General features: G+C 73.1%; 37 protein-coding genes (2 of these 37 cut by a window edge). 9 read left to right on the plus strand and 28 right to left on the minus strand.

The annotated features are described in order from the left end of the window. The 3 genes in view from ABGB06_RS33985 to ABGB06_RS33995 are tightly spaced (at most 28 nt apart) and all read left to right on the plus strand, a layout consistent with a single transcriptional unit that may run on beyond the window. On the plus strand, positions 1-1,127 hold the 3' portion of the coding sequence (locus ABGB06_RS33985) for a non-ribosomal peptide synthetase (RefSeq protein WP_347597489.1). It extends 724 nt beyond the left edge of the window; 1,127 of the gene's 1,851 nt are visible here — the last part of the coding sequence; the start codon falls outside the window, past its left edge; it ends in the stop codon at positions 1,125-1,127. A 28-nt stretch (positions 1,128-1,155) separates the two neighbouring features. After that, the gene (locus ABGB06_RS33990) at positions 1,156-2,436 is read left to right on the plus strand and encodes a condensation domain-containing protein (RefSeq protein WP_347597492.1); all 1,281 of its coding nucleotides are present in this window, start codon (positions 1,156-1,158) and stop codon (positions 2,434-2,436) included. 21 nt (positions 2,437-2,457) lie between these two features. Next, complete coding sequence (locus tag ABGB06_RS33995) at positions 2,458-3,207, plus strand: response regulator transcription factor (protein WP_347597495.1); 750 nt, start codon at positions 2,458-2,460, stop codon at positions 3,205-3,207. On the opposite strand, the gene ABGB06_RS34000 is transcribed toward ABGB06_RS33995, so the two are convergent. The 5 genes from ABGB06_RS34000 to ABGB06_RS34020 all read right to left on the minus strand — a co-directional run bounded on the left by ABGB06_RS34000 (position 3,182) and on the right by ABGB06_RS34020 (position 9,816). Then, positions 3,182-3,925: a methyltransferase domain-containing protein gene (locus ABGB06_RS34000; RefSeq protein ID WP_347597497.1), complete on the minus strand. Its 744-nt coding sequence runs from the start codon at positions 3,923-3,925 to the stop codon at positions 3,182-3,184. The two genes, ABGB06_RS33995 and ABGB06_RS34000, sit on opposite strands and share 26 nt — an antisense overlap. 133 nt (positions 3,926-4,058) lie before the next feature. Beyond that, positions 4,059-7,058 carry a tetratricopeptide repeat protein gene (locus tag ABGB06_RS34005; RefSeq protein ID WP_347597500.1) on the minus strand — a complete coding sequence of 1,000 codons (3,000 nt, stop codon included), beginning with the start codon at positions 7,056-7,058 and terminating at the stop codon, positions 4,059-4,061. Positions 7,059-7,134: 76 nt separating this feature from the next. Next, positions 7,135-7,785, minus strand: a complete 651-nt coding sequence (locus tag ABGB06_RS34010; RefSeq protein ID WP_347597503.1) for a response regulator transcription factor — start codon at positions 7,783-7,785, stop codon at positions 7,135-7,137. Beyond that, positions 7,770-9,032 (minus strand): sensor domain-containing protein, encoded by a 1,263-nt coding sequence (locus ABGB06_RS34015; protein WP_347597506.1) that lies wholly within the window; start codon positions 9,030-9,032, stop codon positions 7,770-7,772. The genes ABGB06_RS34010 and ABGB06_RS34015 overlap by 16 nt, the downstream gene beginning before the upstream one ends. Beyond that, positions 9,022-9,816: a type II CAAX endopeptidase family protein gene (locus ABGB06_RS34020; protein WP_347597509.1), complete on the minus strand. Its 795-nt coding sequence runs from the start codon at positions 9,814-9,816 to the stop codon at positions 9,022-9,024. Before ABGB06_RS34020 ends, ABGB06_RS34015 begins: the two co-directional genes overlap by 11 nt. Before the next feature lie 242 nt (positions 9,817-10,058). On the opposite strand from ABGB06_RS34020, the gene ABGB06_RS34025 reads away from it, so the two are divergent. Continuing rightward, positions 10,059-10,481, plus strand: a complete 423-nt coding sequence (locus ABGB06_RS34025) for a peptidase inhibitor family I36 protein (protein ID WP_347597512.1) — start codon at positions 10,059-10,061, stop codon at positions 10,479-10,481. Positions 10,482-10,536: 55 nt separating this feature from the next. Here ABGB06_RS34025 and ABGB06_RS34030 read toward each other — a convergent pair whose 3' ends face one another. Further along, the gene (locus ABGB06_RS34030) at positions 10,537-11,898 is read right to left on the minus strand and encodes a DUF6055 domain-containing protein (protein ID WP_347597515.1); all 1,362 of its coding nucleotides are present in this window, start codon (positions 11,896-11,898) and stop codon (positions 10,537-10,539) included. Positions 11,899-11,982: 84 nt separating this feature from the next. Next, on the minus strand, positions 11,983-13,083 hold the full coding sequence (locus tag ABGB06_RS34035) for a family 43 glycosylhydrolase (protein ID WP_347597518.1): 1,101 nt from the start codon (positions 13,081-13,083) through the stop codon (positions 11,983-11,985). Positions 13,084-13,779: 696 nt separating this feature from the next. On the opposite strand from ABGB06_RS34035, the gene ABGB06_RS34040 reads away from it, so the two are divergent. Then, complete coding sequence (locus ABGB06_RS34040; RefSeq protein ID WP_347597521.1) at positions 13,780-15,417, plus strand: alanine/glycine:cation symporter family protein; 1,638 nt, start codon at positions 13,780-13,782, stop codon at positions 15,415-15,417. Positions 15,418-15,499: 82 nt separating this feature from the next. On the opposite strand, the gene ABGB06_RS34045 is transcribed toward ABGB06_RS34040, so the two are convergent. Together ABGB06_RS34045 and ABGB06_RS34050 are read right to left on the minus strand one after the other, a co-directional pair. After that, entirely contained in the window at positions 15,500-15,976 is a 477-nt protein-coding gene (locus ABGB06_RS34045) for a hypothetical protein (protein WP_347597524.1), read from the minus strand. Between the two features lie 108 nt (positions 15,977-16,084). Next, a complete protein-coding gene (locus tag ABGB06_RS34050) occupies positions 16,085-17,701 on the minus strand; it encodes a serine/threonine-protein kinase (protein WP_347597527.1) in 1,617 nt (538 codons plus the stop codon). A 337-nt stretch (positions 17,702-18,038) separates the two neighbouring features. Here ABGB06_RS34050 and ABGB06_RS34055 point away from each other — a divergent pair, with 337 nt between their 5' ends. Then, entirely contained in the window at positions 18,039-18,857 is an 819-nt protein-coding gene (locus ABGB06_RS34055) for an endonuclease (protein ID WP_347597529.1), read from the plus strand. A gap of 57 nt (positions 18,858-18,914) precedes the next feature. Here the strand turns inward: ABGB06_RS34055 and ABGB06_RS34060 are convergent, their stop codons facing one another. Beyond that, entirely contained in the window at positions 18,915-19,787 is an 873-nt protein-coding gene (locus tag ABGB06_RS34060; protein ID WP_347597532.1) for a LysR family transcriptional regulator, read from the minus strand. 68 nt (positions 19,788-19,855) lie between these two features. Here ABGB06_RS34060 and ABGB06_RS34065 point away from each other — a divergent pair, with 68 nt between their 5' ends. After that, positions 19,856-20,815 (plus strand): EamA family transporter, encoded by a 960-nt coding sequence (locus ABGB06_RS34065; RefSeq protein WP_347597535.1) that lies wholly within the window; start codon positions 19,856-19,858, stop codon positions 20,813-20,815. Between the two features lie 173 nt (positions 20,816-20,988). Next, positions 20,989-21,195: a hypothetical protein gene (locus ABGB06_RS34070; protein ID WP_347597538.1), complete on the plus strand. Its 207-nt coding sequence runs from the start codon at positions 20,989-20,991 to the stop codon at positions 21,193-21,195. A 55-nt stretch (positions 21,196-21,250) separates the two neighbouring features. Here the strand turns inward: ABGB06_RS34070 and ABGB06_RS34075 are convergent, their stop codons facing one another. From ABGB06_RS34075 to ABGB06_RS34160, 18 genes are all read right to left on the minus strand, one after another. Further along, positions 21,251-21,640, minus strand: coding sequence for a peptidase inhibitor family I36 protein (locus ABGB06_RS34075; RefSeq protein WP_347597540.1), 390 nt, complete (start codon positions 21,638-21,640; stop codon positions 21,251-21,253). A 119-nt stretch (positions 21,641-21,759) separates the two neighbouring features. Continuing rightward, complete coding sequence (locus ABGB06_RS34080) at positions 21,760-22,362, minus strand: YdcF family protein (protein WP_347597543.1); 603 nt, start codon at positions 22,360-22,362, stop codon at positions 21,760-21,762. A gap of 58 nt (positions 22,363-22,420) precedes the next feature. Further along, a complete protein-coding gene (locus tag ABGB06_RS34085; RefSeq protein ID WP_347597546.1) occupies positions 22,421-25,558 on the minus strand; it encodes a tetratricopeptide repeat protein in 3,138 nt (1,045 codons plus the stop codon). 216 nt (positions 25,559-25,774) lie between these two features. Then, positions 25,775-26,722: a LuxR C-terminal-related transcriptional regulator gene (locus ABGB06_RS34090; RefSeq protein ID WP_347597549.1), complete on the minus strand. Its 948-nt coding sequence runs from the start codon at positions 26,720-26,722 to the stop codon at positions 25,775-25,777. A gap of 85 nt (positions 26,723-26,807) precedes the next feature. Then, positions 26,808-28,145, minus strand: a complete 1,338-nt coding sequence (locus tag ABGB06_RS34095) for a cytochrome P450 (protein WP_347597552.1) — start codon at positions 28,143-28,145, stop codon at positions 26,808-26,810. 40 nt (positions 28,146-28,185) lie between these two features. Beyond that, positions 28,186-29,097 carry a class I SAM-dependent methyltransferase gene (locus ABGB06_RS34100; protein ID WP_347597555.1) on the minus strand — a complete coding sequence of 304 codons (912 nt, stop codon included), beginning with the start codon at positions 29,095-29,097 and terminating at the stop codon, positions 28,186-28,188. Then, on the minus strand, positions 29,094-30,035 hold the full coding sequence (locus ABGB06_RS34105; RefSeq protein ID WP_347597558.1) for a terpene cyclase: 942 nt from the start codon (positions 30,033-30,035) through the stop codon (positions 29,094-29,096). The genes ABGB06_RS34100 and ABGB06_RS34105 overlap by 4 nt, the downstream gene beginning before the upstream one ends. Continuing rightward, complete coding sequence (locus ABGB06_RS34110) at positions 30,032-30,952, minus strand: terpene cyclase (RefSeq protein ID WP_347597561.1); 921 nt, start codon at positions 30,950-30,952, stop codon at positions 30,032-30,034. Before ABGB06_RS34110 ends, ABGB06_RS34105 begins: the two co-directional genes overlap by 4 nt. 222 nt (positions 30,953-31,174) lie before the next feature. Further along, positions 31,175-32,413 (minus strand): beta-ketoacyl-[acyl-carrier-protein] synthase family protein, encoded by a 1,239-nt coding sequence (locus ABGB06_RS34115; protein ID WP_347597563.1) that lies wholly within the window; start codon positions 32,411-32,413, stop codon positions 31,175-31,177. Then, complete coding sequence (locus ABGB06_RS34120) at positions 32,410-32,676, minus strand: acyl carrier protein (protein ID WP_347597566.1); 267 nt, start codon at positions 32,674-32,676, stop codon at positions 32,410-32,412. The genes ABGB06_RS34115 and ABGB06_RS34120 overlap by 4 nt, the downstream gene beginning before the upstream one ends. A 46-nt stretch (positions 32,677-32,722) precedes the next feature. Continuing rightward, positions 32,723-33,730 carry a beta-ketoacyl-ACP synthase III gene (locus tag ABGB06_RS34125; RefSeq protein WP_347597569.1) on the minus strand — a complete coding sequence of 336 codons (1,008 nt, stop codon included), beginning with the start codon at positions 33,728-33,730 and terminating at the stop codon, positions 32,723-32,725. A 51-nt stretch (positions 33,731-33,781) separates the two neighbouring features. After that, entirely contained in the window at positions 33,782-34,750 is a 969-nt protein-coding gene (locus ABGB06_RS34130; protein ID WP_347597572.1) for a hypothetical protein, read from the minus strand. Then, the gene (locus ABGB06_RS34135; RefSeq protein WP_347597575.1) at positions 34,747-36,258 is read right to left on the minus strand and encodes an MFS transporter; all 1,512 of its coding nucleotides are present in this window, start codon (positions 36,256-36,258) and stop codon (positions 34,747-34,749) included. Before ABGB06_RS34135 ends, ABGB06_RS34130 begins: the two co-directional genes overlap by 4 nt. A gap of 18 nt (positions 36,259-36,276) precedes the next feature. Next, positions 36,277-38,037 (minus strand): fatty acyl-AMP ligase, encoded by a 1,761-nt coding sequence (locus ABGB06_RS34140; RefSeq protein ID WP_347597578.1) that lies wholly within the window; start codon positions 38,035-38,037, stop codon positions 36,277-36,279. Between the two features lie 75 nt (positions 38,038-38,112). Continuing rightward, a complete protein-coding gene (locus ABGB06_RS34145; RefSeq protein ID WP_347597581.1) occupies positions 38,113-41,577 on the minus strand; it encodes an amino acid adenylation domain-containing protein in 3,465 nt (1,154 codons plus the stop codon). Beyond that, positions 41,577-45,935, minus strand: a complete 4,359-nt coding sequence (locus tag ABGB06_RS34150; RefSeq protein ID WP_347597584.1) for an amino acid adenylation domain-containing protein — start codon at positions 45,933-45,935, stop codon at positions 41,577-41,579. Before ABGB06_RS34150 ends, ABGB06_RS34145 begins: the two co-directional genes overlap by 1 nt. Further along, positions 45,932-51,739: an amino acid adenylation domain-containing protein gene (locus ABGB06_RS34155; RefSeq protein WP_347597587.1), complete on the minus strand. Its 5,808-nt coding sequence runs from the start codon at positions 51,737-51,739 to the stop codon at positions 45,932-45,934. Before ABGB06_RS34155 ends, ABGB06_RS34150 begins: the two co-directional genes overlap by 4 nt. Then, positions 51,736-54,726, minus strand: a complete 2,991-nt coding sequence (locus ABGB06_RS34160; protein ID WP_347597590.1) for a beta-ketoacyl synthase N-terminal-like domain-containing protein — start codon at positions 54,724-54,726, stop codon at positions 51,736-51,738. Before ABGB06_RS34160 ends, ABGB06_RS34155 begins: the two co-directional genes overlap by 4 nt. A gap of 723 nt (positions 54,727-55,449) precedes the next feature. Between ABGB06_RS34160 and ABGB06_RS34165 the strand changes: the two genes are divergently transcribed. Next, positions 55,450-57,671: part of an SDR family NAD(P)-dependent oxidoreductase coding region (locus ABGB06_RS34165; RefSeq protein ID WP_347597593.1), annotated on the plus strand (this coding region is incomplete at its 3' end). 5,302 nt of the annotated region lie beyond the right edge of the window; the window shows 2,222 of its 7,524 annotated nt.

Below are 57,671 nucleotides of genomic sequence, written 5' to 3' on the forward strand. Positions count from 1 at the left end.
GCATCGTGCTCGCCGAGGGTTTCCTCCCGGACCGGATGCCGGACTGGATCCGGCGGTGGGGGGTGACCTGGTACTCCGCCAGCCCGACCATGCACCGGCAGATCCTCGACCGCTTCGAGGGCCGACTCGACGACCTGGCGACCTCCGGACTGCGCTTCCTGCGCGCCGGTTCGGGACCGCTTCCTGAGTCGCTGCGGGAGCGGCTGGAGCGGAACTACCTGCTTCCCGTCGTCGAGTCCTACGGCATGACCGAGGCGCACCAGATCGCCTCCTCCCCGCTGGATCCCGGGCTCAGGCGGCCGGGCACCATCGGCCGCCCCACGGGTTCCGACGTGGCGATCCTGAGCGGGAACGGCGCCGGGCCCCTCGGCCTGAGCGAGGTCGGCGAGGTCGGTGAGGTCGTCATCCGTGGCGCCAACGTCATCGGCGGCTATCTGGACGATGCCGAGGCCAACCGTGTCTCCTTCGTCGACGGCTGGTTCCGCACGGGGGACCTGGGGAGCCTGGACGCGGACGGCTACCTCACGCTGCACGGCAGGATCAAGGAGATCATCAACCGCGGCGGCGAGAAGATCTCGCCCGCCGAGATCGACGAGGTGCTCGCCGACCATCCGTCCGTCGCCGACGCGGTGACGTTTCCGGTGCCGCACGACGTGCTCCAGGAGGACGTCGGCGTGGCCATCGTTCCCGGCGATCAGGAGCTTCGCGCGGAGGACGTCAGGAAGTACGCCGCGGAGCGCCTGGCGCCCTTCAAGGTGCCGCGCACGATCGTTTTCGTGGACGCCCTTCCCCGGGGCCGGGGCGGAAAGATCAACAGAAGGGACGTGGCGGAGAGCCTGGGGCAGGTCACCGCCGCCGAACAAGAGGAGGAGTCCGTCGTGACGACGTCGCATCCCCTGGAAGCCGCAGTGGCGGGGATCTGGCAGGACGTGCTGGCCCTGCCCTCCGTCGACCCCGAGGAGGACTTCTTCTTTCTCGGCGGCGACTCGCTGACCGGCGCCCAGATTCTGCACATGGTCCATCAGGCCTTCGAGGTCGAGCTCTCCCCGTACTCCATGTACGACGAGGCGCACACCGTTCGCGGAATGGCCCGCCTGATCCTTGCGGAGAAGTCGGAAACCGCCTGACGAGAACGGAGAAGGCTGAGAACGTTCGATGACAACCGTGCGATTCCGCGGTCTGCGCGCCCGGTCGGGGCCACTGACGGACGGCCAGGGCTACATCTGGAACGCGCTGCGCCGCCAGCCGCCGGAGGACCAACGGAGCCTGGCCGTGTCGGTGCACGTGCCGGAGGGGACCGCCCTGGCCCGCGTCACGTCGGCGCTCGTGGCGCTCGTGACCTGTCACGAGTCGCTCCGCACCCGGCTCGTCGCGGGACCGGCCGGCGAGACGCGGCAGGAGGTCGCCGGATCCGGCTCCCTGGCGATCGACCTCGCCACCATGGACGACACGGACGCCCCGACGGACGAGGATCCGGCGCGGACGTGGGGCGGTGGCGGGTTCGACCACACCACGGACTTCCCGCTGCGGACCACCGTCGTGCTGGCCGGGGACGAACCCCGCTGGATCGTCCTGACCGTCTCCCATCTGGCCACCGACGGGGCCGGCCTCCAGGTGCTGCACCGGCATCTGACCGCCCTGCTGCGCGGAGACGACCCGCCGGCGGGGCTGTCCCTCTCGTGTCGCCAGCCCCTGGACCAGGCCGCCTACGAGCGGACGCCGCGGGCCCGCGCGCGGGCGGAGCGGGCGCTCACGTACTGGAGGCGGCAGTTGGAGAGGTTCCCCGCCTTCCGCCTGCCGGCGCGGCGGCCCAGCGAGCCCCGCTTCTGGCGTGGCACCCTCACCTCCCCCGCCCTCGCGACGGCGATCCCCGCCCTCGCCCGACGCGTGGGCAGGACCGAGCGGTCGGTGGTCCTCTCGGCGGTGGCGGTCGCGTACGGCAGGTATCTCGACCAGGACTCCTGCGCGATCACCGTCATGTGCGGCAACCGCCACACCCCGGAGCTGCGGGACTCCGTCATGAACCTCCCGCAGCGCGTCCCCGTCGTCGTCGACCTGCGCGGCCCCTTCGCCCAGATCGCCGGGTCGGCACAGTCCGCGGTGCTCCGCGCCTACCAGCACGCCCAGTACCCGCCGGGGCGGGTCAGGGAGCTCATCGGGTCCGTCGCCGAAACCACCGGGCGCGACCTGGACACCGATACCGGATTCAACTCCGTGGGCCCCACCCGGAGCGGGCGCACCCCGGATGACACGCCACCACACCGTTCGTTCGCATGGGTGCACAAGAGCCATTCGGACATCGCACGCCTCAGGTTCTTCGACTATTTCGCCCCGAACGGCCTCTCGCTCTACACGGACACCGGCTTCGTCCCGCCGGATGATATCCGCGCGTTCCTGACCGACGTGGAGGAGATCATCCTGTCCCGCGCTTCCTGACGTTGTCGCCGCCCGCCCACGATGTCGATGATGGCGGCGGCGCTTTCGTCTCGCTTTCAAGCCCGCGAAACCGGTATGGGCCACACTTCCTGCCCACTGGCGGCAGACGCCCGGAAGGAAGTGTGCATTGGCATGAAAGCGGAGATCGTGGCGTGCGAGCCCGTGTTTCTCTACGGCCTGAAACATGCGCTTTCAGCGGCCGGCGCGGAGGTGATCCATGCGCGGAGGTCCGCCGCGCACGGACCCGACGCCCGAGCGGACGCGGTCCTGATACAACCGGAGGCCCTGCCGGCCGCCACCGCGCACGCCTATGTCCGGCGAGCCGTTCGACAGGCCGGCACCTTCGTCATCACGGCGGACGGGAACGAGCGGGGCCTGCGCTACTGGACGCGCATGGGCGTGCTCGGCGTCATCGACAAGGACTCGGACGTGCGGGTCTTCACCGAGGCCGTGCTGAGCATGGCGGCCCGGTCCTCGCCCGTTGTCGCACGGCCGCTCGGACCGACCGCGCCCCACGACCGGCCGGATGCCGGGGATCCGGCCCGCACCGCCCTGTCGGACCGGGAGTGTGAGGTCCTGCGCCTCATCTCCGAGGGGTTGACGCATCTGCAGGTCGGCCGGCAGCTGGGGATCAGCCACCACACGGTGGACACGTACGTGAAGCGGATCCGGGCGAAGCTGGGCCTGGGCAACAAGGCGGAGTTGGTGCGGGCCGCCCTGCTCGGTGACCTGGTCGGACGAGCCGTCAGCCGCGCAGCCGGAGTTGGATGAGGTAGTCGCTCCCGTGCCGCTCGACCGCGGCCACCACCCAGTCCGTGTCGGCGACGGTGGCCCGCACGTCGTCGGGGGTGGCGAGCAGATAGTCGAACCAGGGGGTGGCCAGCCGGCGGTCCCGGTAGCGCATGCGGAGCTGGCCAGGTAGCCGGCCGCGTCGCCGGTTCCGCTCCTGGTAGGCCAGATGGTCGGGGTCCGTGCTGCTCGGGTCCTGGGTGCACGCGAGCACCTGGGCTCCCGGGGCGGCGAGGCGGGCCAGGCGCGCGAGCACGGCCCGCCCCTGCTCGTGTCCCCCCAGCAGTCCGAGGTTGTTCCCGAGCATGACCACCGTGTCGAAGGTGCCGATGTCCCGCGCGTCGAGCACCGCGGCCTCGACGACCTCCACCCCGCGGGCCCGGGCCACGGCCGCCGCGCCGCTCGACGGCTCCAACCCGAGGACGTCATGGCCGTTCTTCGTCAGGAAGACGGCATGCCGGCCGGGACCGCATCCCACGTCGAGGATCCGGCCCTCGACGCGCTCGCACGCCAGGCGCTCCACCTGCTTCCACTCCGCGGGGTCCGGGCCGAACAGCCGGACCATGTCCATCGCGTGCAGATGGCCGTCGTCGCGTTCGACGATCTCGTGGCTGACTCCCGGGCGCATGCCCGACGTCCAGCAACGCATCGCGGCCGTCCCGAAGGCGTCACCGATGATGACGGGGGGATCCTCACTCATGGTTCTCCTTCGAGCGCGAAGGACGGGGGCTGCCCGGTGGCGGGTCAACGGTAGGCCACGGCGGGCACGGGACGCCTGTCCCCTCTTTTGGTGAGTCCCTCACGGCTCCCTCACCGCTCGTTTGGTGAGTCCCTCACCGCTCGGGCGACTCCAGGCGTGCCCGTGTCCGGGCCGCGTGGGGGAGGCCGAGGGCCTCGTAGTGCTCGAGGGCCCGGCGCCAGTGGTCACGCGCCCGGTCGTGTTCGCCGAGCCCGGCGTGCACCTCGGCGATGCCCGCGTGCGCGTGGCCCTGTTCCTCGCCGTGGCCCTTCTCCGCCACGGTCAGGGACTCTCCGTAGAGGCGCAGCGCCTCGGCCGGGTGGCCGGCGCCGGTGTGGGTGCGAGCCAGCGCGTTGAGCGCCGTGGCGATCTTCTTCGTGTCGCCCACGGCGCGGGTGAGCTCCAGCGCCTGGTCGTGCAGGCTCAGCGCCTCCCTGTCGTCGCCCGCCTTCTGGCGAAGGGCGCCGAGCACCCGCAGGCAGACCGCTTCGATCACCCGGAAGCCCGTCTCACGGGACAGGGCCAGGGCCCGGTTGGCGTGCTCGAGCGCCTCCTCGTCGCGCCCGGTGAACAGGTACAGCTCGGACAGGTACCCGAGCGCGTAGGACACGTTGGGCCGGTCGCCGTTGTCCCGGAAGAGGACGAAGGCGCCCTCCAGGTGCCCGATGGCCTCCTCGTACCTGCCGAGGGCCCGCAGGTTCTCCGAGAGGTTCACCATGATCGCGCAGTGGAACTGCCAGCCGCCGAGCCGCCCCATGGCCAGCGCCTTCTCGAGGTGCCGGGTCGACGCCGACAGGTCGCCCTTCCGGGTGCAGAGGACCCCGAGGTTGTTGAGCGCGGCGGCCTGCAGCAGCGGCTCCCCCACTTGCTCGTAGATGGCCAGCGCCCGTTCCAGGTGGTCCGTCGCGGGGGCGTCGTCGCCCACCCCGCTCATGAGGCCGCCGAGCACGCGTCGCGCGTTCGCCTCCGCGAGCGCGTCGCCGACCGTGAGCGCCCCCCGGAGCGCCCGGGCGTACAGCGTGATCGCCTCGTCGTAGTACCCGCCGATCTTCACGAACCGCCACAGCGTCTCCGACAGCAGGACGACGAAGGTCGGTTCGCCCTCGACCGTGACCTCCAGCAGGTTGGCCCATTCGGCGCCCAGCCAGCGCCAGGCCTGCTCGTAGCCCGTGAACGGCGGCGCCTCGCCCGGCCACGCCGGCACCCGCGGCCGGCGCGGGTACTCGTGGGTCGCGATCCGGTCCATCGCGATCGAGGCGGTGAACAGGTAGTAGCCGCGCAGCCGGACCAGCGCCGCGGCGCGCCCGTCGGCGCTGTCCGTGTGCGCGGCCAGATCGGCGGCGTAGGCGCGCAGCAGGTCGTGCGCCTGGTACCGGCCCCCGGAGACCTGGTCGACCAGATGCGCCCGCAGCAGCACCTGCAGCGCCCGCCGGGTCTGCCGCAGCCCGTCGTCGGCCAGGGCCGCGACGGCGTAGGCATCGGTGTCGTGCCCGGGGTGCACGCCCAGCAGCCGGAACACCCGGGCCACGGCCGGGTCCAGCCGCTGGTAGGACCAGGAGAACACCGCGCGCACCGCCGTGTGCGGGTCGCCCTCGACGTCCAACGCGTCCAGCGCCTCCTGCTGGTCGGCGAGCTCGCCGACCAGATCGGCGACGCCGCGCCCCGGCTGGGCCCTGATGCGCTCGGCGGCGATCCGCAACGCCAGGGGCAGCCGGGCGCACCGCTCGATCAGCGCGTCCCTCGCCTCCGGCTCGCCCGCCACCCGCTCGCCGAGCAGTTCGTGGAGCAGGCGGCGTGCTTCCCCGGGGGTGAGCCGGTCCAGGACGATGCGGCGGGCGCCGTCCCGGGCCACCAGCCCGGCCAGCGCGTCCCGGCTGGTCACCAGCGCGAAGCAGGTCGGGCTGCCCGGCAGCAGCGGCCGCACCTGCTCCACGCTGTGGGCGTTGTCCAGGACCACCAGCATCCGCCGCCCGTCCACCAGCGTGCGGAACCGCGCGGCCCGCTCGGCCAGGTCCTGCGGCATCGCCGCGCCCTCCAGCCCCAGCGCGCGCAGGAACGCCCCCAGCGCGTCCTCGGGCGTCACCGGCCGGTCGGGACCGTAGCCGCGCAGGTCGACGTAGAACTGACCGTCGGGGAACCGCTCCCGCACCCGATGCGCCCAGCGCACCACCAACGCCGTCTTCCCCACCCCGGCCGTGCCGGTCACCGCCGTCACCACCACGGGTCCGGTGCCCGCGCCGCTGACCGAGAGCAGCCCGTCCAGCTCCGCCAACTCCCCCTCCCGGCCGACGAACCCGGCCACGTCCCCGGGCAGCTGGGCGGGCAACGCCGCCTCCGGCCGGCGCTCCCCGCCGACCTCCACGGGCTCACCGCCCAGGATCCGCCGCTCCACCTCGCGCAGCTCGGGTCCCGGCTCCAGGCCCAGTTCCTCGACGAGTCGCCGCCGTGCCACCCGATAGGCCGCCAGCGCCTCGTCCCGCCGCCCCGACCGGTACAGGGCGACCATCAGCAGCCCGTGCAGCCGCTCCCGGAGGGGATGGTCGCGTACCAGCTCGGCCAATTCCCCGACGACGTCCGCGCTCGGCCCGCACGCCAGCTCGGCCCGGTACAGCGTCTCGTAGGCGGCCAGCCGGCGCTCGGTCAACCGGTTCGACCAGTCGGCCACCAGCGGGACGTCCACCTCCGCCAACGGGGCCCGGGTGGTCCGCCACAGCCGCAGCGCACGGCGGAGCACCTCGGCCGCCCGCTCCGGATCCTCGTCGGCGAGTCGCTCCCCCTCGGTCACCAGCGTCTCGAAGCGCTCCGCGTCCAACTCCCCCGGCAACAACCGCAGCCGGTACCCGTTCTGGTCGAAGGACAGCCGGTCCCCGTCGCCCAGCACCGACCGCAGCCGGTGCACGTGGAGGTGCAGCCGCTGCACGGCCCGCTCGTCCGGCTGGTCCCCCCACAGCGCGTCCGTCAGCACGTCGACCGACACCGCCTGGTTGGCCCGGGCCAGCAGAACGCCCAGCAGCACCTGCCGCAGCGGGCCCGACACCGCCTCGATCTCGCCGTCCCGCCTGATCTCCAGGGCGCCCAGTACCAGAATCTCCACGTCTCTCCGCTCCTCCGCGGTCCAACCCCCTCCCCCGGCCCCGCTCGACCCGGCCCCACCCCACCTGGTGCCGCGGCTAGCGTTTGAGATACGCCAGTACGGCCAGCACCCTGCGATTGGCGTCCGCCGAGGGCGCTATCCGCAGCTTGTCGAAGACGCTCGCGGTGTGCTTGGCGACGGCGCTCTCGCTGATGTGCAGGCCGCCGGCGATCGCGGCGTTCGACCTGCCCTCGGCCATCAGCTCGAGCACGTCGCGCTCGCGCCGCGTCAGGGTGCCGATCGTGCCCCGGGCGTCGCCGCGGGACAGCAGCCTGGAGATCACCTGGGGGTCCATCACCGTGCCCCCGGCCGCGACCCGGCGGACCGCGTCGACGAACTGCTCCGTGTTGGTGACCCGGTCCTTCAGCAGGTAGCCGACGGCGCCCTCGCCCCCGGCCAGCAGCTCGTTGGCGTAGAGCTGCTCGACGTACTGGGACAGCACGAGGACGGGCAGCCCGGGACGCCGGCGGCGGGCCTGGAGGGCGACCCGCAGGCCCTCGTCGGTGAAGGTCGGCGGCAGCCGGACGTCGACCACGGCGGCGTCGGGCGCCGCGTCCCCCTCGGCGAGCAGCGCGCGCAGCAGCGAAGGCCCGTTGTCCACCGCCACGACCTCGCAGCCGTGCTCCTCCAGCGTGCGGGTGAGTCCGTCCCGCAGCAGGAAGAGGTCTTCGGCTAGGACAACGCGCATGGGATCTCCATTGTCACGGTGGTCGGCCCGCCCGGCGGACTGCGCAGGTCGAGGGTTCCGTCGAAGGTATCCAACCGGCGCCGCACGCCGGCCAGTCCCGTGCCCCGGGAGACGTCGGCGCCGCCCCGCCCGTCGTCGGTCACGGCGAACCGCAGCAGCGCGTCCCGGTGCGTGAGCGCGACGCGGAGCTCGCGGGCGCCGGAGTGTTTCGCCGCGTTCGTCAACGCCTCGCTCAGCGCGAAGTAGGCGGCGGCCTCGACCGGCGCCGGGGGCCGGCCCGTCAGCCGATCCTCGACGTGGACGTCGAGGGCGGGGAAGCTGTCGAGCGCCAGGGACCGGACGGCGTCGCCCAGGCCCCGGTCGGTGAGCACCGGCGGGTGGATGCCGTGGACCAGGTCGCGCAGGTCGGCGAGCGCCCGCTCGGACGTGCCGCGGACGTCCAGCAGCAGTTCCCTGGCGGTCCCCGGATCCGTCTCCAGCAGGCGGGTGGCGCGGTCCAGCGTCATGCCGAGGGCCACGAGCCGGGCCTGCGCGCCGTCGTGCAGGTCCCGTTCGATGCGGCGCAGTTCGGCGGCCTGGATGTCCAGGGCCCGGGTGCGGGTGTCGGTCAGCCGCGCCACCCGGCGGGCGAGCCGGGTGGCGCGCGGCGCGGCCAGCAGCCACCGGCTCCACCGGGCGTGCAGGCGCAGGAGGACCGGGGCCAGCAGCAGGCCGGTGACCGCGAGGGCCAGGCCCAGCAGCAGCGCCGCGAGCATGGCCGCCGTGCTGCTCACGGGGATGAACGCGTACCAGTTGCCGTCGTCGAGGAGTCGCCAGACGAACGGCTGCACCAGCGCGCCGAACGCCCCGTACTCGACGAGCGCGAGGGGCACCGCGACCAGCAGCCCGCCGACCCCCGGCTCCAGCCAGGCCCAGACCACGTCGCGCCAGAAGCCGTCGTCCCCGAGGATCGCGCCGGCCCGCCGCGGGCCGCTCGCGGCGCGGTCCCGGCCGGGCAGCGGCTCCGGCGGGTCGACGGGGACGCCGCTCCACCGGTCGGCGCGCGAGCGGGCGATGTCGGACATCGCCCGCAGGGCGCGCGCGGCGGGCGGCAGCAGCCAGAGGCCGACGCCGACGGGCACCAGCAGCAGGGCGAGCACCACGAGCGCGCCGACCGCCGGCACCGCGAGGGCGTGCAGGCTCGCCAGCTGGCACCTGCCGAGCGCGATGCCGGCGCGGGCGGCGGCTGGGCGTGGCTTATCGGACATCTTTCAGGACCGCGGGAATCCTAGCCGGTGCCCCGCCAGGGCGGCTCGCCCACGTCCACACCACCGCCGCGGCCAGGCACGACGCGCCGAACAGCGCCATCGGCAGCACCGCGCCCGACTCCTCGTCCATGAACAGCAGCATGCCGAGGTTGATCAGGGCGTGGAAACCGCCCGCGAGCGGCAGCCTGCGCTCCCCCATCCCCTCCAGCGCCCACCCCAGCACGACCGACATGGACACGGCCGCCAGCAGGAACGCCGCGGCGTACACCGGATGTTCGGCGAGGACGGGGACGTGCCACAGGCCCCACGCCGCGCCCACCGCGACCGACGCCCCCAGCGGGCCGAACCGGGTGCGCAGCAACGGCTGCAGGAAGCAGCGCCAGCCGACCTCCTCGGCGCACGCCCCGACCAGCTGCGCCCAGGCGATCAGCGCGAACGGGGCGGCGGTGCCCGCCACCCGCGTGTCCCCGGCCAGCGCGGCGTACGCCGCCGCGCTGGCGACGATGATCAACGGCGCCGTGGCGACCAGCAGCGCCGGGCGGCCGCCGCCGGCCCGGCCGGGCGGCTCCGCGGCGCCGGTGAGCAGCGCCCGTACCCGGTCCGGCCACAGCAGGGCGGCCAGCCCGACGCCGAGGGCGGGCCCGAACTGGGTGAGCTCGATGACCTCGCCGGGTATCCGCGTCACGGGCTGGACGGCACCCAGCACCCCGGCGGCCAGGAAGGCCACGACGAGGAACAGGACCAGCGCCCCGACGTCCTTCGATGACATTCGCTTGTCTCGCATGCCCACGACGATCCCGCCGCCCGGCCACGAGGCCATTGCACCTGTCTGCCGGGCGGGGTGTACCCAGGTACACCCCCCGCGCCGGTTGGGGGGCCGGCACGCGGAAAGCGGCAGCTGGGCCCGGGGATAGCGGCTCGGCGAAGAGGGCAGAAAGGCTGGGTGACAACGGCCCGCGCGCGGCGGGCGGTTCCGGTGGCCGGAGCCCGCCGCGGCGCGGGTCCTGATGACGAAGGCGGTTCGGCATGAGCAGGGTGACAGCGATGAGGAAGAAGCTCTCCGTACTGGTCGTGGCGGTGGGCGCCGCGTTCGCCACCGTGGCGCCGGTGTCCACGGCGCACGCGGCCGAGGGCTACGACCGGTGCCCCGACGGCTCCTACTGCATGTTCTCGGGCCTCGACGGGACCGGCGACATGATCACCCTCAGCGCCGACACCCCGGACCTCGCGGCGCTCGGCATGGACGACCGGGCGAAGTCCGACTGGAACCGGACGTCCTCCACCATCTACCTCTGGTCCGACGCGAACTACACCGGCTGCACGGCCGTGACCTCGTCGGGACCGACGGGCAAGGGCAACTTCTTCTCCGACTACCGGGACTTCTTCAGCTCGGTGCAGTTCGACGGTCCCGGCGGTCTGAGCTGCGGCACGCCGCCCGGCGAGGGCTGAGCGACCACGGTCGGCCCGCCGCGTGGTGCGGCGGGCCGACGCGCGTTCTCGCCCGTTACGCCGGGGAGGCGCCCTGAATGGTGAGCCGGTAGGGGAACGGGTCCCCGACGCCGACCTCCCACATCGGGTAGTTGCGGTGCTGCGAGGGGGTGGCCGCCACGACGAGCATCAGGTGCGTCTCGCCGCTCTGCAGGCTGAAGTTCGCCGTCTGGCCGGGCGCGAACGTGTCGCTGTACCGGACGGAGAAGTCGGACGACACCGCCGCCAGGCGGAACCGCCAGTCGGCGCCGGAGAGGCTGGACTGGCCCTGCAGCCCGACGGTCACCTGGCCGCCGCTCGGGTTCAGCTGGATGACGTTGTGCCCGTACTGGTGCGGGGCGTCGCTGCTGGCGATCTGGTACTGGCCGCCGCCGAGGCTCTGCAGGGGGTCGGTGTGCAGCGGGCGGTATCCCCCGCTGCGCCACAGGTCGCTGCGGATCTCGGCGCCGTCGGACCAGTCGTAGACGACCTGCCGGGACGTGTACTCGGCGATCAGCGAGGCGAACTCCTGGTGGTCGAGGGCGAGGACCCGCTTGATGGTGTCGATCGGGTGCTCGCCCTGTCGGGCCTCGTACCAGAGCCGGTCGACGGCCTCGGCCCCGTAGAGGTCCCGGATGGTGTTGAACAGCATCCAGTCGCCGTAGTAGGTCTCCTGGGACAGCCACCGCCGGTGCTGGCGGTCGACGTAGTAGCCGGAGCCGACGACCACCTCGGGGCGCATCATGCGGGCCATGTAGTTGGCGTGGGCCTCCCAGACCGGCCCGGACACCGGGTTGCCGGCGCCCCAGCCGCCGCCGTTGCCGTTGGCGATGTTGATGTCGACGGCGTAGTTCTGGAGGACGTGGTTGAACTCGTGCGACTCGACCCAGTCGTCCCAGATCTTGTCGTAGGGCAGGCAGATGTGGCCCAGCCCGATGTCGTCGGGCCCCGCCCAGTTGGCGGGGGGCAGGAAGCCGCCCGACCAGCTCCCGCACAGGTAGACGTTGATCTTGTACTGGGATCCGACCGGGTGGTCGGCGGGATCGACGAACCCGACCTCGTTGACGTAGTAGTCGTAGATGTCGTCCATGTGGTCCGCCACCCACTGCGGGTAGTTGTCGAGACCACGGTTCTGCCGTCCCCAGGCGACGACGTCGACCGCGTCGCCCCAGCGGACGGCGAAGTGCTCGGACTCGGCGACGTTCCCGGTCTCGGCGCCGGCGTCGGTGATGAACCGCGGGATCCGCGTCTGTTTCGCCGCCCGGGTCTGCGGGTCGGAGACCGCGCTGGCCGAGCCAGCCGGGCCCGCGAGCACGAGCGCCGTGGCGAACGCGGCGAAGAGCGCGAGGCCGCGCCGCCGCAGGGTCCGTAGGCCGGATCTGTGCGAACGTCGGAACATGGGACCACCTTTCCGTTGCGTGGTGTGGGCAGCCCCGAGACGGAACGGGGCCGCCATCGACTCAGGGGGTCTGTCAGGGGGCTGTCAGGGGGTCTGGACGACCTTGCGCATGGTGCCGTCGGAGTTGAAGAACAACTCGTCGATGGCCACGGAGCGACGGAAGTTGCCGCCACCGGGAGCGTCGGCCGTGTGGTAGACCATGAACCACTGGTCGCCGAACTCCATGATCGCCGGGTGGTTCGTCGTGGAGCTGACCTGGCCCAGCACGACTCCCCGGTGCGTCCAGGGACCCGCGGGGCTGTTGGCGGTCGCGTACCTGATGCAGGCGTAGGCCCCGTCGGTGACGCAGTCGCCGCCGGAGTTGGCGGCGTAGGCCAGGTAGTAGACGCCGTCGCGCTCGAACAGCCAGGGCGCCTCCCAGAAGCCCGTCAGGCCCGCCGGTTCGAAGACCTGGCCGTCCAGTGCGGTCATCGAGTCCTGCAGGCGCACCGCCCTGGGCTCCCAGTAGGAGCCCCAGTAGAGGTAGATCTCGCCGTCGTCGTCGATGAACACCGTCGGGTCGATGTTCAGCCCGGAGGAGTTGGGGGTGGAGTCCGAGATCAGCGGACCGCCGATGGCGTCCCGGTAGGGGCCGAGCGGGTTGTCGGCGACCGCGACTCCGATGTTCATCCACCCGTTGTCGGTGTTCCCGTCGACCGAGACGAACCAGTAGAACCGGCCGTCGGGGCCCTCCACCACCTCGGAGGCCCAGGCGTTGGCACCGGCCCAGGCGAAGGTGTCGAGCGAGAGGACCGCGCCGTGGTGCTCCCAGGCGTCCGGGTCGTTCGAGGGGGAATGCGACGAGAAGGCGTGCCATTCGCGCATGACGAACTGCTGCTGGCCGGACGCCGCCTCGTCGCGCCCGGTGAAGAGGTACGCGGTGCCGTCGACGACGAGCGTGGCGGGGTCGGCCGTGTAGATGTCGGTGACGATGGGGTTCGCCATCGGCCCGACACCGTCCTGGGTGTCCGGCACGCTCTCCGACTCGTCTGCGGACCGTTCCCACGCCTCGGCGCTGGTGCTGCCCGCGGCGTACCCGGGCTGCTGGGCCGAGGCCGGACCTGCCACGGCACCGAGTCCGAGGGCGCCGAGGACCAGGGCTGCCGCCGCCGAGACCAGGGTGACGAGCGGTCTCCGATGCGTCATCGGGGTGCCTCCTTTCTTCGCTGGTGTGCGGGGGTGCTGCGAGCCGGAGACGAGGAACCAGGAAGCGAGTGGGCGGGGCGGGCCCGAGGCTGGGCAGGACTGACCGCAGCGCGTGCCGGCGCGGCGGGATCCGCGCGCACGGCGCTGACACCTTCGGCGAGTTCTCGGTGCCTGACCGTGCCGGGCTGTGCCGGGCGCCTGACGGGGGGACCGACCCGTGAACGTCTCCGACGTGCCCCCGGGTGGTCGTGCGGCTGCTTGGGCGGGGGGCGGAGTGGGGCGGGGGCGGTGGCGCTCGGCCGGCGTCACCCGGCGGCTGCGGACGGGACGCTTGTCACGTGCGGCTCAGGATCCCGTCCTGCGGCTGCTGGTTGAGGTGGCGGTGCGGGTGCTCATAGCGCGACGCGCCCTGAGGCGCGCCGTTGCCCCATGCGTCTCCCTTCCAATTGAAACGACTCACAGTCGTGTACACGACAAGGTAGCACCAACCTCCGACATGGAGAACCGCGTTCGAGATACCGACCACCCGGTGCCGCCGGCGTCAGCGCGTGACGTTTTTGGGGATGAACTAGGGAGATGGCCCAGACCACTCGGTCGAGCGCGGGTCTCGTGGTAGGAAGCCCAGCATTGCCGGTGTCCGCGCGATTCGTCCCTGCGCGCGGGCTGTCCCCCGTTCCCAGTCAGAGGTTTCCCGCCGTGGCCAACGAGTCCTGGACCGACAGCGTTGACGAGGCCGTCAACGACTTCTTCGAGCCGGTCACCGAGTTCCTGAGCGAGATCGTCTTCTACGACGTCCGCGTGTTCGACAGCGATTTCCCGCTCATCGTCGGCTGGTTGGTGCTCGCCGGCCTGGTCTTCACCGCGTACTTCGGCTTCGCGCAGTTCCGGTACCTGCGGACCGCGTTGAAGTTCGTGAGCGGGAAGTACGACCAGAAGGACGCGCCGGGCGAGATCAGCCATTTCCAGGCGTTGACCTCGGCCGTCTCGGGAACCGTGGGCCTGGGCAACATCGCGGGTGTGGCGATCGCCGTCTCCATCGGCGGTCCCGGCGCCACGTTCTGGATGATCCTGTGCGGCCTGTTGGGCATGGCGACGAAGTTCGTCGAGTGCACGTTGGGCGTGAAGTACCGGGAGATCGACGCGGAGGGCCGGGTCTCCGGCGGTCCGATGTACTACCTGCGCAAGGGCCTCGCGGAGCGCGGACTGGCCGGCCTCGGCACGGTGTTGTCGTTCGCCTCGGCGCTGATGATCCTCTTCTTCGGCTTCGTCGGCGGGAACCTCTTCCAGGTCAACCAGAGCCTGGAGCAACTCAACAGCGTCACCGGCGAGCACACCGACTTCTTCGCCAGCTCCGGCGGCTCGCTGCTGTTCGGCGTGGTCGTCGCCGTGCTCGCCGGCCTGGTCATCATCGGCGGCATCCGGTCCATCGGCCAGGTCACCAGCCGCCTGGTCCCGTCCATGGCGATCATCTACGTGACCGCCTGCCTCGTCGTCATCGGATTCAACGTCGAGCAGGTGCCCGACGCCCTCGGCACCATCGTGAGCGGCGCGTTCAGCCCCGAGGGCGTCACCGGCGGCGTGATCGGCGCCCTCATCCAGGGCTTCCGCCGGGCCGCGTTCTCCAACGAGGCGGGCATCGGCTCGGCGCCCATCGCCCACTCCGCGGTGAAGACCAAGCGGCCGGCCAGCGAGGGCCTGGTCGCGCTGCTGGAGCCGTTCGTCGACACCGTGATCATCTGCACCATGACCGCGCTGACCATCATCATCGCCGGCGGCCCCCTCTACGAGGCCGCTCGCGACACCGCGGCCGGGGGCGGCGACCCGGCCACCGCGGAGCGGATAGCCGAGGCGGGCGGCGACCCGGGCATCGCGATCACCTCCGACGCCTTCGACACCGCGCTGCCCTGGTTCCCGTGGGTGCTGACCCTGGCGGTCTTCCTCTTCGCCTTCTCCACGATCATCACCTGGGGCTACTACGGCCTCAAGGCCTGGACCCACCTGTTCGGCAGGTCGCAGACCAGCGAGTACGTGTACAAGGCCCTCTTCTGCGTCATCACCATCACCGGCGCGCTGCTGTCGCTCGGGACCCTGGTGGACCTGTCGGACTGCTTCCTCTTCCTGGCCGCGGTCTTCAACATCATCGGGCTGTACCTGTTGGCGCCCGTGGTGAAGAGGGAGCTCAACCGGGTGCTGGAGTACGTCCGGCGCCGCGACGCGGGCTGGACGGAGGAGCAGATCGAGGAGGCCGAGGCGGCCGAGGCCGGCGGGTCATCCGCGGTGGGGCAGCAGAAGCACGCCCCCTCCACGGCGCCCCGCCCGACCGACGCCTCCTGATCCGGGCCGGGACGAGATGACCTGAGGTGAGGTGAGGTGAGGGGGCGGGGCGGCCGGGCCGTCCCGCCCCCTCCGGTCGCGGTCAGTGCAGCATGCGCAGGTACGGCCAGGACTCCGGGCCCGGCAGGCCGTCCACGTCCACGGTCCCGCTGCCGAAGGTGCTGTTCACCCAGCGCTGGAGCGCCCTCATGGCGGACTGCGAGTTCGACCCGAACACGCCGTCGATGGTGCCGGGGCTCATGTCGGAACGCCCCAGGTCCAGGCTGGCCCGCCGCAGCGAGCACTGGGCCTCGACGCCCGCCGACGAGACCCCGGAGGTGGAGGGGATCACGGTCATCCCGCTGTAGTAGCCGTAGTACCAGCGCCCGCTGTCGAACTCGCCGTTACACGAGTAGGCCGCGGCGCCGACCTCCCCCGCGGCGACCGCCCCCGAGGCCGGGAGCGCCAGGGTGCCGAACAGCGCGAGCGCCACGGCCGCCACGACGACGCGGGGACGTGTCCTCGCGAGCGGCGACCGAGGGCCGGGGGACGGGTCGACGCCCGTCGTGTAGCGATTCATGACTGCCTCCACGCTCTGCGGATCCCGTGGCGTTTGCCCGGTTCTGATGGGCAATCCTGCCGGCGAGGGCTTTCCTGCCGCTTTCATGCTCCCGGGACCGGCCGGCGCTCACTGGCGTTTCAACTCGCCTTCGCCGTCGGTGGACATGACGGGTCCTTCGGCCAGGTAGTGCAGGGTGAAGTCGTCCACGACCGTCAGCGTGATGCTCGTGTCCGGGCAGTCTCCCTGGCTGATGCGCTCGTAGACCGTCACCGCCTCGGCGGTCTGCTGTTCCAGCCGCCAGCTGCCCGCGCAGTCCAACGACGGGTAGCTGACCGTCGCCACCTCGTCGCCGATGTCGCCGCCGGTGTACTCGGCCGCGATGTCCCACTCCACGTTGTTCTGGATCGCGCTCCCCTGCCAGCTGCCGGTGAAGTCGTAGCCTCCCGGGTCCGGGTCCTCGGAGGCCGACTCGTCGCCGGTGGGCGGCTGGTCCCGGGACGGCTCGGTGGACGGTTCGGCGGCGTCCCCGGACGGCCCGGTGGGACCGGAGGACGCTCCGTCCCCCTGTCCGGCGGTCTCCCCCGAGGCGGCCTGGCCGGCGTCGTCCCCGTCACCGCCCAGCAGCGGAATCAGCGTCAGCAGCGCGACCGCCGTCACGACCGCGCCGACCACCGCGGCGAGAACGGTGGAGCGCCCGCGGCGGCTGCTCCCCGGCGGCGGTGTGGCGGTGCCGGGAGAGGCGGTGACGGTGGGCATCGCCGAATGGCCCGAGGCGGCGGGAAACGGGGCGGGGGTGGCGGGGAACGGCGCGGGGGTGGCGGGGAGCGGGGCGGTGAGCTGCGTGGGCATCGGCCCCTCGAGCGCGAGCAGGGCCGCGGCGTCACGGGCGAGTCGGTCGGTGAGCTCCGGGGGCAGCCAGGGGCCGCCGCCGCCCGCGTGCCGGGCGGCGAGCTCGGCGATCTCGTCGGGCGTCGGACGGTCGCCGGGCTCCTTGGCCAGGCAGCGCGCCACGAGGTCGCGCAGGGGTCCGGACAGCCGGCCCAGGTCCGGCTCCTCGGCCACCACGCGGTACATGAGGGAATGGGCGGCGCCGTTCTCGGTGTCGAACGGGCCGCCGCCGTTCACCGTGAAGGCCAGCACCGTGCCCAGGCTGAAGACGTCGCTGGCCGCGTCCAGCCGTTCGCCCCGCACCTGCTCGGGGGACATGAAGCCGGGTGAGCCGATGACCGCGCCGGTGCGGGTGACCACGCTGGAGTCGGCGGCCCGGGCGATGCCGAAGTCGATGACCCGGGGCCCCTCCACGGTGACCATCACGTTGGACGGTTTCAGGTCCCGGTGCACCAGCCCGCTGGCGTGCACGGCCTTCAGCGCCCTCGCGAGTCCCTCGGCCAGCCGCCACACCGTCGGCTCCGGCAGCGGCCCGTACAGCTCGTCGACGACCTGCTGCAACGGCGGCCCCGGCACGTATCCGGTGGCCACCCACGGAATCTCGGCCGTCGTGTCCGCGTCGAGCACCGGAGCGGTCCAGTCCCCGCCCACCCGCCGGGCGGCCTCGACCTCCCGCTCGAAACGGCGGCGGAAGTCCGGCTCGGCGGCGAACTCCTGATGGATCAGCTTGACCGCCACCATCCGCCCCTGGGCGGAGCGCCCGAGATAGACGCGCCCCATGCCGCCGGCGCCCAGCGCTCGCAACAGCCGGTACTGGCCCAGCGCCTGTGGGTCCTCTGGTCGCAGTGGTCTCACGGTTCCCCCGTTCGCTGATCATCGATGCTCGCCAAGTATCGCCTGCCGGCGCTCGTTTCAGGCCACTTCGACCGAGGCCGCCTTCCCCGGCCCCGAGGTGCGGATGCGCCGCCGAACTGGCCGGACGCCGCACCACGGGCGAGGGCCGGGCCACCGGGGGTGGCCGGTTCGGGGCGAGCGCCCCGCCGGTTCGCCCGCCTTCCCGGAGCAGGACCCCGCGGTCGGCGCGTTCGCGCTGCCGGCCGGGCGGTTCATCCGCACTACGCGCGTAGTTTGTCATCCCGTCAGGAGTGGCAGGTACACATCAGTCACACCACTGCACCGAAAGGCCCCCCACATGCACCGGACCCTGACGACCGGCGTCCTGACGGCGGCACTGATAGCACCCCTGTCGCTCGCCACCGCCAACGCCGCCGACCCCACCACCGTCGCCGAATCCGTCGGCACGACCGCCCCGGTCCTCGAACAGGACGACTACTACGCCGACGCGGCGGGACTGACGGGCGAGGCGCTGCGCGACGCGTTGCACGACATCGTCAGCACCGGCACCAGCACGCTCACCTACGACGAGGTCTGGGACGCGCTCAAGGACACCGACCAGGACCCGGCCGACCCGGGCAGCGTCGTCCTCTTCTACACCGGCGAGTCGCGCGACGCGGACCTGAACGGCGGCGACGTCGGCGACTGGAACCGGGAGCACGTCTGGGCCCAGTCGCACGGCGACTTCGGCACCTCTCCGGGGCCGGGAACCGACGTGCACCACCTGCGCCCCAGCGACGTCCAGGTCAACAGCTACCGCGGCAACCTGGACTTCGACGACGGCGGCTCGCCCGTCTCGGCCGCACCCGGCAACTACGCGGACGCCGACTCCTGGGAGGCGCGCGACGAGGACAAGGGCGACGTCGCCCGGATGATCCTCTACATGGCCGTCCGCTACGAGGGCGGCGACGGCTTCCCCGATCTGGAGGTCAACGACCAGGTCGACAACGGCGGCGAACCGTACATGGGTCGGCTGTCCACCCTGCTGGAGTGGCACGAGCAGGACCCGCCGGACGCGTTCGAGACGCGGCGCAACGAGGTCATCTACACGGACTACCAGCACAACCGGAACCCGTTCATCGACCACCCGGAGTGGGCCGCGGAGATCTTCGGCTGACCGGCCCGCCGCCCGCCGCCGGCGATCCCCTCCGCCGTCCCTCCGCCGTCCCGTCCGCTACCGGTAGAGCTCGGCGGCGAGCGCGATGACGGTGTGGGTGGCCGGGTGCGCGTCGTGCGTGCGCCAGATGAGATGGACGGGAACGGGGTCGGCGCCGCGCAGCGGGCGGTAGGTGATGCCCTCCCTGCGGTACTGGGCGGCGGTGGCCTCGGGTGTGAGGCCGACGCAGCGGCCGGTGGCGATGGCGGCGAGCCAGTCGTCGATGTCGCGGGTGTACTCGACGGCGGGCCGGCCGTGTTCGGGCCACAGGTCCAGGGTGGTGGTCCCGGTGCGGCGGTCGATCGCCAGGGTGCGGCCGGCGACCTCGTCCAGCCGGATGCCGCGGCGACGGGCCCAGGGGTCGTCGGAGGCCAGGGCCACGCGGCGGTCCTCGTAGCCGACGAGTGCGTGCGACCACGAGGCGAGGTCGAGCGGGGCGCGGACGACGGCGAGGTCGCACCGGCCCTCGGCGAGGCCGCCGGTCGGGCTGTTGTGGCGGACCAGACGCAGTTCGGTCTCCGGGTGCTGTTCGTGCCAGCGGCGCTGGAACTCGGTGGTGTGGCGGCCGAACGCGGACCAGGCGTGGCCGATGTGGAGGCGGGTGTGGCCGCCGGTGGCCGCACGGACGAGTTCGTCGGCGCCGGCGAGCAGGACCCGCGCCCGGGCCAGGACCTGCACGCCGACGGTGGTGGGGGCGACGAGGCGGCTGGTGCGGTGCAGCAGCCGCACCCCGAGCACGCCCTCCAGGGCGCCGAGGGTCCGCGAGACGGCGGCCTGGGAGATCCCGAGCTCCCGGGCGGCGTCGGTGAAGCTGCCGGTGTCGATGATGGCGACCAGGCAACGCAGGTGCCTCAGCTCCAGCGCACCGGCCGCCCTTCCTGCCTCATCCATGTGCCCAGCGTATAGGTGGGGCGCCGATTGCATTTTGCGCATGCCCATCGGCGTCCCATCGTGGGGGCATGAAGCCCGCGTCCGCTCCGGACTCCGTCACCGCCACTCCCCCGACCCCCGTTCCCGCCCCCGCCGGATCGCGGGCCGCGAAGGCGCACGGTCCGGGCCGGGGCACGGCCCGCTGGGGCGGGATGGCGCTGATGCTGGGCAGCGGACTGTCCAACCAGAGCGGGGCGGCCGTCGCGTCGCTCGCCTTCCCCGTGCTCGGTCCCGTCGGCGTCGTGGCGGTGCGCCAGTGGGTGGCGGCCGCCGTGCTCGGGGCGGCCGGTCGGCCGCGGCTGCGCGGGTTCACCGCGGCGCAGTGGCGTCCGGTGCTGGGCCTGGCGCTGGTGTTCGCCGCGATGAACCTGTCCCTGTACGCGGCGATCGAGCGGATCGGGCTCGGGCTGGCCGTCACGCTGGAGTTCCTCGGCCCGCTGACCGTGGCCCTGGCCGGCTCCCGGCGCCGGATCGACCTCGTCGCCGCCCCGGCCGCGGCGGGAGCGGTGGCGGTACTCGCCCGCCCCACCCCCTCCACCGACTATCTGGGCATCGGCCTCGCCCTGCTGGCCGCGGTCTGCTGGGGCTGCTACATCCTGTGCAACCGGACCGTCGGCGCCCGGCTGCCCGGCCTGACCGGCTCGGCCGCCGCGGCGCTGGTCTCCGGCGCCGTGTACCTGCCGGTGGGCGCCTGGGTGCTCTGGCAGCACCCGCCCACCCCGGCGGCGCTGGGCTGCGCGCTGGCGGCCGGGGTGCTCTCCTCGGCCGTGCCGTTCGTGTCGGACCTGCTGGCGCTGCGCCGGGTGCCGCCGCACCTCTTCGGCGTCGTCATGAGCGTCAACCCCGTCTTCGCGGCGCTCGTCGGCCTCGCCGTCCTGGACCAGCACCTCGACGCCGCCGCCTGGCTGGCGATCGCCGTGATCGTCACCGCCAACACCGTCGTCGTCTCCACCGCGCCCCGGGACGTCCCCGCCGCCGATCGGCCCTGAGCCGGTCGCCGGGTTGGCGCCGGCGCCGGTCAGCCTTACGGAGCAGCGGCATTGCGGTGGACGGGTGGCCGCGTGTCCCCGGCGGGCTGCGTGGCCGGACACGGCCACGCGAACTGGACGATCCTGCAGCGATGGGCGGCACCAGGCCGCCCCCACCCTCACAGGAGACATTCGTGCGCATCCGTACCGTGTTCGCCGCTCTCACCCTTGCCATCGGCGGGATGATCGGCACCGCCGGCACCGCGGCCGCCGACATCGACTTCGAGGTCGAGTACAACGCATCGATCGCGTCGTGCGATGCCGACAGCATCCTTTCCACGTCCTTCGAGGCGTTCTCCCCCGACTTCATCAAGTGCGGTAACGCCATCACCAACGACTGACCCACCCCGAAGCCCGGGTTCCGACCCGGTCGCGGTCCCACGCGGGAGCCGAGGGTCAGTGGGCAATCCAGACGCTACGCGGCGAGAAGCTGCCCAGGTCGCCGATCTGGCCGCCGCCGGGCACCCCGAACGGGTCGCCGACGCAGTCGTCGTTCGCGAAGAGGGCGGCGGGCTGGGTGTGGGTGTTGATGACCGAGGCCACGCGCCCGGCCCAGTCGTGGTCGGCGACGTTGACGCACGCCCCCGACTCGTTCGGCGTGCTGAGCGTGAGCACTTCGCCGGTGAAGTCGGCGCCCTCGAAGAGGCAGAGGGACCTGACCCCGGTGCACTCGGCCGACGCCGACGCGGTGGCGGGTCCCGCGGCGCCGGCCACCAGGACCGACGAGAGCGAGACGGCTCCGGCGACGAGCAGGCCCACCGAGCGCGTGCGCGTGCGTAAGGACATTCTTCTCCTTCAACAGGTCTGATGCGTAAGGGCGTTGACGCGACGGGCCGTCACCGCCCAGAACTCCATGCCCAGAACGACCATCGGTCACACAGGTCACACCGACGCGACGGCGGCCCCTACGGCGAGCGCTTCCGTCGTCCGTCGTCCCCGAGATCGCGGAGTCTCCACAGGCCGTACACCGCCAACAGTGGCTTGGCGACCAGCCATTCGCCGGGGCGGTAGTCAGCCGCGCGCACGAGCCGCTCGGCGAGGTCGGGACGCTGCCTTCGCAGGTAGACGCGGGCCTTGAACGCGTGAGCCGGCTGCGAGACGATCTTGATCCGGTCGACGTCCTCCAGCAGCGGGATCACGTTCGTGATGTTCTCCCAGGTCGTCCCGCTCCGGTCCTCGAGGAGCACCGTGCCGTCGAATCCGAGCACGAACCGGGCGTAGTCGGCCATCATCTGGGCCTCCGCGGCCCCACCGCTGGTCGCGCCGCCGCTGAAGATCACGCGAGTGCCACGCGCGCGGTCGGCGGTGACGGAGCGGACTCCGGCACGGACGCGCCAGCGGGTGATGACGTTCGCCGTCGGCTGGGGGTTCCGGTAGCCCAACACGACCACGGCCTCGGTGGCGCCCTCGCGGTGTCCCACGAGTGCCCGGGACCAGCGCCAGTTCACCCACTCGCCCCAGGCCAGGGCCGCGGCCCCGGCTATCGCCAGCCCTGTGCTTCGTCGCATGCGGCGACTCTAGGTCACCCCGGTGTCCAACAGCGACGGCGCCGACCTCCCCCGTGGGTCAGAGGGCGTCCAGTCGAGCGCGGAGCGCGCCGGCGGTGACCTGCGGGTCCCAGGTGTGTTCGCTGCCGTGGCGGGTGAGGACGGCCAGGGCCGTCCGCCAGTGCTCGCGGGCCTTCTCGTGGTCGCCGAGGGCGTGGTGGACGCGGGCGAGCCCGTCGTGGGCGCGGCACTCGTCGTCCAGCTGGCCGAGCTCGGTGGCGAGGGTGAGGGCGCTGCGGTGGCGGGCCAGGGCGTCCGGGTGGTCGCCGGTGGCGTGATGGCACCGGCCGAGGCCCTCGTGGCCCTCGAACTGTCCGTTGCGGTCACCGGCCGCCCGGGCCAGCTCCAGCAGCCGACCATAGTGTTCGGCAGCCGGCGCGTACTGGCCGAGCATTCGACGGGCGTCCCCCAGGCCGTGTCGCGCGTACATCTCGCCGTGCAGGTTGCGCGTGGTGCGGGCGAGGTCCAGGGCCCGCTCGAAGCACTCCGCGGCCCGCTCGTAGCTGCCCAGCATGCCGCGGACATGGCCGAGGCCGTACAACGCGTACCCCTCACCGCTGCGGTCACCGGTGGCCCGGGCGAGCTCCAGAGCCCGCTCGAAGCACTCCGCGGCCCGCTCGTACCGGCCCAGGTGCCCGTGCACGTGTCCGAACGCCGACAGCGCGTCCCGTTCGCCGCTGGGGTCACCGGTGGTGCGGGCGAGGTCCAGGGCCCGCTCGAAGCACTCCGCGGCCCGCTCGTAGCTGCCCAGCTTGCTGCGGACGTGGCCGAGGCCGTACAACGCGTACCCCTCGCCGCTGCGGTTGCTGGTGGTGCGGGCGAGGTCCAGGGCCCGCTCGAAGCACTCCGCGGCCCGCTGGTACTCGCCCCGATGGCGGTTGATGTGTCCGAGGCCCGTCAACGCGTTCTGTTCGCCCTCGCGGTCACCTGTGGTGCGGGCGAGGTCCAGGGCGCGCTCGAAACAGCCCGCCGCCTCCTCGTTCCGGTCCCGCATGTAGTGCATGTCCCCGAGGCGGTTGAGCGTCGCCAGCTCGCCGGCGGGATCGCGGGCGGTGGCGGCGAGGCGCAGGGCGTGCTCGTGCAGCACCACGGCCTCGTCATGGCGGCCACGGGTCCTCAGGTGGCGGTGCAGGGCGGCGGACAGGTGCAGAGTGTGCCCTGGGCTCCCGTGGGCGGCGGCGTGGCCGGCGGTGGCGAGCAGGTTGTCCAGCTCCGCGTCCAGCCAGGACCCGGCCTGCCGGGGGGCCGCGAAGGCCGGCACCGGTGTGGTGACCGGCGGGGTGGCGGGTCGCTGCTCCGTCTCGTGGGGGTAGACCGCGTCCATCGCCACGGACGCGGTGTGGGCGTAGTGGCGGAGCAGGCCGTCGAGCGCGCGGCGGCGCGCCGCGTCCGTGTCCTCGACGGCGGCCGCGGTGGTGGCGTGGGCGCGGACCAGGTCGTGGAAGCGGTAGCGGCCCGGCAGCGGTTCGGCCAGGAGGTTGGCGTCGACGAGATGGTCAAGCAGTCCGACGGTCTGCCGCACGGCGGTGCCGGTGAGGGCCGCGGCCGCGTAGACGTCGGTGTCGCTGCCGGGATGCAGGCTCAGCAGCCGGTAGGTCCGCTGCTGCGCCGGGGTGAGGTGCCGGTAGGACAGATCGAGAGCGGCGGTCACGCTGCGCTGGCCGGCCTGGAGTTCCGTCACCCCCTGGTGGTCGGCGAGTCGTTCGGCAAGGTGCGCCAGGGTCCAGGCGGACCGGGAGTTCAGGCGGGCGGCGGCGATGCGCAGCGCCAGGGGCAGCCGTCCGCACAGCTCGACGATCTCCGCCAGGTGCCCGGACGTCTCGGCGGCCACCTGGGCCCGGTCGGCGGCGTTGGTGAACAGCGCGACGGCGTCGGCCAGGGGCAGGACGTCCAGGGACACCCGGCGGGCGTCGTCGAGACCGAAGAGGCGTTGCCGGCTGGTGACGATGACGAAGCAGCCCGGGGCGGCCGGCAGGAGCGGCGTGACCTGGTGCTCGCTGTAGGCGTTGTCCAGCACGATCAGCGTGCGCGTGCCGTCGAGGTGGGTGCGGTAGAGCGCGGCGCGCTCGTCGAGACCCGGGGGGATGCGCTCGCCGGGCACCCCGAGCGCGCGCAGTGTCACCTCCAGCGCGGCGAGCGGTTCCATCGGCTCGACCCCGTGGGTGTGGCCGTGCAGGTCGAGGAAGAGCTGGCCGTCGGGGAAGGCGGGAGCCAGCCGGTGCGCGGCGTGCACCGCGAGAGCGGTCTTGCCGACCCCGGCCATCCCGTCGATCGCGCTGATCACCAGCGTCGCGGAACCGTGATCGGGGCGGAGGGAGAGAATCCCGTCGAGCTCGGTGCGGCGTCCCGTGAACACTCCAGAGTCGGCGGGGAGTTGGACCGGTATGACACGCGGGCTGGCCGCCGGGGGCCCGAGACGCTGGTCGGCTCGGAGGATCTGCCGGTGGAGCTGCTGCAGTTCCGGGCCCGGATCGACGCCGAGCTCGTCGGCGAGGCGACGCCGCATGCGGTCGTAGTGGGCCAGGGCGTCGGCCTGGCGGCCACTGCGGTACAGGGCGAGTATGAGCTGGCCGGCGAGAGCCTCGTCCAGGGGATGCTGGGTGGCGAGCGCGGTCAGCTCGGGCAGGAGCGCGGTGTGCTCCCCCCGATCGAGCAGCGCCTCGTACAGTTCCAGTCGCGCCGCGAAGCGCTCGGCGTGGAGCGTCGTGCGGAACGCGTCGGCCCAGGGGGTGTCCATGCCGGCCAGCGCCTCGTCACCCCGCCACCGGTCCAGTGCCTGCTGGTACCGCTCGACCGCGTCTCCCGGGTCCACGCAGGTGCGGGCCTGAGCCAGCAGGCGGCGGAAGCCGTGCAGGTCGATGGCCGCCTCGTCCACGGCCACGAGGTAGCCGGCGCCCTCGTGACGCACGGAGCAGTCGGTCGTCGCGTTCGCTAACACCGTGCGCAGCCGGGACATGTAGGTGCGCAGCGTCGCCCGCGCGCTGTGGGGCTGCCGCTCCCCCCAGACGCGGTAGGTGAGCTGGTCGAGCGAGACGGCACGGTTGGCGTCGGCCAGCAGCGCCGCCAGCACCCACTGCTGCTTGGGGTGCCCCAGGTCGAGCGCCCGACCGTCCACGCGCGCCGAGATCGTGCCGAGAAGCCCGAGCTCCAGCCGCATGCCGGATCCCCCTCTCCTCCCCCGTCGCACCGGAGCCGGCCCCCGAACAACCCGGCCCCGTCCACTGGCCCTCACACGGCGGGCCACAGGGTTGGATTCTACGATTCCGCCGTGTTCCCACAACGAACCTCCCGGCGCCCTCCGATGAGGACCCGTGGCGTTTCCTCGAACCGGATCGGCCACGCGGCCTCCAAGCGATCGGCCTGACCCACCCGGCTATTCCGCGCCACGGCAGCCGATCGCTTCCCCGGCGTCCGTCAGCGTGCACTGGGAGGGAAGCAACGGTGGCGGGGGGCGGCGGAGTTCCGCGGGGCCCGTGCCGTCCGGCCCAGGACGCCCCTCCGGCAGCAGACCGAAGGCCTGCGCCCGCATCACCGCCGACAGCCGGTCGCTCACCTCCAGCTTCCGGTAGAGGTGCTCGACGTGCTTGTGCACCGTGCGCGTCGAGATACCCAGCCGGTGCCCGATGGCCACCGCTGGCAGCGATTCGGCCAGCAGCTTCAGCACCACCACTTCGCGCGGCGTGAGCTTGTACTGCCTGGCCCGCTCCTCGGCCCTCGGCTTGGCCCGTGCCTCGGCGGCACCGCCCGTGGCACCCGCTCGGTCCACCATGGCACGCCAGCGCTCCAACTGCCGCTGGTGCGCGTCGACCGCCACCAGAAGCGGCTGAACGCGCAGGGCGTAGGCGCGTTCCTCCTCCGTGAAGTCGCCGTCCGCGTCCGCGTGGTAGAGAACGAATCCGCGTAAACCCCTGGTCCGCCCCGGCAACGGGATGGACATCACGTGCCCGGCCCCGTGCAGTTCCCGGCTCAGGCTCGCCACTCTGCTGTCGCGCCATGCCGCCTCGCCCATCACCTCGGCGCCGGTGCGGGGCTCGGTGTCGGGCGTGGTGGCGTAATGTCGCGCCAGCGGATGCCCGGCGCGCATCAGGCGGCGCGAGATCTCCGCCATCCGCCGCGTGCCGATGTCGTTGGGCGACCAGGCCTCCGGGCTGCCCTCGCGTCGCTCCCAGTTCGCCCTGGTCAGCCCGGCCGTCGTGGTGTGCAGGGCCCTTCCGAGCTCCGCCAGCACGTGCGCCCAGGGCGGCACCCCGGCCCGTCCGTTCAGCACGTCGGTGGCCAGTTCCAGCATCTGTTCGTAGTCCCGCTCCCGTACACCCGCCATGGCCGAAACCTGCCATGCGGGCGTTTCGGATTCGCTGTGGGACTGTTGAGGCGCCAGTGACGTCCCCGCCCACGGCGGTCCCGTGTCAGCGCGCGGACAGGCGCATCATCACGTGCTCGGGATGCAGGACGGTGGCGTTCGCGGCGAGCCGGACCGGCTCACCGGCGACGGGCTCGAAGCGCCAGCGGCCGTAGAAGGTCGAGATGGCCAGGGCCGCGCGCATGGTGGCGAAGTCGTTGCCGATGCACTGGCGGGCGCCAAGACCGAACGGGACGTAGGCGCCCCGGGACGGTGCGGGACGACCGTCGCTCCACCGGTCGGGGTCGAAGCGGGCGGGGTCCTCGAAGAGCTCCGGCTGCCGGTGCATCAGATAGGGGCTGTAGATCACGGTGGCGCCGGAGGGGATGCGGCGGCCGGCGAGCTCGGTGTCCCTGGTGACCGCGCGGGTCAGCAGCGGGACGGGTGGATAGAGCCGCATCGACTCCTTCAGCACCTGGTACAGGTAGCCGAGCCGGTGGACGTCCTCCCAGGTCGCCGTCCGTCCCCCGAGGACCTCGTCGGACTCCTCGCGGACCCGCCGCGCCGCCTCGGGATGCTCGGCCAGCAGGTGCAGCGTCCAGGTCAGCAGCGACGACGTGGTGTCGGAGCCGCCCATCAGCATCGTGAGCGCGGTGTCCCGCAGTTCCAGCGCCGACAGCACGTCGCCGTCCTCGTGCCGGGCGGTGATGAGCCCGCCGAGCATGTTGCCGTCGTCCTTCCGGGAGGCGAGATGCCTGGCGATGACGTCGTCCAGGGTGGCCCTGAGGTCGTCGAGCGCTCTGGCGTAGCGCCGGTTGGACGGGAGCGGGAGCTTCTCCTTGATCCCCAGCGGCGCCAGGACCCGCTTGTAGACGCCCTCGAAGGCGATGTCGACGGAGTCCCGCACGCCGTCGACCTCCTCCGCGCTCATGTCGGACGCGAGGAAGGTGCGGACGGTGGTGATCACCGCGAACCGGTACAGGTCGGGCTGGATGTCGAGGGTGCTGCCGTCCCGCCACGCGTTGGACGTCGCGTCGGTCTCCTCGCCGATGATGCGGCAGTACTCGTCCATCCGCGACCTGTGGAAGGCGGGCTGCACCAGTCGGCGCTGCCGGCGGTGCCCGTCGTGTTCGGCGGTGGCGAGTCCCCATCCGATGAACTCGCGCAGCTTGTCCATCTGGGGCCCGCCCTTCTCGTAGGTGCGGTCGTCGATCAACACCTCCTGGACGAGGGCGGGATGGCAGACCATGTAGGCGGGCTGGGTGCCCAGCCTGATCTCCACGAGGTCACCGTGCCGCGGCAGCGACTCCAGGAAGTCGAGCAGGTGGTTACGGAGCCGCAGCCCGTGTCCGACGAGGGGCAGCGCGCCCGGCGCCACTCCGTTGGTGAAGGTCGCCGCTGTCATGGTGGACTCCTTGGATCTGGGCGGTCGGGCGGTCGGGCGGTCAGGGAAGGCGCCGGGCGATGACGCTGTAGACGCTCGCCGTGCCGGCGCGCAGCGCGGCCGACAGGTTGTCGGCGACGTCCCGCAGCTCCTCGAAGGGCCGGGGTGCCGGCGCCGCGACGTGCCGCTCGATCCGCCCTCTGACGGCGGCGAGCCACCGGACCGCCTCCCGGGCCGAGGGCAACTGCTGCAGGTCGCGGACCGCGAAGGAGTTCCGCTCCAGTACGTCCATGAGGTACGCGAGCGTCTTGCGGTTACCACACGCCAGCCGGTCCACCTCGTCGGGGATCGCCGAGCGATAGGCGTCGAGCGGGATGGTGAAGAGGGTCTCGGAGATCACCACGGGGGCGTGGTCGGCGGTGCGCACCGAGATCGCCTTCGTCGCGGCCTCGAGCGTGGCCGGCGTCAGGTGGCCGATGCTGCCGCGCAGCACCACCAGGTCGTACGGCGGGTCGTGGTCAGGGATCAGCTCGATGTCCTTGGCGTTGCACCGGTAGAGCCGCACCCGGTCGGCGATCCCCGCCCGCGCCAGCCGGTCGGCCGTGTACCGCGTCTGCGGGCCGCTGATGTTGACTCCGTCGATCCGCGGGCAGTCGGGGTACCGCCGTGCCATGTGCAGCAGTGTCGTGCCCCAGCCGAAGCCGACGTCGAGTATCCGGCCGAGCGGCGCCCGCGGCGGCAGCCCGGCCAGGTCGAGTTGACGGTCGAAATAGCGCTCGCCCGCCTCGTCGAGGGTGCGCGGGGAACTCGGGGCGTCGTCGTAGAGTCCGAACTGGAACCACAACTCCTCGCCGATGACGGCGCGCCAGGTCGCCGGGTCGTCCTCGTAGACCGCTTCGACGCGGGGCTGGTAGGGATCGTCCGCGTGACCGGTGATGACGTCCCAGTCGCCGTCGGTGCCGTGGTTCTTCACGCCGCTCCTCTCATGCGGCTCAGGTCGCCGCGGTAGCGCTCGGACTCGAAGTGCCAGTCGACGTTTCCCCTGACCAGGTGTCGGACCCCGGTGACCCACCGGTCCACCGCGTCGGTCCGGGGCAGGGCCAGGGCGGCCTCCTCGAAGGCGCCGACGCAGCCGGTCGCCATGTCGTTCACCAGGCGGAGCGCCGCGTCCAGCGGGCGGCCCTGGTGGTGCATGAGCAGGCGCACCGCGTTGTGGATCTGCTCCGAGGCTCGTTCCTTGCCGATCGAGTGGATGTCGTTGAACAGGCCGCAGTGACCGGCCGCGGCGTCCTTGAGCGCCCGGTAGGCCGGCAGTCGGCGGACCTCGTCGGGAAGGTCGACGCCCACCGCGACCTCCATGAGGACGGCGCACCACCGGGTGCCGGCGGTGTCCCTGCGGTGCGCGAGGTAGGCGTCGAGCGGCGGCACGCGCCCGGCGTGCCGCTCCTCGCACTCGACGGTGTAGGTGCCGAGGAACGCCCTCAGGTCGTGGCGAAGCGTCGCGTACCAGCCGGGCGACCGGCCCTCGGGCAGCCGGGACCACAGCTCGGCCAGCGCCCGCTCCATCACCCCGGGGGCGGGGACGCCGTCGAGCACGCCGAGCCGGGCGGCGACCGCCGACCGGCAGAGCGCGGGGTCCCGGCCGAGCCGGCCGTCGTCGAACTGGTCGTCGTTGACGAAGATCCACGCCATCAGCCGCGCCAGGTAGACGAAGAGTTCAGGATCGGCGGCCGGGAAGTAGCGGGCCGTGGTCAGCTCGGGGTCGGCGCGGCGCAGCAGCCGGCGCACCTCCTCGTCGTCGGCCAGTCCGGCCTCGTCGATCCACTGCCACACGCGGGGGGCGCAGGACGCGCGGGCGGGGTTGGGGGGTGTCGGCGCGAACGGCATGTAGGGCACGGGGTGGGTCGTCACGCCTGGGTCCCTCCGGGGGTGGTGAGCGCTGGGTGCGCGTAGCGGTCGAGTTCCTGGCAGATGTCGACGGCGCCCCGCATCAGCGCCCGGTAGCCCCGCACGCACCGCCGGACGCTGGAGTCCGCGGCGGCCGGCGAGCGGGTCGCCTCCTGGAACGCCCGCTGGCAGTCGGTCGTGAGGCCGACCACCCTCCGCAGCGCCTCCGCCCGGCCGACGCCGGTGTGGTGCATGATCACGCTCGCGGCGTTGTGGACCTGCCCGGAGGCGAGTTCCCTGTCCACCGAGTAGAGGTCGTTGACCAACCCCATGTGCTCGGCGGTCAGGCCCCGCAGGGCGGCCACGGCGGGGTCCCCGCGCACCTCGTCGGGCAGGTCGACGCCGACGGCGGGCTCCACCAGGCCGACGAAGACGAGCATCCCCGAGGACAGGCGCCGGTGCCGGCGGTACGCGTCGGTCTCGGGGACCCGCCCGGCCAGCCGGTCGCGGGCCTCACGGGCGTACGTTCCCAGCCAGCTGGCGAGGTCGGCCCGGAACGTGCGGCACCAGCCGGACGAGCGTCCCGCGGTGGTGCGGTGCCACAGGTCGGCGAGCGCCCGGCCCAGCGGGGCCGCGGCGGGCGGGGCGGCGCCGTCGGCGGCGCGCAGCAGCGCGGCCGCGACGGCGTCGCAGCGGGCCGGGTCGTCCTCGGTGTCCAGGAGGTCGTCGACGAGGAAGTTGACGGCGAGCCACTGTGCGGCGAGGGCGAGCACCCTCGGCTCCGCGACCGGGAAGAGGCGGACGGCGATGTGTGCCGGGCGCGCCGTGGTCAGCGTCGCTCGGTGGGCGTCGTCGGCCAGCAGCCGGAACCGGCCGGCCCACGCGCGCAGTTCCTCTCCCGCCGTGGCCTCTCCCCGGGGCCCGTCATGGCCTGGCCGCATGGTCTTTCACCTCCCGCCTCTCCTGCCTCAGGAGATCAAAGGGTCTCCGCGCGGAGATAGGTGCAACGTGTCCGTAGATGTGCGTAAGTCGCTTCCGAAGAGTCCGCTTCTGCTCTTGTTCGTTGGTGTTCATGGGAATGCGATCCGGTATGCGGGCCCGGGCGGGACGGGCCGGCGGAGGGGTCCGCCGGCCCGGGACCGTCCGGTGGTGTCGGGGCTGGTTCAGGCGCGGGTGAAGGCCAGCACGGCGTTCTGCCCGCCGAAGCCGAAGGAGTGGCTCACCACGGTGCTCATCTGCAGCCGTCGCGGCTTGTCGACCACCACGTCCACCCCGACCTCCGGGTCCAGCTCCGCCACGTGGGCCGTGGGCGGGACCACCTGGTGGTGCAGCGAGAGCGTGGCGGCCACCGCCTCGTGCGCGCCGGACGCGCCGAGGCAGTGACCCGTCACTCCCTTGACCGAGGTCACGGCGGGTCGGTCACCCAGGACCCGGCGGATGACCAGCGATTCGACCGCGTCGTTCAACGGCGTCGAGGTGCCGTGGGCGTTGACGTGGTCGACGTCCCCGGGTGCCAGTCCCGCGTCCCGCAGCGCCGCCCGCAGCGCCAGTTCCGCCCCGGCGCCCTCGGGGTCGGGGCGGGTGGGGTGGCCGGCGTCCGCCGCGGCGCCGTAGCCGCTGAGGTGGGCATAGGCGCGGGCGCCGCGGGCGCGGGCGTGGTCCGGCCGTTCGAGGATGAGCACCGAGGCGCCCTCCGCGAGGACGAAGCCGTCCCGCGTCGCGTCGAAGGGACGGGACGCGGTGCCGGGGTCGTCGGTCCGGCCCGAGAGCGCGCCCATCTTGGCGAAGCTGGCGGCGACCAGCGGCGTGATGGGCGCCTCCGTGCCCCCGGCGATCACCACGTCGCACAGGTCCGCCCGCAGCAGCTCACGGGCGGCTCCGAGCGCGGTGGCGCCGGACGCGCAGGCCGTGGCCGGCGCGAAGTTGGGGCCGCGCGCCCCGTGGGCGGCGGCCACGTGCCCGGCCGTCATGTTGACCGCCGCCATGGGAATCAGCAGGGGGGAGACCATGCCGGGTCCGTGCTCCCGGTGGCGGTCGCTCTCCCGTTCCCAGGTGGCCACGCCGCCGAGCGCGCTGGAGAGCACCACGCCCACGCGCTCGCCGTCCCACTCGGCGGGGTCCAGTCCGGCCAGTTCCAGGGCCTCGTTGGTCGCGACCATCGCCATCTGCGTGACGCGGTCGAGCCGCCAGGCCGTGCGCCGCCCCAACAGGGCGTCGCCGTCGAACCGCTCCGCCCTGCAGGCGAAGTCCACCGGCATGCCGGCGAGTTCGGGGACGTGGTCGGCGGTGGCCGCGCCGGCGAGCAGGGCCTGCCAGGTGTCGGCCACGCCCAGACCACCGGCGGTCACCATGCCGAAGCCGGTGACGGCCGCGTGGAAGGGCCGGCCGGCGGTGGCCGTCATCCGACCGGACCCTTGGCGGTGATCCTGTCCGCCACCAGCGTGGCGACCTCGTCGACGGTGCTCTCGGCGCTGACCTCCTCCTCGCCGACCGGCACGGTGAAGTGCTCCTGTAGAACGAGGGAGAACTCGACCAGCGCCAGCGAGTCGAGTTCCAGCGAGTCGAACGTCACCTCGGGACCCAGTGACGCCTCGTCCAGCCCGAAGCGGGTGGTGAGCAGCTCGATCAACTGCTCACGCACGGCCTGTATCTGTGTCGCTGTCATTTCCTGCTCCTGCTCGATGATGTCGGGTGTGCGGTGTGGACGGGCGCTAGGCGGCGACGGGTGTGACGTCGGGCCAGGTCAGCGCGGCGGCGCCCCATGTCGCCCCGCCGCCGAAGGCGGTGAGCAGGACGCGGCTGCCCGTGCGCAACCGGCCGGAGCACGCGGCGTCGGCCAGCGTCAGCGGGATGGACGCGGCCGCCGTGTTACCGAGCCGCTCGATGGTGAGGGCGCACCGCTCGGCGGGCACGCCCAGGCGTGCGGCGACGGCCTGGACGATGCGCAGGTTGGCCTGGTGGGCGACGAGGCAGTCCACGTCGGTTCCGCTCCATCCGGCCTCGGCACGCACCCGTTCGGCCGCCTCCGTCATGCGCTCGACGGCGTGCCGGAAGACCGTCTTGCCCCGCATGGCGAAGTAGCGGCCGTCCCGCGCGGCGCCGTCACCGCCCAGCGGCTGTCGCGATCCGCCGGCCGCCACGAGGATGGCGTCCCGCAGCGAGCCGTCGCTGCCCAGTGACACCGGGCCGAGGGCGCCGGGCTCCCCGGGTTCGCCGGCCCTGATGACGACCGCCCCGGCGCCGTCTCCGAAGACCGCCCGGGTGGCTCGGTCGCCCGGGTCGGTGATGGTGGAGTACGTGTCGGCGCCGATGACCAGGACACGGCGGGCGGCGCCCGCACGGACGAAGCTGGCGGCGCAGGCCAGGCCGTAGACGAAACCGCTGCAGACCGCCGACAGATCCCAGGCGGGGACGCCCACCAGCCCCAGCCGCGTCGCCACGTCGGGGGCGGTGGCCGGACACCGGTGGTCGGGCGTGGTGGTGGCGAGGACGACCAGGTCCACCGAGGCGGACCCCGAGGACTTCAACGCCCCCTGCGCCGCAGCCAGTGAGAGGTCTCCGGTGGCGGTGCCGGGACGGACGACGCGCCGTTCCCGGATGCCGGTGCGGGAACGGATCCACTCGTCGGAGGTGTCGAGGTAGGCCGCCAGATCGTCGTTGGTGACGACGTTGTCCGGCAGTGAGGTGCCAATTCCGCAGAGAACAGGAGTCGGCTGCATGGTCAGCCTCTTTCTGTGTTTCGGGCTCTTTCCGTGTTTCGGGGTGCCGCGTCACGAGAGGTCGCGGCGCACGAGGGCGCGGGTGAGCCCGTGGAAGACGAAGTGGTTCTTCTCCGCGACGTCCACGACCTCCCACCCGCCTTCCAGGAGGGGGGTGATCTCGGTCAGGGCGAACTCCGCCTCCGCCAGGGCGATGCGGATGCCGGGGCAGGTGTGGTCGCCGATGCCGAAGGCCAACCCGTTCGGCGGTCCGATCCAGATGGCGATGCGCTCGTCCGCGGCGACGGGGGTGTCGGCGATCGCGACGGGGGCCACGGCCCGGCGCATGACGTGGCGGGTGGGGCAGATCTCGTTGACCAGCTTGCGGACGGTCCGGCCCCGGCCCCGCGAGGCCGTGAAACGGGCCGCGAGTTCGCCGGACTGGGAGATGCGCAGGGCGGACGCGGCGAGGAAGTTCATGGAGTTCTCGTACGCGGCGTGCGTCAGCATCACCGGGGTGACGAGCAGCTCGTCCTCGGTGATCTCGCCCGCCTCAGCCGCGCGTCGCAGGAGGTCGAGACCGCCGCCGGGCACCGCACGCGCCTTGAGGAAGAAGCGCACGACCCGGTGCATGGCGGTGTTGGCGGGCGTGGTGCCGTCGATCCACACGTCGAGATTCGCGGCGGTCTGGGATATCTGGTCGAGCAGGGCATAGCTCAGCTCCTCCTCCACCGCCAGCACCGCCGAGGCGACGACGGCCGCGACGGGGCGGGCGAAGTCGGCGACCAGGTCGAGCTCCGTTCGACCGTCAAGTCCCCGGACGACGCCGCTGATCTCCGCCAGCACCTCCTCCGGCAGCGGTTCGAGGCGGCTGACCACCTCGCGCACCACGCCGCGCAACCGCGCGTGGTCGTCGGAATCCATGAACAGCAGGTTTGCCGAGCCGGCCGTGGCGCCTCCCGGGTTCGAGCTCAACTCCGGGTGGCGCAGCGCGTGGACGCACGCCTCCTTCGACGTGAACGTCGTGCCCGAGAACTTCATCGCCCTCTCCCTTGCTCCTCAGCCGCATCGGCCTGTTGGGTCCTCGCGGTTCCGATCTCCATCGCCGTCGTGGCGTCCGGCACCGCGCGCCGACGCCGGCCCGCCCACCGCGGCCCGGTCAGGCGCAGGGCGAGCAGCAGCGCGCCGGCCACCGCGACGGCGACGCCCGTCAGGTACGCGCTGTGCTGCCCGGCGAGTACGTCCTGCGGTGTTTCCGACGGCGTGAAGGCGACCGCGATCGTCGCCGCGACGGCCAGGCCGACGCCGGCCCCGAGTTGCTGCGCGGTGACGTTGAGCCCGCCCGCCACCCCGTGCTGCTCGTCGGGCACTCCGGTGAGCGAGGAGGCCGTCATCGACACGTAGGTCAGTCCCTGGCCCAGCCCCATCACCAGGACGCCGGGGAGGATGTCGATCCAGTAGACGCCGTCGAGTGGGGTCCTGACCCACCACGCCACCCCGAGGGCCACCACCAGCAGACCGGCGATCATCAGCCGGAGCGGGCCGGTGCGGCTGAGCAGCTTCCCGCCGAGGCCCGCGGAGAGCACCACGACCGCCCCCATCGGCAGCCCGGCGAGCCCGGACTGCAACGGCGAGTAGCCGAGGATCTCCTGCATGTAGATGGGTGCGTAGAACAGCACCGAGGTCATGGCGGTGAAGAACGCGACCGCGGTGAGCATCCCGTCGCGCACCGGGGCCGACCGCAGCATGGCCAGCGGCAGCAGCGCGTCCGCCGCGACGCGCTCCCGCACGAGGAAGCCGGCGAGCAGCAGCACCGCGACGCCGAGGGCGAGCAGCGGGGCCGTGGCCGAACCGGCCGAGGACAGCTCGGTGACGCCGTAGACGCAGAGCACCAGCCCGGAGGTCGCGAGCAGCAGCCCGGGCAGGTCCAGCGACCGGGCCACCCCCGCGCTCTCGGGGAGCACCCGGCCGACGGGCAACAGCGTGATCACCCCGAGCACGAACGTGAACAGGAACACCGAGCGCCACCCGAAGGCGTCGGTCAGCACCCCGCCCAGCAGCAGACCCGCGGTGAAGCTGACCGCGCCGACCGAGGCGTAGACGCCGAACGCCCGGTTGCGTTCCTCGCCCTCGGGGTAGAGGTGCGTGATCAGCGCGAGCGAGGCCGGGCCGGCCAGTGCCGCGCCGACGCCCTGCCCCGCCCGGGCGGCGATCAGGAACGCCGGTTCGGTGGCGAGCGCGGCCAACAGCGACCCCAGGGTGAAGACCGCCACGCCGGCCGCGAAGACGCGTCTGCGTCCGAAGACGTCCGCGGCGCGGCCCCCGAAGAGCAGCAGCGCGGCGAAGGCGACCGCGTAGGAGCTGACGATCCACTGCAGTCCCTGGCTGTCCATCCCCAGCCGGTCGCCGATCTCGGGCAGCGCGGGGTTGACGATGCCCAGGCTGCTGACGTCGAGCGCCAGCGCGAGCGACAACACGGCGAGCGCGAGTCTCCTGCTGCCGCCGGTGGTCGGGTCCGTGGTGTCGGCCATCTCAGGGGTGCGTTTCATGGTGAGGGTGCGCTCCGGTCACCGGGTTTCGGGAACCGTCGCGAGACGGCCCTCGCCGTAGAGCTGCCGGCACTGGTGGCGCTGCACCTTGCCGCTGGAGGTTCGCGGAATGCCGCCGCGTCGCACGAACACGACGTCGTGGACGGAGACCCCGTGCCGCTCCGCGACCGATCTGCGGACCGTGCGCCGCAGCGCGCGCAGGTCGACGCCGGTCATCATGTCCCCGCGCAGTTCCAGGGCCAGCACCAGCCGCTCGCGGTCGTCGGCCTCGGTGCCGAACGCCGCGGTGAGGGTGGCGGCCGGGATCGCCTCCGTGAGGGTCGCCTCGAGATCGGCGGGATAGTGGTTCTGACCGTCGATGATCACGAGGTCCTTCAACCGCGCCACGATGTACAGGTGGCCCGCGTCGAAGAACCCGAGGTCCTCCGTGCGCAGCCAGCCGCGGCTCGTCGTCCCGTCAGCGGCGGTGAGTTCGGCGTCGAACATGGTCGCCGACGTCTCCGGGCGTTCCCAGTACCCGGCGCAGACGTTGCCGCCGCGCACCCAGATCTCACCGACGCGCCCCGGCGGCAGTTCGGTGCGCTCCGAGGGCTCGACGATGCGGACGTCCTGGCCGACCGGCGCACCGCAGCCGACGAGGTCCACCGCGTCGGCGTGCCCGGACGGCAGCGGCACGACCTGGCCGGCCCGCAGCCGCTCGCGGTCGTAGGCGCCGGTCACCATCTCCGCTTCGGCCAGGGTGCACGTCACCGTCAGCGTGGCTTCGGCCAGACCGTAGCCGGGAGCATGCGCGCCCCGGCGGAACCCGTGAGGTGCGTACTCCTCGGAGAACCGGTCGAGGGTGGTCCTGCGGATGGGCTCGGACCCGTTGACGAGGACCGTGAGGGCGCTCAGGTCCAGCCCCGCGCGGTCCTTGGGCCGCACCCGCGTCACGCACATGTCCAGGCCGAAGTTCGGGGTCACGGAGTGGGTCGCGCGCTCGGTGGTGAGCAGGTCGAGCCACCGCCGGGGCTGCCAGACGAACTGGAACGGCGCCAGGTAGGTCGCGGGCGCGCCCACCCGCAGCGCCGTCAGCGCGAAGATCAGCCCCATGTCGTGGAAGAACGGCAGCCAGCTGACGAACCGCGACTCGGGGACGAGTCCGGTCACGCCCGCCAACTGAGCGGTGCCGGTCGCCAGGTTGCCGTGCGTGACCCGCACGCCCGCGGGACGACGGGTGGATCCCGAGGTGTACTGGAGGTAGGCGACGGCGTCCAGCGGCGGTCGGGGAGCCTCCGCCGTCGCGACGTCGCCCTCGGCGACGGTGTCGACCAGGTGCACCCGGAACGGCTCGGCCCCGTGCAGCCCCGAGAGCAACCGCTCGGTCGACGCCCGATGCGGCGTGGTGGTCAGCACGGTGCGGGCGCCCGCGTCGGTGATCGCGGCGATGACCCGGCCGTCCGGGCGACCGGGCTCCTTCGGGTGCAGCGGCACGGCGACGCGGTCGCCGAGCAGGCAGGCGACGAATCCGACGAGGAAGTCGAGGCCCTGGGGGCACAGGATGGCCACCGGGCCCCTCGACCCGTCACGCCGCAACACCTCCGACAGGCCGGCCGCCCGGCGCAGCAGTTCCTGGTAGGTGAGTTCGCCGCGCTCGGCCCCGTCCGCGTCGTCGAACCAGCAGAAGGAGGCGGCCACGGCGGTGGGCCGGCTGACGGCCTGCCACCGAAGCACGTCGAGGAACGTGTCGAACGCCGCGTGCGGCACGCGCGTGTCGAGTGGTTGGGAGGTCTGGGTCATGCTCCTTCTTCTCCGGTTCTTCTCCGGTTCTTCTCCGGTTGACGGACGGCTGGTGTCACGAACGGCTGGTGTGGGTCAGGGTCGGGCGCGCCGGGGGACCCGAACGATCGGCGGCAGCTCGGGGCCGGCGGTCCGCCCTGGCCGGCCCATCAGGCCGGCGAGGCCGGAGACGGTGGGCGCCTCGAAGAACTCCCGGATGGGAACCTCGATCCCGTGCTCGGCCTGGACCCGCGACAGCATGGTCGTGGCCATCAGGGAGTGGCCCCCGAGCTCGAAGAAGCTCTCGGTCACCCCGAACCCGTCCCGTTCCAGCAGCCGGGTCCACAGCTCCCACACGGTCCGCTCGACGTCGGTGCGCGGCGCGACCACCGTGTCCGGGTCCGCCGTCCTGGCGGTGAGCGCGGGAAGACGGCCGCGGTCCACCTTGCCCGCCGCGTTCACCGGGATCCTCTCGACGAGCCCGAACGCGCCGGGCACCATCTGCCGGGGCAGGCGGTCGCGCAGCACCTGGTGCCAGTCGACCCCGGTCTCCTCGTGGCCCGGCGCGGGCACGAGGAACGCCTCCAGGACCGGCTCCCCTGCGTCGGTGGTGGACAGCCGGGCCGCACAGTCCTTGACGGCGGGGTGTTCGCGCAGGACCGACTCGATCTCCCCGAGCTCGATCCGGTAGCCCCGCAGCTTGATCTGGTGGTCGGTGCGGCCGAGGTACTCCAGCGCACCGTCGACGCGCCGTCGCGCGCGGTCGCCGGTGCGGTACAGGCGCTCCCGGGTCCGCGGGTGCGTCACGAACCGCTGTGCGGCCAGCTCGGCGTCGCCGAGGTAGCCCCTGGCCAACTGCGCGCCGCTCAGGTACAGCTCGCCGGGCATCCCGACCGGCACCGGGGTCAGGCCCGCGTCGAGCACGTGGAGGCCGCAGTTGGGCAGCGGGTCGCCCAGCGGCGCCGCGCCGGTGGCGACCGGCCCGGACAGGGCGGCGGCGCTGACCCAGATGGTGGCCTCCGTCGGCCCGTACATCGAGATCAGGCTCGGCACCCGTGCGACGAGTCCGGCGACCTGCGCCGCGGGCAGCGCCTCACCCCCGACCAGCAGCCTGGACCGCCCGGCCAGTGCCTCGGCGGGCAGTAGCTTCACGGTGGTCGGGGTGGCCTGGTACAGCGTCGCGCCGTCGGTGGCGCCCGGGAGCGCGGGCGCGGCGTCGAGGAGATGCGGGCGCAGCCGAAGCGTCCGCCCGGTCGCCAGCGGCCAGAACAGCTCGAGCAGCGAGATGTCGAAGGTGATCGACGTGGTCGCGACGACGTCCTCGTCACCGGGCGCGCCGAGGACGTCGGTGAGGCCGGTCAGGAACGCGACGAGGTTGCGGTGCTCGATCAGTACGCCCTTGGGCCGGCCGGTGCTTCCCGACGTGTAGATGAGATACGCGAGGTGGGCCGGCGTGGTGGCCGGCAGGTCGGGAGAGACGCCCGGTGTGCCCTCCGGCAGCGCGACGGGCAGCGCCGCCCACGCCGCCTGGTCGGGGACGGGCAGCTCGGTGCCCGGGTCGGTGAGCACGAGGCGCAGTCCGGCCGCCCTCGCCGCTTCGTCGAGGATGTACGTCGTCCGGTCGGCGGGGTGGTCGGTGTCGAGCGGCAGATAGGCGCCGCCGGCCAGCCAGACGCCCAGCAGCGCGGGCACCAGCGCGGGCGTCCGCCCCATCAGGACGCCGACCGGGACGTCGGGTCCGACACCGCGGGCGCGCAGCGTCTCGGCGATGGCGCCGGCGTGCGCCCACAGCTCGGCGTAGCTGAGCGCCCGGTCTCCGCAGCGGAGGGCGACGCGGTCGGGCGTGGACTCGACCCACCGGTGGATCAGTTCGTGCGTGCCGACCGGCGGCACGTCCAGCCGCGCGCCCCGCCCTCGTTCCCAGCCCTCGCGGGCGTCCGCCTCGGGAAGCAGCGGCAGCGCGGACAGCGCGACGTCGGGCGCGGAGAGCGCGGCGCCGAGGAGCGTGTCGAACGCGGCGGCCAGCGACTCGACGGTGCCGCGGTCGAACAGGTCGGTCGCGTACTCCCACTCCGCGACCACTCCGTCGTCCGAGGGGATCAGGGAGAGCGTCAGGTCGAACTTCGAGGTGACGGCCTCGGTGGGGACCCGTTCGACGTCGAGGCCGTCGAGCGCGAGCAGCTCGGGCGCCGCGTTGTGCAGGATGAACATCACCTGCGCCACCGGGTTGCGCGACAGCTCGCGCTCGGGGGCGAGCAGCTCCACCACCCGGTCGAACGGCAGCTGCTGGTGGGCGTAGGCGCCGAGCGCCGCGCTCCGGACCTGGCCGACCAGCTCGGTGAACGTCGGGTCCGCTCCGGTGCGCACGCGGATGGCGACCGTGTTCAGCAGGAAGCCGATGAGCGACTGCTTCTCGGGAACGTCCCGGTCGGCGATGGGCGTGCCGATGAGGACGTCGGCCACGTCGGCCCAGCGCGACAGCACCCCGCCGAACGCCGAGAGCAGCACCATGAACGGGGTCGCGCCCAGGCGCCTGGCCAGGTCGGCGGCGCCGGCGAGCACGTCGCCCCCCGAGCACAGCGTCCTGCGCACGACCGCGCCGGCGAACGACTGCACCGGCGGGCGCGGCCGGTCAGCGGGGAGGTCGAGCACCAGCGGCGCGCCGTCCAGTGCCTCCCGCCAGTAGGCGAGCAGTTCGGCCGACGCCTCGTCGGTCAGGGTCGCGCGCTGCCAGGCCGCCACGTCCGCGTACTGGACCGGCAGCTCGGGGACGGCGGCCGCGGCTCCCCCGGTGAACTGCCGGTAGAAGGCGGCGATCTCCCGGATCAGCACGTCGAGCGACCAGTCGTCGGTGATGATGTGGTGCATCGCCAGGTAGATCGTGTGGTCCTCGGGCCCGTTGCGCACGACCCGGGTCCGCAGCAGCGGCTCCGTCGCGAGGTCGAACGGGGTGCGCAGCTCGACGCGCGCCCAGTCTCGTCCGTCGACCGCGTCGACCTCGGCCAGCGGCGGTTCGACGTCGCGCAGGACCTGCAGGACCGCGCCGTCCTCGGCCTCGAAGGTGGAGCGCAGCACCTGGTGCCGGCCCGCTACCTCCCGCACGGCCCGCCGGAACGCGTCCGGCACGAACCGTCCGGTGCACCGGAAGCCCGCCACCACGTTGTAGACGCAGGCGTCGGGCACGAGTTGCTCCAGGAACCACAGCTGCTGCTGGCCGAACGAGGCGGGCACGCGGTCGCGGTCGGCCAGGCGGGGGATGACCGCGTCGCCGGGCGTCCCGGCCACGTCCTGGTCCTGCCGCTCGATGATGGCCCGCGCCAGCTCCTCGATCTCGGGGTTCTCGTAGAGCAGGGCGGACGTCACCTCGATGCCGAACCGGGAGCCGACCCGCTGGGCCACCTGAGGCACCAGGACCGAGCTGCCGCCGATCTCGAAGAAGTCCCGGTCCCGGTCGATGTCCGAGACCGGAACGTCGAGGACGTCGGCGAGCACCGCGATCACGGCGTCGCACATCTCGTCGAACCGGTCGTCGACCACGGTCCCGCTGGAATCGTCGCTCATCAGTTCCCCTCCCCTGGTCCGACGCTGCCCGCGACGGCCCTGCGCCGTGCCTGCTGGCGCCGCCGCGCCCGGTTCCGCTCCTCGCCCCTGTGCGCCAGGGGCGCCTGCTCCGCGCCGTCGTCCAGGAACGCGGCCAGCCTCGTGACGCTCGTGTGCGTGAACAGCGCCAGCACCGGCACCTCGCGGCCGAGCCGCTCCGACAGGGCGATGCTGAACCGAGCCAGGGTCAGCGAGTTCATGCCCAGGTCGAAGAAGTTCTCGTCGGTGCTGCCGGACTCGTCCGGCAGCATCCGGTCGAGGATCTCCTGCAGGATCTTCTCGGTGTCGGTGACCGGCTCCCGCACCTCACCGGAGCGCCGGCGGAGCGAGCCGCCCAGGTCCAGCAGCCGCCTGCGGTCCGCCTTGCCGCTCGCGGTGGTCGGGAACGCGGGGAGCACCGTGATGGCCGGCACCATCGGACGCGGCAGCAGCTGCTCCAGGTGGCCGCGCAGGCGCGCGGGCAGGCTGCGCGCGGCAGCCGAGAACAGCGGCCGGTTGGTCAGGGGGGTGGCTGGGGCGCTCACCGCGAGCGGCGGGCGGGCGCCGGCCCGGACGGTCAGGTGGTCGTGGTGCGGATGCCGCAGGTCGAAGGTGACCTGGGCGTCGGGGCTCAGCGCGAGGATCTCGGGCACGGACAACGCGCCCGGGGCGTCGGTGAGCCGGGCGTTCGGGATGCCGGTGACGACGTCGCCGGCGGCGAGGCGCTCACGCAGCCGCTCCGTGTCCCGGCCGAGCGCGGCGTGGTCGATGGTCGGCACCCGCCCGGCGGCGTTCCGCGGGGCGCCGACGGTGAGGACGACGTCGTAGCGGTAGCGCGAGAGCTCGTTGTCCGCGGTCATCCGCTTGGGCGCCACCCAGACGTCGACCGGAACGCCCTGCCGTGCGGCCCACCCCTGGAAGAACGCCGGATCGACGACCAGTTCCTCCTCGTCGTCGACGCGCTGGGCGACCCGCCGGGAGAGGCTCTCCTCGTCCTGCGCGGGGTCGCGGACCCGCTCGACGGAGCGGTGGAACGCGGACAACAGTGCCAGGTCGCGGACGTCGCCGACCACGATCGTGCCACCGGGTTCGAGCAGGCCCGCGGCGGCGTCGAGGACGCCGGCGAGGTACTCCGCGGACGGAAAGTACTGCGCGACCGAGTTGATGACGACGCAGTCGGGGCGGGCGGCGAGCCTTTCCCGGAACCCGGGCTCGGCGAGCTCGGCGGCGCTGCCCCGCAGCAGCCGCACCCGGTCCGCGAGCGGCCCCAACCGGGAGGCGACGAGGTCGATCACGGCGGGCGAGACGTCGAGGCCCGTGTAGCACTCGGCGTCCGGCGCCAGGCGGAACAGCAGCAGCCCGGTGCCGGAGCCGACCTCCAGGAACCGGCGCGCGCCCTGGGACCTGACGAGCGCGACGATCCCGTCGGCCCACTCCCGCATCTCCTCGGGCGGGATCGGCTCGCCGGTGTAGCTGCTGCGCCAGCCGCTGAGGTCCAGATCGGCCGCGGTCGCCTCGGCTCCTGCCCCGGCGTCGGTCCCGGCGTCGGCCGTGCCGTCGGCGTAGACCCCGTCCCAGACGGTGGCCCACTGGTCGAGTTGGCCCTGTGCCAGCTCCCCGGCCACGTGCTCCATCTCGGGGGTGACGAAGCCGAGGAGCCTGCCCCCGTCCTCGATGCCGAGGTCGGCCACGACCGCCGCGTCGCGGACCGCGGGGTGCTCCCGCAGCACCGCCTCGATCTCGCCGAGCTCGATCCGGTGGCCGCGCAGCTTGATCTGGTGGTCCACCCGCCCGAGGTACTCCAGCGTGCCGTCGGGGCGGCGGCGGGCGCGGTCGCCGGTCCGGTAGAGCCGCTGCCCGGTGACGGGGTGGCTGACGAACCGCTCCCGGGTCAGTTCCGGGTTGTTGAGATAGCCGCGGGCCAGTTGCTCGCCGGCGATGTGCAGTTCCCCCGGCATCCCGGGCGGCACCGGCGCGAGGTCGCGGTCCAGGACGTGGAGTCCGGTGTTGGGGAGCGGAACGCCGAGGGGCGCGACGGCCGTGCCGATCGGGCCGGAGAGTCGCGTCGCGCTGGCCCAGATGGTGGCCTCCGTCGGCCCGTACATCGAGACCAGATCCGGCACGCGGGCCGTGAGCCTCGCGATCTGCCCGGCGGGAAACGCCTCCCCGCCGACCAGCAGCCGCAGGCCGCCGTCAGCGTCGCCGAGGGGCGCCAGGTCAACGGTGGTGGGCGTCGCCTGGACCAGGCGCCGACCGGTCGTCGTGGCGGCCGGCGCCCCGCCGGTCACCCCGGTGAGGAGCCCGTCGTGGAGTTCGAGGGTCCGGCCGGTCGTCAGGGGCCAGAAGAGCTCCAGCAGGGAGATGTCGAAGGTGACGGCCGTGGTGGCCAGGACGGTCTCGTCCTCGGGCGCGCCGAGCGTGTGGTTCAGCCCGGTGAGAAACGCGACGAGGCTCCCGTGCTCGATGAGGACGCCCTTCGGCCGGCCGGTGCTGCCGGAGGTGTAGATGACGTAGGCGAGGTCCGAGGGCGTGACGGTGGTGGGGGTGAACGCCGTCGCCGGGGTGTCGTCGGGCAGCGTGACGGCGTGCGTCTGCCAGGCCGGGTCCGCCGGTGCGGGGGGATCGACGCCGGTGCCGGGGTCGGCGAGCACCAGCCGCAGGCCCGCCCGCGCGGCGTCGTGGAGGATGTAGCTCAGCCGGTCGGCGGGGTGGTCGGTGTCGAGCGGCAGGTAGGCGCCGCCGGCCAGCCAGATGCCCAGCAGCGTGGGGACGAGCGCCGGCGTCCGCCCCATCAGGACGCCGACCGGGACGCCGGGGCCCACTCCCCGGCCGGCGAGGTCGGCGGCGATCGCGCCCGCGTGGGCCCACAGTTCGCGGAAGGTGAACGTCCGGTCGCCGGCGCGCAGGGCGACCTTCTCCGGGTGCCGGAGGACCTGCTCCCGGATCAGCTGGTGCGTGGCGACGTGCGGGACGGGAAGCGACTCCCCGCGGCCGTCGGCCCACGCGCGGTCGGCCTCGTCGGCGCCGAGCAGCGGCAGCCGCCGGACCGGGGTGTCCGGCGTGGACAGCGCGGCCTCGAGGAGGACGTCGAGCGCGTCGGCCATCGCCTCGACGGTGGCGCGGTCGAACAGGTCGGTCGCGTACTCCCAGACCGCCTCGATGCCCTCCTCACCGGGGATCAGGGTCAGCGTGAGATCGAACTTGGACGTGGTCGAACCGACCTCGATCGGCTCCGCCCGAAGGCCCGGCATCGCCAGCCGCGTGTCGGAGGCGTTCTGCAGGACGAACATCACCTGGGCCACCGGGTTGCGCGACAGATCGCGCTCGGGCGCCAGGTCCTCCACCAGCTTCTCGAACGGCAGGTCCTGGTGCCCGTAGGCGTCGAGCGCCACCTGCCGCAGCCGCTCCACCAACGCGGCGAACTCCGGGTCGTCGTCGCTGCGCACCCGCATGATCAGCGTGTTGACGAAGAAGCCGATCAGCGGCTCGATCTCGGGCCGGGTGCGGTTGGCGATGGGCGTGGCGATCAGCACGTCGTCGACGTCCGACCAGCGCGACACCAGGGTCCCGAAGGCGGCGAGCAGCACCATGAACGGCGTGGCGCCCAACCGCTTCGCGAGCCGGTCGACCTCGGCCGCGCACGCGCCTCCCCACGTGCCGCCGAGCGTCCGGCGCACGGTCGAGCCCCGGAACGTCTGCACGGCGGGGCGGACCCGGTCGGCGGGCAGTTCCAGGACCAGCGGCGCGCCGGCGACCGCCGCGCGCCAGTAGCCGAGGAGGTTCTCCAGGTGCGCCCCGCGGAGCACCTCCCGCTGCCACACGGAGAAGTCGAGGTACTGCACCTCGAGTTCCGGCAGGTCCGCCGCCTCGCCGGTGACGAACTCGCGGTAGTAGGCCGCGAGTTCACGGAGGAAGATGCCCGACGACCAGCCGTCCCCGACGACGTGGTGCAGGGCGAGGATCACGACGTGCCGCTCCGCGCCCTCGTGGGCGATCCTGGCCCGCACGAGCGGGCCCGACTCGAGGCTGAAGGGGGTGGACAGTTCGGTGCGCACCCAGGTGTCGGTGTCACCGCCGGACACCTCGGTGACCTCGGGCGCCGCCTCGCCGACCACCTGCATCACCGCGCCGTCGTCGACGCGGAACGTCGAGCGGAGCACCTCGTGCCGTTCCAGCACGCGGGCGAGGGCCCACCGGAAACCGGACGAGGAGAACTCGCCGGTCAGCCGGTAGCCGACGACCACGTTGTAGACACACGACCCGGGCACGAGCTGTTCCAGGAACCACAGCCGCTCCTGCGCGAAGGACGCGGGGAACATGTCCGGTTCGGTAGCGCTCACGGCTGCTCCTCAAGGATGTGCTGCAGGCGGGACTCCGCGGAGCTGATCCCCACCTCGTGGTCGAAGGCCCTGGCCAGGACCGCCTGGACGGTCTGCCCCCGGTCGTCGGTGGACAGTTCGCGCAGGCAGCAGACGAAGTCGCGCAGCAGGCGGGCCTGGGTGTCGGCGTCGACGGCGGACTCGTAGCCGGACTGCAGGACCTCGTAGACGCCGTCCGGGTAGGGGTAGATGTCGATGCGGACCGCGTGCTCCTGGCGGGCCATGATGATCAGCGGCCGGTCGTTGATCACCAGGTCGTCGGCGGCGGTGGAGGCCCGGTGCCGCGGGGTGTTCTGGAACACGAAGTACGAGTCGAACAGCGCGGCGTTCTCGGGCAGGCCGGTCCACCGGGCGATCTCGCCCGGCGTCGGGAAGTCGTGGCCGGCCAGCTGCGCGAACCACCGCCCCCGCTCCCGCAACCAGTCGCCGAGCCGCTCCGACGGCACGTACCCCACCACCGCCGGCACGGTGTTCATGAACACGCCCACGGCCCCCTCGACGCCGGGCAACTGCGGCGGCCGGCCCGCGGCCGTCACCCCGAAGGTCACCTCCGGGTGGCCGGAGGTGCGCAGCAGCGCCAGCGCCCACGCGGACTGGAACAGCGACGCCACGGTGACGTCGAGCCTGCGCGCCGTGGCGGCCAGGCCCCGGCCCACCTCGCCGGGCACCCCGGCGCCGAGCACGCGGAAGGGCGAGTGCGTCCACTCGGCCGCGCTTCCCGCCGACAGCGCGTTGCGGACCGTGGTGCCGCCGAGTTGGCGGTGCCACCATTCGGCGTGCTCGGGGTTGGCGCGTTCCCTGGCCAGCCAGGCGGCGAACAGGCCGTAGTCGAAGTCCGAAGCCGGCGGCGCGGCCTCACCGCGCTGGACGACGTCGGCGTAGGCGTCGAGGAAGTGGCCCATGCACAGGGAGAAGCTCCAGCCGTCGAGCCGCCGGTAGTCGCAGGACAGCAGCCAGATTCCCGCGTCGTCGGTGAGGCGGATGATCCGGTGCCGCATCGGGACGGGGACCGCCGCGTCGAAGCCGAGGGACAGGTCGGCGGCCAGCGCGGCGCGGGTCCTGGCCTCCCGCTCCGCGGCGGGGACGCCGCTCCAGTCCTCGTAGACCAGGGACCCGGCGGCGGCGGCCTCGTCGACCCCGCCGTGCACGACCTGCACCGGCACGCCGTCCCGCTCGTCCAGGCTGGTGTGCAGCAGGCCGTGCGCGCGGACCGTGGCGATCCAGGCGCGCCGCGCGGCGTCGGGATCCAGCGGCCCGGAGAACCGCAGCACCCGCTGCATGGTGAACAGGCCGGGCGCCCCGGCCCCGAACCCGTGCATGTGCTCCTGAAGCGGCGCGAGCGGGTACACCCCGGCGACGCCCGCGGTACGGTCGGCGGCGGTCCGCAGGTCCACCGCCTCCAGCGCCGTCGGCCGAGGGCCGGCCGCCCGCGCGTCGGCGAGCGCCGCGATCGCCTCCAGCGTCTGGTGCTCGAACATGTCGCTGACCTGGAGGTCGTAGCCCGCGGGCACCAGTCGCGCGACCACCTGGACCGCCCGGATGGAGTCGCCGCCGACCTGGAAGAAACGATCCAGTGCGCCGATCCCCCGCACCCCGAGCACGTCCTGCCACACCAGGGCGAACGCGCGCTCGGTGTCGCTCCTGGGTGCCACGTACGTCGCAGAGCTCAGCGCGCGCGCCTCGTCGGGCCGCGGCAGCCGCTTGCGGTCGGTCTTGCCGCTGGAGGTCAGGGGGAACTCCGCCAGGACGGTGATCGCCGGGACCATGTGCGCCGGCAGCAGCCGTTCCAGGTGGGCGCGCAGCTGTGAGGGCAGGCTCCGCGCCGCGGTGGCGAGCAGCGGGCTGTTGGCCAGGGCGACGGAGCCGTCGACGGCGGCGGTGACGGCGGGCAGCGCGCCGGGCTCGGCGGTGCGGTGGACCACGAGGTGGTCGTGGTCGGGGCGGGTGAGGTCGTAGGTGACGTGCGCGCCCGGTGCGGCGGCCAGGATCTCGGGCACCGTGAGCGCGCCGGGTGCCGTGGTGAGGCGGGCGTTCGGTATCCCCGCGACGGCGACCGCACCCGTGCCCGCCAGTACCGCGCGCAGCCGTTCCGGGTCGGATCCCAGGTCGGCGTAGTCGAGCTGACGGTCCGCGCGGGGCGCGGCGCCGCGCGGGGCGACGGTGAGGACGACGTCGTAGCGGTAGCGGGACAGCTCGTTGTCCGCGGTCATCCGTTTCGGCGTGAGCCACACGTCGACGGGAAGGTGCCGTGCGGCGGCCCACGCGAGGAAGAACTCCGGCGCGAGGACCAGCTCCTCCTCCTGCTCCAGGCGCCTGGCGACCCTGGCCGCGAGCGTCTCCTCGTCGAGGCCAGGGTCGCGGAACAGCTCGACCGACCGGGAGAGCGACGCGTGCAGTCCGAGGTCGCGGACGTCGCCGACGATGATCGTTCCGCCGGGCTCGACGAGCTCGGCCGCCGCGTCGAGGACGGTCGTGAGGTAGTCGGCCGACGGGAAGTACTGGGCCACCGAGTTGATGACGACGCAGTCCGGCCGGGCCAGGAGCCGGTCGGCGAAGCGCGGGGCCGCGATGTCCTCGGCGCTGCCGGGTATCAGGTCGACCGTGTCGGCGAGCGGTCCGAGCCGCGCCCGGACGAGGTCGAGCACCGGCCGGGAGACGTCGAGGCCGGTGAAACGCTCCAGGTCCGGGGCGAGCCGGAAGAGCAGCAGGCCGGTGCCGCAACCGATCTCCAGGACCCGGGCGGGTCGGCGCGAGCGGATGAGTCCGACGATGTCGTCGGCCCACTCGCGCATCTCGCCGGCGGAGAGTTCCTCCCCGGTGTAGCTGCTCTGCCAGCCCCTGATGTCCAGGTCGGCGGGTCCGGTCCCGGGGTCCGAGCCCGTCGTGGCGTCCGTCGCGTACACGCCGTCGAACACCTCGCGCCACTGGTCGACCTGGTCGCTCGCCAGGCTCTCCGCGACCGCGCCGAGGTCCGGGGTGACGTAGCCGAGCAGTCTGCCACCGCCGTCGGCGAGGTCCGCGACCACGGCCGAGTCCCGCACCGCGAGGTGCTCGCGCAGGGCGGCCTCGATCTCGCCCAGTTCGATCCGGTAGCCGTGCACCTTGACCTGGTCGTCGGTCCGGCCGAGGTACTCCAGCGCCCCGTCGTGCCGGCGCCGGGCACGGTCGCCGGTCCGGTACAGCCGCGCGCCGGTCGCGGGGTGCTTGATGAACCGTTCGGCGGTGAGCGCCGGGTTGCCGAGATAGCCACGGGCCAACTGGACGCCACCGATGTACAGCTCGCCCGGCATCCCGTCGGGTACCGGGTTCAGGTGCCCGTCCAGGACGTGCAGGTCCGTGTTGGCCACCGGGTGGCCGATCGGCGTCCGGGTCCCCTCGGGCACGCTGCCGGCCGTGCAGGTGATGTGGCTGACGTCGACCGCGGCCTCGGTCGGGCCGTAGAGGTTGCGCACGGGCAGACCGCAGTCGTCCCCGACCTGCCTGACGAGTTCGGCGGGCAGCGCCTCGCCGCTGCACACCAGCAGTTCCAGCGGCACGTCGCGCAGCGAGGCGACGCTCAGCAGCGTGCTCAGCGCGGTCGGCACGAAGTGCGTGTGCGTCACACGCTCACGCGCCATCTCGGCGGCCATCTCGACCGGCTCGCGCTGCACACCGGGCGTCGCCAGCACCACCGTCGCGCCGGCGGTCAGCGGCCAGAACAGCTCCCAGAGCGACACGTCGAACGTGTGGTTGGTCTTCTGGTAGACGCGGTGCTCCGGGGCGAGCCCGTACTCCTCCTGCATCCAGACCAGCCGGTTGACCAGCGAGCGGTGCTCGATGAGGACGCCCTTGGGCCTGCCGGTGCTCCCTGAGGTGTAGATGATGTAGGCCAGGCTCTCCGGCGCCGCCCCCGGCGACAGGGCGAACGCGGGGGACGCCTCCAGCGGGAGGGTCAGGGGCAGGGCGCTCCAGGCCGCGCCGTCCGGGACGGGAGGCGTCACGTCCTCGTCGACCAGCACCGTGGTCAGCCCCACGCCCGCCGCGTCACCGAGGATGTAGCCGAGCCGTTCGGGCGGGTCGTCGGGGTCGAGGGGCAGGTACGCGCCGCCCGCCAGCCACACACCGAGCAGCGCCGGCAGCAGCGCCGGGCCGCGCCGCATCGCGACGCCGACCGGCACGTCTGGGCCGACGCCGCGGTCCCGCAGCCGCGCCGCGACGGCGCCCGCCCGGTCCCACAGCTCCCGGTAGCTGAGGGTCGTGCCACCAGAGCGGACGGCGATCGCGTCGGGCCGCGCCGCGACCTGACGGGCGATCAGCTCGACGGTGGTGCCGGCGTCGAAGTCCCGGCGAGGGCCCTCGTCCCACTGCCGGGCCGTCGCCAGCGGAATCCCGGCGACGCGCTCGTCGGGCTCGGCCAGCGCGGCGGCGAGCAGCAGGTCGAACGCGTCCGCCATCGACTCGACGGTGCGACGGTCGAACAGGTCGGTGGCGTACTCCCACTCCGCCTCGTAGCCGTTGGCCGTCGGGGTGAGCGCGAGGGTGAGGTCGAACTTCGACGTCGTCGACTCGACGGCGACCCGGGTGACCTCGCATCCCGGCAGGGACAGCTCGTCGGTGCTGGCGTTCTGCAGGATGAACATGACCTGAGCCACCGGGTTGCGCGACAGGTCCCGTTCGGGCGCGAGGTCCTCCACCAGCTTCTCGAACGGCAGGTCCTGGTGGGCGAAGGCGTCCAGGGCGACCTGACGGACCCGTTCGACCAGCTCGCCGAACGACGGGTCGCCGGCCGTCCGCACCCGCATGATCAGCGTGTTGACGAAGAAGCCGACCAGCGGCTCGATCTCGGCACGGCTGCGGTTCGCCATCGGCGTCGCGAGAAGCACGTCGTCGGTGTCGGCCCAGCGCGAGACCAGCGAGCCGAAGGCCGACAGCAGCACCATGAACGGGGTCGCGCCCAGCTTCCGCGCGAACTCGTCGACCTCGGTGGCCCGGGCCCGGCCGTCGGGCCCGCCGAGCACGCGCCGCACCGTCGAGCCGCGGAAGCTCTGCATGGCGGGGCGGAGTCGGTCGCCGGTGAGATCGAGGACGGGGGGAGCGCCGTCCAGCGCGTCCCGCCAGTGCCCCAGCAGCCCGTCCAGGCGCCGACCGGTCAGCGTCTCCCGCTGCCAGAGCGCGAAGTCGAGGTACTGGACCGCCAGTTCGGGCAGGCCGGCGGGTGCGCCGGTCACGAACTCCGCGTAGTGGGCGGCCACCTCCCGGATGAGCACACCCATCGACCAGCCGTCTCCCGCGATGTGGTCCAGCGCGACGACGACGAAGCGCTCGTCGCCGCCGGTGTGCACGATCCGGGCGCGGACCAGGCTGCCGCTGGTGAGGTCGAACGGCATGGCGAGCTCGACGCCGGCCCAGTGGTCGACGTCTCCGCCCTCGACCTCGACCACCTCCACGGTCGCCGGGCCGACGCGCTGGACCACGTCGCCGTCCACGGTGTGGAACGTCGACCGCAGCGCCTCGTGCCGCTCCACCACACGGGTCAGCGCCCAGCGGAACGCCTCGACGGAGAAGTCGCCGACGACGCGCAACGCCCCGGCGATGGTGTACGCCTCGGCGGCCGGGACGAACTCGTGCAGGAACCACATGCGCTGCTGGGCGTAGGACAGCGGTCCCGCGTCGCGCCCGGCGCGGATGATGGCGGGGAGCGCCGTGCCCGTGCCGCGCCGCAGCGCCACCAGGCGCCTCCTGGCCTCGTCGGTGAGGTTCCTGGAACCGGAACGCTCCACGGTCATGCCTGCTCCTCCGGTGTCGCGGTGGCGCCCGTACCGGGCTCGGTCTCGGCGAGAACGCGGGCGAGCAACTCCTCGTCGACCGCTGCCACGAGACCGTCCAGGGTCGAGCTCTCGAACAGCCTGCGGACGGCGAGCTCGATGCCGAAGGCGGCCTGCAGCCGGGTGACGAGCTGCCCGGCGCTGATCGAGTCGCCACCGCTGGCGAAGAAGTCGGCTCGGCCGTCCCCGGGGACGTCCCCCAGGACCTCGGCCCAGATGCCGCCGACGAGCGCGCGCAACTCGTCCATGCCGTCGTCCTGCTCGGCACCCGCCCCCGGATCCAGGACCGGTGCCGGTGCCGGTGCCGGCGGCGCGACGGCGGGCGCGGGCTCCGCCTCTGTGGCGGTCACGGTCATCCCGCCGCGGATCACCGGGTGCAGGTACTCGCGCAGATCCATGACCTGCCCGGGGTAGGCGGTGCGGCCGAACGGGGAGCCGCCGGCGACCGCGTTCCAGTCGATGTCGGTCCCGGCCGCCCACAGCCCGCCCAGCGCGCGCCGCACGCCGTCCGGGTCGTCGTCGGCGAACAACGGGTGGCACTGCCGGGCGGGGACCCCGGCCCGGGCGACGATGCTGACGAAGGTCTGACCCTCGGTCAGCTCCAGATAGGACGCCGGACCGAGCGCGGTGACGGTCGTGACGCAGTCCCAGAACCGCGCGGGCGCCGTCATCTGACGCGCCCAGTAGGCCGGGTCGGTGGCCTCCGTGGCGGACAGCAGGCCGCCGGTGGCGTTGGAGGCCACGGGGACGGCGGGCGCCCGCAGCGGGAGCGCCGCGAGGTGGTCGGCGAACCGGGCGGCGGCGGCGCCGAGATCGGGGTGGTGGAACGCCTGCCGGGTGGGCAGTCGGCGGATCGGGCGGCCGGTGATCTCGGCGAGCTTCTCCGCCATGCCGTCGGCCGCGCCGGCCGGTGCGGCGACCACGCACCGGCTCTCGGTGTTGACCACCGCGACGACGGCGCCGCGCGGCAGCCGTTCGCTCAGGGTCTCGGGGTCGGCCGTCACCGACCACATCACCCCCGGGGGCGAGTCGGCCATGACCCTGGCCCGTTCGCAGAGGGCGCGCACCGCGCTGTCGGCGGGGAGCAGGCCCGCCAGTGAGGCGCCGATGAACTCCCCGACGCTGTGGCCGAGGTAGGCGTTCGGGCGCACCCCCCAGGTCGCCAGCAGGTCGGCCGTGGCCGAGGCGACCACGAAGAGCGCGGGCTGCAGGCTCAGCGGCTCGTCGTCGGCGGTCGCGGCGCCGAACAGCTGGGCGCGCAGGTCGGTGTCGAGGACCTCCTGGACGATCTTGGCGAGGTCGTCGACGGTGGCGCGGAAGACGGGATGCCGCTCGTAGAGCTCCCTCGACCGCTTGGGGAACCCCCGTCCCTGGCCGCCGACGATGCCGACGACGCGGGGGTCGGCGAGGACGGTGCCGTCGCGCCAGGCGTTGTGGTCGTCGAGATCGTGGACGGCGGCCTCGGCGGTGTCGGCCACGACGGCCAGCCGGTGCGGGCCGTGGTGGCGGCCGGTCTGGGAGGTGCGGCACAGGTCGGCGAACGCGACGCTCCCGGACGCGAGGTGATCGCGCATCCGGCCCGTCAGCTCCGCCAGGGTCCGCTGGTCGGAGCCGGACAGCAGCAGTGCGCCGCTCGACGCCGTCGCGATCGGCCCGGCCACGGGTCCCTCGCCCACGACCACGTGCGCGTTGGTGCCGCCGATGCCCAGTGAGCTGACGCTCGCGTAGCGGGGCTCGGCGCCCCGGGGCCACGGCGTGACGTCCGGGGACAGACGGAACGGCGAGCCGTCCAGGTCGATCCCCTCGACGCCCTCGCGGAGCGGGGCGTTCGGCGGGATCTCCTCGTGCCGCAGGGCCTCGATGGCCAGGATCAGACCCGCCACTCCCGCGGCGTGCGAGAGGTGACCGATGTTCGCCTTCAGCGAGTGCAGTCGGCAGAAGCCGCCCTCGCCGGTCTCCTCGCCGGAGGCGCGGAAGGCGCTGGTCGCCGCCGTCACCTCGATGGGGTCGCCCAGCGGGGTGCCCGTGCCGTGCGCCTCGAACATCCCGATCCGGCGGACCGGCACCCCGGCGACGGCGATCGCCTCGGAGATGACCCTCGTCTGGCCCCGCACACTCGGCGCGGAGAGCCCGATCTTGTCGTTGCCGTCGTTGTTGATCGCCGAGCCGGCGATCTCGCCCAGAATGCGGTCACCGTCGGCCCGCGCCAGGTCCCAGCGCTTGAGCAGCACGGCGGAGGCCCCGTTGCCGAAGGCGGTACCGGTGCTGCCGGCCATGAACGGCAGGCAGCGTCCGTCCGCCGAGCGCATGTCGAGCTCGTGGAACCGGTAGGCGGGCGGTTCGAGGTCGACCATCACGCCGCCCGCCACCGCCTGGTCGCACTCGCCCTGCAGGACCGCCTGCGCGGCCAGGTGGACCGCGACGAGCGAGCTGGAGCACGCGGTGCCCACCGTCAGCGCCGGTCCCGTCCAGCCGAAGCGGTAGGCCGCCGCGGTCGCCACGTAGTCCTTGCTGTTGCCCGCGGCGACGCGCAGGTACTGCAGCCGGTCGCGACGGACCTCGGGGCTGGCCAGGAGCCGCCAACCGTGACTGGTGTCGGAGCACCCGGCGTAGATGCCGGTCACCCGGTCGAGAGCGAACGGGTCATATCCGGCGGACTCGACGGCCCGGTAGCACGTCTCCAGGAACAGCCGATGCTGCGGATCGGTCAGTTCGGCCTCCGCCGCCGACATCCTGAACAGATGCGGATCGAAGAACGCCGCGGAGTTGAGGACGTAGCCGGAGGTGACCGCGTCCGGCTCCCCGGCGACGTCACCCTGCTGACTGGCCGGGAAGGCCGAATAGGCGGTCCGCGCCTCCCGCACGTTGTCCCACAACTGGGAAACCGTGTCCGCACCCGGAACTCTGAGTGCCGTACCGATAACGGCGACTCGTTGATCGTCATCCATCTCGGAACCCGAAGAATGACTCACTGGTAGCCACGCTCCCTAAATAAGGACGGCGGGAGGTCGATGCACATACAGCCGCCCCGAGAAAAGTGATTGCCCAACAGCCCGAACGATGCCCTGGCTAGATGTCTGTAGGGAGCGCGATTCGGAGCCGCCCGCTCCGGCCGGCAAGAGTGGACAAGACGTTGTCTCCCCGTGGTCCCGTGGTCCGCCCGTGGCGAGCGGCGTGTGATGAGCCCTGGTCAAGGGCCCTGGTCGCGCCCTGCCGTGCCCCTGTCCTGAGGGTGAACCGGCCGGGTGGTCTGCCGGTGACGCTAGGGGATGAAAGTGCCGCTGGATATGCGCACTTCTGCGTAGTCGGGTCGGCGGGAACGGCGCGAGGATCAAGATTGACAAGGCGAGAGCTATCGCGCAGACTCACGTCTGATTTCACTACCGAAGTCTCAGGGCGAGCGGTCGGGATTCGACCGCTTGGGGGAAACAGAATAGTGACGGGTCATCAGCCGAGCGTGTTCACCGGAATTCCGGTGGCGCGTGTTTGTCTCCCCTTCACTGATCGGGCGTGATTCGCCGCGGGCCTCCCCCACGAAGTCGTCTTCCGCTGGCTTGCAGAGATCATCGGTCGAGTGGCGCGTCGAAGTGGGGAAGATCGTGTCTGGTGAGAACGGCCACAGCGAGGGAACGGGCGGCCGGGCCGCCCTCCGTAGCCTTTCGGTTCCGTGGGTGCTGTCCGGGGAGACCGCGGCGGCCCTGCGCAGCCAGGGCCGCCGGCTGCTCAGGCACCTCTCCGACGGCCCGGCGGGGACGGCGTCCCTCGCGGATCTGGGTCTCTCGCTGGCCACCTCCCGCCCCCGGCTGCCATGGCGGTCGGTCCTCCTGGCCCAGACCCACGAGGAGTTCACCGCCGAGCTGACCGCTCTGGCCGAGGGCCGCCGCAGCGCCGGCCAGGTGGGCCCGACCCCCGGCACGCGGGCACGCACCGTGTTCGTCTTCCCCGGGCAGGGTTCGCAGTGGGCCGGCATGACGGCCGATCTGCTGGACGCCTCGCCGGTGTTCCGGGCCGTCGTCGACGACTGCGAGCGGGCGCTGGCCCCCTACGTGGACTGGTCCCTGACGGAGGTGCTGCGCGACACCCCCGGCGCGCCGGGCCTGGACCGCGACGACGTCGTGCAGCCCGCCCTGTTCGCGGTCATGGTCGGCCTCGCCGAGCTGTGGCGCGCGTTCGGCGTCGAGCCCTCCGCGGTGGTCGGGCACAGCATCGGCGAGGTCCCCGCGGCCGTCGTGGCGGGCGGACTCTCCCTGGCGGACGGCGCCCGCGCGATGGCGCTGCGGGGCAGGGCGCAGGCCAGGCTCGCCGGAGAGGGCGCGATGATCTCGGTGCCGCTGCCGGAGGCATCGGTGGTACCGCTGCTGGATCGCTGGCCCGGGCGGCTGACGCTCGCGGCGCGCAACGGGCCCCGGTCCGTCGTCCTCTCCGGCGACCGGGACATCGTCGATGGCCTGCTGGCGGAGCTCACCGCCGAGGGTGTCAGGGCCAGGCGCGTCCCGGTCGATCTGGCGGCCCACTCCCGGCACATCGAACGACTGCGGGAGGAACTGCTCACCGTTCTGGCGCCCCTGAGGCCGCGCGCCGGTTCGGTGCCGTTCCACTCCACCGTGACGGGTGGGCCGCTGGACACCCGTTCCCTGGACGCCGACTACTGGTACCGCAACCTCCGGGAGACCATCGCGTTCGAGCCGGTCATCCGCGCCCTGCGGGACCACGACAGCTTCATCGAGATCAGCCCCCACCCCGTGCTGACCATGCCCCTGGGGCAGATCCTGGACGACACGGACTCGGCGGCGGTCGTGGTGGGGTCACTGCGCCGCGGCGAGGACGGCCCACGCCGTTTCCTCACGTCGCTCGCCGAGCTGTACGCGGCCGGCGCCGAGGTCGACTGGCGCCCGGCGTTTCCCGGCACCGCCTCCGTGGTCGACCTGCCCCCGCCAGCCGGGCCGGACGAGGACCACGAGGACGATCCGGCTCCCGGTCCGTCGGGCCGGATCGAGGACCACGACACCGCGTCCCTCATGGAGCTGGTGCTCTCCGAGACGTCCCTGGTCCTCGGGCGCGCCAGGAGCGACCTCGACCCCGCGGGGACGTTCAGGGACTTCGGAGCCGACTCGGCGGCCGCCCTGGAGCTGCGCAACCGGCTGGTCGCCGCCACCGGTCTGCGGCTCCCGGCCACCCTGCTGTTCGACCATCCCTCGCCGGAGGGCCTCGTGGCCCGCCTCAGGGCCGGTCTGAGCGGCACCGAACCGGCCCTGGCGCCCTCGACCCGGCGGGGCCGGGTGACCGACGACGAGCCCCTGGCGATCGTCTCCATGGCCTGCCGCTACCCGGGCGGGGTGGCCTCCCCCGAGGACCTGTGGCGGCTGCTTATGGCGGAGGGGCCGGAAGCGGACGCCATCGGTCCCTTCCCCGACAACCGGGGCTGGCCGTCCGGCGCGCCCGCGGCGGACGCGGGGGGCGGGTACCCGCGCGCCGGTGGCTTCCTGTACGACGCCGACCGGTTCGACGCCGAGTTCTTCGGCATCAGCCCGCGCGAGGCCGCGGCCATGGAGCCGCAGCAGCGGCTGGTGCTGGAGGTCACGTGGGAGGCGATCGAGCGGGCCGGCATCGACCCGGCCACGCTGCGCGGCAGCCACACCGGGACGTACGTGGGCGTGATGGCGCAGGAATACGGACCACGACTGCACGAGGCCGACGACGCGGCTGGCGGACACCTGCTCACCGGCAGCGCCACCGGCGTGGTGTCCGGTCGGGTGGCCTACACCCTCGGCCTGGAGGGGCCGGCGATCACCGTGGACACGGCCTGCTCCTCCTCCCTGGTGGCCCTGCACCTCGCGAGCCAGGCACTGCGCCAGGGCGAATGCGACCTCGCCCTCGCCGGCGGCGTGACCGT

It is taken from the genome of Streptomyces sp. B6B3, from assembly GCF_039871525.1.
Lineage (GTDB): Bacteria > Actinomycetota > Actinomycetes > Streptomycetales > Streptomycetaceae > Streptomyces.

What these genes read in the sequence shown, in the direction of transcription:
- ABGB06_RS33990 (WP_347597492.1), top strand. Translation starts at nt 1,156, where the DNA reads ATGACAACCGTGCGATTCCGCGGTCTGCGCGCCCGGTCGGGGCCACTG.
- ABGB06_RS33995 (WP_347597495.1), top strand. Translation starts at nt 2,458, where the DNA reads ATGTCGATGATGGCGGCGGCGCTTTCGTCTCGCTTTCAAGCCCGCGAA.
- ABGB06_RS34000 (WP_347597497.1), bottom strand. Translation starts at nt 3,925, where the DNA reads ATGAGTGAGGATCCCCCCGTCATCATCGGTGACGCCTTCGGGACGGCC.
- ABGB06_RS34010 (WP_347597503.1), bottom strand. Translation starts at nt 7,785, where the DNA reads ATGCGCGTTGTCCTAGCCGAAGACCTCTTCCTGCTGCGGGACGGACTC.
- ABGB06_RS34015 (WP_347597506.1), bottom strand. Translation starts at nt 9,032, where the DNA reads ATGTCCGATAAGCCACGCCCAGCCGCCGCCCGCGCCGGCATCGCGCTC.
- ABGB06_RS34020 (WP_347597509.1), bottom strand. Translation starts at nt 9,816, where the DNA reads ATGCGAGACAAGCGAATGTCATCGAAGGACGTCGGGGCGCTGGTCCTG.
- ABGB06_RS34025 (WP_347597512.1), top strand. Translation starts at nt 10,059, where the DNA reads ATGAGCAGGGTGACAGCGATGAGGAAGAAGCTCTCCGTACTGGTCGTG.
- ABGB06_RS34030 (WP_347597515.1), bottom strand. Translation starts at nt 11,898, where the DNA reads ATGTTCCGACGTTCGCACAGATCCGGCCTACGGACCCTGCGGCGGCGC.
- ABGB06_RS34035 (WP_347597518.1), bottom strand. Translation starts at nt 13,083, where the DNA reads ATGACGCATCGGAGACCGCTCGTCACCCTGGTCTCGGCGGCGGCAGCC.
- ABGB06_RS34045 (WP_347597524.1), bottom strand. Translation starts at nt 15,976, where the DNA reads ATGAATCGCTACACGACGGGCGTCGACCCGTCCCCCGGCCCTCGGTCG.
- ABGB06_RS34055 (WP_347597529.1), top strand. Translation starts at nt 18,039, where the DNA reads ATGCACCGGACCCTGACGACCGGCGTCCTGACGGCGGCACTGATAGCA.
- ABGB06_RS34060 (WP_347597532.1), bottom strand. Translation starts at nt 19,787, where the DNA reads ATGGATGAGGCAGGAAGGGCGGCCGGTGCGCTGGAGCTGAGGCACCTG.
- ABGB06_RS34065 (WP_347597535.1), top strand. Translation starts at nt 19,856, where the DNA reads ATGAAGCCCGCGTCCGCTCCGGACTCCGTCACCGCCACTCCCCCGACC.
- ABGB06_RS34075 (WP_347597540.1), bottom strand. Translation starts at nt 21,640, where the DNA reads ATGTCCTTACGCACGCGCACGCGCTCGGTGGGCCTGCTCGTCGCCGGA.
- ABGB06_RS34080 (WP_347597543.1), bottom strand. Translation starts at nt 22,362, where the DNA reads ATGCGACGAAGCACAGGGCTGGCGATAGCCGGGGCCGCGGCCCTGGCC.
- ABGB06_RS34085 (WP_347597546.1), bottom strand. Translation starts at nt 25,558, where the DNA reads ATGCGGCTGGAGCTCGGGCTTCTCGGCACGATCTCGGCGCGCGTGGAC.
- ABGB06_RS34090 (WP_347597549.1), bottom strand. Translation starts at nt 26,722, where the DNA reads ATGGCGGGTGTACGGGAGCGGGACTACGAACAGATGCTGGAACTGGCC.
- ABGB06_RS34095 (WP_347597552.1), bottom strand. Translation starts at nt 28,145, where the DNA reads ATGACAGCGGCGACCTTCACCAACGGAGTGGCGCCGGGCGCGCTGCCC.
- ABGB06_RS34110 (WP_347597561.1), bottom strand. Translation starts at nt 30,952, where the DNA reads ATGCGGCCAGGCCATGACGGGCCCCGGGGAGAGGCCACGGCGGGAGAG.
- ABGB06_RS34115 (WP_347597563.1), bottom strand. Translation starts at nt 32,413, where the DNA reads ATGACGGCCACCGCCGGCCGGCCCTTCCACGCGGCCGTCACCGGCTTC.
- ABGB06_RS34120 (WP_347597566.1), bottom strand. Translation starts at nt 32,676, where the DNA reads ATGACAGCGACACAGATACAGGCCGTGCGTGAGCAGTTGATCGAGCTG.
- ABGB06_RS34125 (WP_347597569.1), bottom strand. Translation starts at nt 33,730, where the DNA reads ATGCAGCCGACTCCTGTTCTCTGCGGAATTGGCACCTCACTGCCGGAC.
- ABGB06_RS34130 (WP_347597572.1), bottom strand. Translation starts at nt 34,750, where the DNA reads ATGAAGTTCTCGGGCACGACGTTCACGTCGAAGGAGGCGTGCGTCCAC.
- ABGB06_RS34135 (WP_347597575.1), bottom strand. Translation starts at nt 36,258, where the DNA reads ATGAAACGCACCCCTGAGATGGCCGACACCACGGACCCGACCACCGGC.
- ABGB06_RS34140 (WP_347597578.1), bottom strand. Translation starts at nt 38,037, where the DNA reads ATGACCCAGACCTCCCAACCACTCGACACGCGCGTGCCGCACGCGGCG.
- ABGB06_RS34145 (WP_347597581.1), bottom strand. Translation starts at nt 41,577, where the DNA reads ATGAGCGACGATTCCAGCGGGACCGTGGTCGACGACCGGTTCGACGAG.
- ABGB06_RS34155 (WP_347597587.1), bottom strand. Translation starts at nt 51,739, where the DNA reads ATGACCGTGGAGCGTTCCGGTTCCAGGAACCTCACCGACGAGGCCAGG.
- ABGB06_RS34160 (WP_347597590.1), bottom strand. Translation starts at nt 54,726, where the DNA reads ATGGATGACGATCAACGAGTCGCCGTTATCGGTACGGCACTCAGAGTT.